The sequence below is a fragment of the Ochrobactrum sp. PL_is501 genome (assembly GCF_055816895.1).
The window spans coordinates 56,407-113,627 of record NZ_JBVPGR010000035.1; the positions used below are offsets into that span (position 1 = coordinate 56,407).

At 57.8% G+C, this 57,221-nt stretch carries 51 protein-coding genes, 1 tRNA gene and 1 riboswitch (2 of these 53 only partly in view); of the genes, 26 read left to right on the plus strand and 26 right to left on the minus strand.

What is annotated here, in order from left to right; genetic code table 11:
- A protein-coding gene (locus AC0TOF_RS11525; protein ID WP_473768336.1) for a Hint domain-containing protein crosses the window boundary here: on the plus strand, positions 1–27 show its 3' end. It extends 795 nt beyond the left edge of the window; 27 of the gene's 822 nt are visible here — the last part of the coding sequence; the start codon falls outside the window, past its left edge; the stop codon is at positions 25–27.
- 75 nt (positions 28–102) lie between these two features.
- Here AC0TOF_RS11525 and AC0TOF_RS11530 read toward each other — a convergent pair whose 3' ends face one another.
- From AC0TOF_RS11530 to aceA, 7 genes are all read right to left on the minus strand, one after another.
- Complete coding sequence (locus tag AC0TOF_RS11530) at positions 103–1,389, minus strand: NAD(P)/FAD-dependent oxidoreductase (RefSeq protein WP_473768337.1); 1,287 nt, start codon at positions 1,387–1,389, stop codon at positions 103–105.
- Between the two features lie 53 nt (positions 1,390–1,442).
- On the minus strand, positions 1,443–1,805 hold the full coding sequence (locus AC0TOF_RS11535) for a four helix bundle protein (protein WP_473768338.1): 363 nt from the start codon (positions 1,803–1,805) through the stop codon (positions 1,443–1,445).
- 49 nt (positions 1,806–1,854) lie between these two features.
- Complete coding sequence (locus AC0TOF_RS11540; protein WP_122001996.1) at positions 1,855–3,285, minus strand: glutamine synthetase family protein; 1,431 nt, start codon at positions 3,283–3,285, stop codon at positions 1,855–1,857.
- Between the two features lie 132 nt (positions 3,286–3,417).
- Positions 3,418–3,834, minus strand: coding sequence for a DUF2267 domain-containing protein (locus AC0TOF_RS11545; RefSeq protein ID WP_122002264.1), 417 nt, complete (start codon positions 3,832–3,834; stop codon positions 3,418–3,420).
- Positions 3,835–4,226: 392 nt separating this feature from the next.
- Entirely contained in the window at positions 4,227–4,355 is a 129-nt protein-coding gene (locus AC0TOF_RS11550) for a hypothetical protein (protein ID WP_473768339.1), read from the minus strand.
- Positions 4,352–4,591: an SMc00767 family acetate metabolism repressor gene (locus tag AC0TOF_RS11555; RefSeq protein ID WP_100650836.1), complete on the minus strand. Its 240-nt coding sequence runs from the start codon at positions 4,589–4,591 to the stop codon at positions 4,352–4,354. The genes AC0TOF_RS11550 and AC0TOF_RS11555 overlap by 4 nt, the downstream gene beginning before the upstream one ends.
- Before the next feature lie 31 nt (positions 4,592–4,622).
- A complete protein-coding gene (aceA, locus tag AC0TOF_RS11560; protein WP_473768340.1) occupies positions 4,623–5,912 on the minus strand; it encodes an isocitrate lyase in 1,290 nt (429 codons plus the stop codon).
- A 235-nt stretch (positions 5,913–6,147) separates the two neighbouring features.
- On the opposite strand from aceA, the gene AC0TOF_RS11565 reads away from it, so the two are divergent.
- The 5 genes from AC0TOF_RS11565 (at position 6,148) to AC0TOF_RS11585 (ending at position 11,892) form a co-directional block, all read left to right on the plus strand.
- On the plus strand, positions 6,148–7,560 hold the full coding sequence (locus AC0TOF_RS11565; RefSeq protein ID WP_473768341.1) for a helix-turn-helix domain-containing protein: 1,413 nt from the start codon (positions 6,148–6,150) through the stop codon (positions 7,558–7,560).
- 195 nt (positions 7,561–7,755) lie between these two features.
- Complete coding sequence (locus AC0TOF_RS11570; protein WP_473768610.1) at positions 7,756–8,859, plus strand: polyamine ABC transporter substrate-binding protein; 1,104 nt, start codon at positions 7,756–7,758, stop codon at positions 8,857–8,859.
- A 137-nt stretch (positions 8,860–8,996) separates the two neighbouring features.
- Positions 8,997–10,142, plus strand: coding sequence for an ABC transporter ATP-binding protein (locus AC0TOF_RS11575; protein WP_473768342.1), 1,146 nt, complete (start codon positions 8,997–8,999; stop codon positions 10,140–10,142).
- Positions 10,143–10,155: 13 nt separating this feature from the next.
- The gene (locus tag AC0TOF_RS11580; RefSeq protein WP_100650828.1) at positions 10,156–11,067 is read left to right on the plus strand and encodes an ABC transporter permease subunit; all 912 of its coding nucleotides are present in this window, start codon (positions 10,156–10,158) and stop codon (positions 11,065–11,067) included.
- A gap of 3 nt (positions 11,068–11,070) precedes the next feature.
- Positions 11,071–11,892: an ABC transporter permease gene (locus AC0TOF_RS11585; protein ID WP_473768343.1), complete on the plus strand. Its 822-nt coding sequence runs from the start codon at positions 11,071–11,073 to the stop codon at positions 11,890–11,892.
- Between the two features lie 29 nt (positions 11,893–11,921).
- Here the strand turns inward: AC0TOF_RS11585 and AC0TOF_RS11590 are convergent, their stop codons facing one another.
- The 3 genes from AC0TOF_RS11590 to pdhS form a co-directional block, all read right to left on the minus strand.
- Positions 11,922–13,028 (minus strand): acyltransferase family protein, encoded by a 1,107-nt coding sequence (locus AC0TOF_RS11590; RefSeq protein ID WP_473768344.1) that lies wholly within the window; start codon positions 13,026–13,028, stop codon positions 11,922–11,924.
- A 129-nt stretch (positions 13,029–13,157) separates the two neighbouring features.
- On the minus strand, positions 13,158–15,104 hold the full coding sequence (locus AC0TOF_RS11595) for an AsmA family protein (protein WP_473768345.1): 1,947 nt from the start codon (positions 15,102–15,104) through the stop codon (positions 13,158–13,160).
- A gap of 445 nt (positions 15,105–15,549) precedes the next feature.
- The gene (gene pdhS / locus AC0TOF_RS11600; RefSeq protein ID WP_473768346.1) at positions 15,550–18,675 is read right to left on the minus strand and encodes a cell-division control histidine kinase PdhS; all 3,126 of its coding nucleotides are present in this window, start codon (positions 18,673–18,675) and stop codon (positions 15,550–15,552) included.
- Positions 18,676–19,027: 352 nt separating this feature from the next.
- Between pdhS and AC0TOF_RS11605 the strand changes: the two genes are divergently transcribed.
- From AC0TOF_RS11605 to AC0TOF_RS11620, 4 genes are all read left to right on the plus strand, one after another.
- Positions 19,028–19,104 (plus strand) — tRNA-His (locus AC0TOF_RS11605).
- Positions 19,105–19,247: 143 nt separating this feature from the next.
- Positions 19,248–19,724 (plus strand): hypothetical protein, encoded by a 477-nt coding sequence (locus AC0TOF_RS11610; protein WP_473768347.1) that lies wholly within the window; start codon positions 19,248–19,250, stop codon positions 19,722–19,724.
- Positions 19,725–19,858: 134 nt separating this feature from the next.
- Complete coding sequence (locus AC0TOF_RS11615) at positions 19,859–22,909, plus strand: autotransporter domain-containing protein (protein WP_473768348.1); 3,051 nt, start codon at positions 19,859–19,861, stop codon at positions 22,907–22,909.
- A gap of 572 nt (positions 22,910–23,481) precedes the next feature.
- Entirely contained in the window at positions 23,482–23,997 is a 516-nt protein-coding gene (locus AC0TOF_RS11620; RefSeq protein WP_122001980.1) for an MgtC/SapB family protein, read from the plus strand.
- Between the two features lie 98 nt (positions 23,998–24,095).
- Here AC0TOF_RS11620 and AC0TOF_RS11625 read toward each other — a convergent pair whose 3' ends face one another.
- The gene (locus AC0TOF_RS11625) at positions 24,096–25,271 is read right to left on the minus strand and encodes an alpha/beta hydrolase family protein (protein ID WP_473768349.1); all 1,176 of its coding nucleotides are present in this window, start codon (positions 25,269–25,271) and stop codon (positions 24,096–24,098) included.
- Positions 25,272–25,487: 216 nt separating this feature from the next.
- Positions 25,488–25,727 (minus strand): HP1242/YdcH family protein, encoded by a 240-nt coding sequence (locus AC0TOF_RS11630; RefSeq protein ID WP_122001978.1) that lies wholly within the window; start codon positions 25,725–25,727, stop codon positions 25,488–25,490.
- A gap of 192 nt (positions 25,728–25,919) precedes the next feature.
- On the opposite strand from AC0TOF_RS11630, the gene AC0TOF_RS11635 reads away from it, so the two are divergent.
- Positions 25,920–26,078, plus strand: coding sequence for a hypothetical protein (locus AC0TOF_RS11635; protein WP_162997333.1), 159 nt, complete (start codon positions 25,920–25,922; stop codon positions 26,076–26,078).
- Positions 26,079–26,281: 203 nt separating this feature from the next.
- On the opposite strand, the gene AC0TOF_RS11640 is transcribed toward AC0TOF_RS11635, so the two are convergent.
- From AC0TOF_RS11640 to AC0TOF_RS11650, 3 genes are read right to left on the minus strand one after another with little or no spacing between them, the layout of a single operon-like run.
- A complete protein-coding gene (locus tag AC0TOF_RS11640; RefSeq protein WP_122001976.1) occupies positions 26,282–27,826 on the minus strand; it encodes a tripartite tricarboxylate transporter permease in 1,545 nt (514 codons plus the stop codon).
- 15 nt (positions 27,827–27,841) lie between these two features.
- Entirely contained in the window at positions 27,842–28,339 is a 498-nt protein-coding gene (locus AC0TOF_RS11645; RefSeq protein WP_473768350.1) for a tripartite tricarboxylate transporter TctB family protein, read from the minus strand.
- Positions 28,336–29,286 carry a Bug family tripartite tricarboxylate transporter substrate binding protein gene (locus AC0TOF_RS11650; protein WP_122001974.1) on the minus strand — a complete coding sequence of 317 codons (951 nt, stop codon included), beginning with the start codon at positions 29,284–29,286 and terminating at the stop codon, positions 28,336–28,338. The genes AC0TOF_RS11645 and AC0TOF_RS11650 overlap by 4 nt, the downstream gene beginning before the upstream one ends.
- 208 nt (positions 29,287–29,494) lie before the next feature.
- Positions 29,495–29,728, plus strand: a riboswitch (cobalamin riboswitch).
- Positions 29,729–29,910: 182 nt separating this feature from the next.
- On the opposite strand from AC0TOF_RS11650, the gene AC0TOF_RS11655 reads away from it, so the two are divergent.
- Genes AC0TOF_RS11655 through AC0TOF_RS11665 form a run of 3 tightly spaced genes read left to right on the plus strand, consistent with a single transcriptional unit; the run spans position 29,911 to position 32,782 of the window.
- On the plus strand, positions 29,911–30,939 hold the full coding sequence (locus AC0TOF_RS11655; protein ID WP_473768351.1) for an ABC transporter substrate-binding protein: 1,029 nt from the start codon (positions 29,911–29,913) through the stop codon (positions 30,937–30,939).
- Positions 30,936–31,991 carry a FecCD family ABC transporter permease gene (locus tag AC0TOF_RS11660; RefSeq protein WP_473768352.1) on the plus strand — a complete coding sequence of 352 codons (1,056 nt, stop codon included), beginning with the start codon at positions 30,936–30,938 and terminating at the stop codon, positions 31,989–31,991. The genes AC0TOF_RS11655 and AC0TOF_RS11660 overlap by 4 nt, the downstream gene beginning before the upstream one ends.
- Positions 31,988–32,782: an ABC transporter ATP-binding protein gene (locus AC0TOF_RS11665; protein ID WP_473768353.1), complete on the plus strand. Its 795-nt coding sequence runs from the start codon at positions 31,988–31,990 to the stop codon at positions 32,780–32,782. The genes AC0TOF_RS11660 and AC0TOF_RS11665 overlap by 4 nt, the downstream gene beginning before the upstream one ends.
- A 512-nt stretch (positions 32,783–33,294) precedes the next feature.
- Here the strand turns inward: AC0TOF_RS11665 and AC0TOF_RS11670 are convergent.
- The 5 genes from AC0TOF_RS11670 to AC0TOF_RS11690 form a co-directional block, all read right to left on the minus strand.
- Complete coding sequence (locus AC0TOF_RS11670) at positions 33,295–34,164, minus strand: SMP-30/gluconolactonase/LRE family protein (RefSeq protein WP_473768611.1); 870 nt, start codon at positions 34,162–34,164, stop codon at positions 33,295–33,297.
- A 71-nt stretch (positions 34,165–34,235) separates the two neighbouring features.
- The gene (locus tag AC0TOF_RS11675) at positions 34,236–35,183 is read right to left on the minus strand and encodes an ABC transporter permease (RefSeq protein WP_473768354.1); all 948 of its coding nucleotides are present in this window, start codon (positions 35,181–35,183) and stop codon (positions 34,236–34,238) included.
- Entirely contained in the window at positions 35,180–36,121 is a 942-nt protein-coding gene (locus AC0TOF_RS11680) for an ABC transporter permease (RefSeq protein ID WP_122001969.1), read from the minus strand. The genes AC0TOF_RS11675 and AC0TOF_RS11680 overlap by 4 nt, the downstream gene beginning before the upstream one ends.
- Positions 36,121–37,581, minus strand: a complete 1,461-nt coding sequence (locus AC0TOF_RS11685) for an ATP-binding cassette domain-containing protein (RefSeq protein ID WP_473768355.1) — start codon at positions 37,579–37,581, stop codon at positions 36,121–36,123. The genes AC0TOF_RS11680 and AC0TOF_RS11685 overlap by 1 nt, the downstream gene beginning before the upstream one ends.
- 88 nt (positions 37,582–37,669) lie before the next feature.
- Positions 37,670–38,686, minus strand: a complete 1,017-nt coding sequence (locus AC0TOF_RS11690) for a substrate-binding domain-containing protein (protein WP_473768356.1) — start codon at positions 38,684–38,686, stop codon at positions 37,670–37,672.
- A gap of 315 nt (positions 38,687–39,001) precedes the next feature.
- Between AC0TOF_RS11690 and AC0TOF_RS11695 the strand changes: the two genes are divergently transcribed.
- Together AC0TOF_RS11695 and AC0TOF_RS11700 are read left to right on the plus strand one after the other, a co-directional pair.
- The gene (locus tag AC0TOF_RS11695) at positions 39,002–40,240 is read left to right on the plus strand and encodes a GAF domain-containing sensor histidine kinase (protein WP_473768357.1); all 1,239 of its coding nucleotides are present in this window, start codon (positions 39,002–39,004) and stop codon (positions 40,238–40,240) included.
- Between the two features lies 1 nt (position 40,241).
- Entirely contained in the window at positions 40,242–40,988 is a 747-nt protein-coding gene (locus AC0TOF_RS11700; protein ID WP_122001965.1) for a response regulator transcription factor, read from the plus strand.
- On the opposite strand, the gene AC0TOF_RS11705 is transcribed toward AC0TOF_RS11700, so the two are convergent.
- Positions 40,948–42,069, minus strand: coding sequence for a mannitol dehydrogenase family protein (locus AC0TOF_RS11705; protein ID WP_473768358.1), 1,122 nt, complete (start codon positions 42,067–42,069; stop codon positions 40,948–40,950). The genes AC0TOF_RS11700 and AC0TOF_RS11705 overlap by 41 nt on opposite strands.
- Positions 42,070–42,276: 207 nt before the next feature.
- Between AC0TOF_RS11705 and AC0TOF_RS11710 the strand changes: the two genes are divergently transcribed.
- The 6 genes from AC0TOF_RS11710 to AC0TOF_RS11735 all read left to right on the plus strand — a co-directional run bounded on the left by AC0TOF_RS11710 (position 42,277) and on the right by AC0TOF_RS11735 (position 48,503).
- Complete coding sequence (locus tag AC0TOF_RS11710; protein WP_122001963.1) at positions 42,277–42,984, plus strand: FadR/GntR family transcriptional regulator; 708 nt, start codon at positions 42,277–42,279, stop codon at positions 42,982–42,984.
- 34 nt (positions 42,985–43,018) lie between these two features.
- Positions 43,019–44,563, plus strand: coding sequence for a UxaA family hydrolase (locus AC0TOF_RS11715; RefSeq protein ID WP_473768359.1), 1,545 nt, complete (start codon positions 43,019–43,021; stop codon positions 44,561–44,563).
- A gap of 36 nt (positions 44,564–44,599) precedes the next feature.
- On the plus strand, positions 44,600–45,616 hold the full coding sequence (locus AC0TOF_RS11720; protein ID WP_122001961.1) for a zinc-binding alcohol dehydrogenase family protein: 1,017 nt from the start codon (positions 44,600–44,602) through the stop codon (positions 45,614–45,616).
- Positions 45,617–45,717: 101 nt separating this feature from the next.
- A complete protein-coding gene (locus tag AC0TOF_RS11725; RefSeq protein WP_122001960.1) occupies positions 45,718–46,692 on the plus strand; it encodes a C4-dicarboxylate TRAP transporter substrate-binding protein in 975 nt (324 codons plus the stop codon).
- A gap of 69 nt (positions 46,693–46,761) precedes the next feature.
- Positions 46,762–47,232, plus strand: coding sequence for a TRAP transporter small permease (locus AC0TOF_RS11730; protein ID WP_473768360.1), 471 nt, complete (start codon positions 46,762–46,764; stop codon positions 47,230–47,232).
- The gene (locus AC0TOF_RS11735) at positions 47,229–48,503 is read left to right on the plus strand and encodes a TRAP transporter large permease (RefSeq protein ID WP_122001958.1); all 1,275 of its coding nucleotides are present in this window, start codon (positions 47,229–47,231) and stop codon (positions 48,501–48,503) included. The genes AC0TOF_RS11730 and AC0TOF_RS11735 overlap by 4 nt, the downstream gene beginning before the upstream one ends.
- Before the next feature lie 39 nt (positions 48,504–48,542).
- Here AC0TOF_RS11735 and AC0TOF_RS11740 read toward each other — a convergent pair whose 3' ends face one another.
- The 5 genes from AC0TOF_RS11740 to AC0TOF_RS11760 all read right to left on the minus strand — a co-directional run bounded on the left by AC0TOF_RS11740 (position 48,543) and on the right by AC0TOF_RS11760 (position 53,422).
- Positions 48,543–50,012 (minus strand): M81 family metallopeptidase, encoded by a 1,470-nt coding sequence (locus tag AC0TOF_RS11740; RefSeq protein ID WP_473768361.1) that lies wholly within the window; start codon positions 50,010–50,012, stop codon positions 48,543–48,545.
- Positions 50,013–50,037: 25 nt separating this feature from the next.
- A complete protein-coding gene (locus AC0TOF_RS11745; protein ID WP_473768362.1) occupies positions 50,038–50,409 on the minus strand; it encodes a RidA family protein in 372 nt (123 codons plus the stop codon).
- 12 nt (positions 50,410–50,421) lie between these two features.
- Positions 50,422–51,249 carry a carbohydrate ABC transporter permease gene (locus AC0TOF_RS11750; protein WP_122001955.1) on the minus strand — a complete coding sequence of 276 codons (828 nt, stop codon included), beginning with the start codon at positions 51,247–51,249 and terminating at the stop codon, positions 50,422–50,424.
- A complete protein-coding gene (locus AC0TOF_RS11755; RefSeq protein ID WP_473768363.1) occupies positions 51,246–52,115 on the minus strand; it encodes a carbohydrate ABC transporter permease in 870 nt (289 codons plus the stop codon). The genes AC0TOF_RS11750 and AC0TOF_RS11755 overlap by 4 nt, the downstream gene beginning before the upstream one ends.
- A gap of 71 nt (positions 52,116–52,186) precedes the next feature.
- The gene (locus AC0TOF_RS11760; protein WP_473768364.1) at positions 52,187–53,422 is read right to left on the minus strand and encodes an ABC transporter substrate-binding protein; all 1,236 of its coding nucleotides are present in this window, start codon (positions 53,420–53,422) and stop codon (positions 52,187–52,189) included.
- Positions 53,423–53,603: 181 nt separating this feature from the next.
- On the opposite strand from AC0TOF_RS11760, the gene AC0TOF_RS11765 reads away from it, so the two are divergent.
- The 4 genes in view from AC0TOF_RS11765 to AC0TOF_RS11780 are tightly spaced (at most 7 nt apart) and all read left to right on the plus strand, a layout consistent with a single transcriptional unit that may run on beyond the window.
- Positions 53,604–54,377 (plus strand): SDR family oxidoreductase, encoded by a 774-nt coding sequence (locus AC0TOF_RS11765; RefSeq protein WP_473768365.1) that lies wholly within the window; start codon positions 53,604–53,606, stop codon positions 54,375–54,377.
- Positions 54,378–54,380: 3 nt separating this feature from the next.
- Positions 54,381–55,430 carry an ABC transporter ATP-binding protein gene (locus AC0TOF_RS11770; protein ID WP_473768366.1) on the plus strand — a complete coding sequence of 350 codons (1,050 nt, stop codon included), beginning with the start codon at positions 54,381–54,383 and terminating at the stop codon, positions 55,428–55,430.
- Positions 55,431–55,437: 7 nt separating this feature from the next.
- Positions 55,438–56,319 (plus strand): MurR/RpiR family transcriptional regulator, encoded by an 882-nt coding sequence (locus AC0TOF_RS11775; protein ID WP_473768367.1) that lies wholly within the window; start codon positions 55,438–55,440, stop codon positions 56,317–56,319.
- A gap of 3 nt (positions 56,320–56,322) precedes the next feature.
- On the plus strand, positions 56,323–57,221 hold the 5' portion of the coding sequence (locus AC0TOF_RS11780) for a D-TA family PLP-dependent enzyme (protein WP_473768368.1). The gene runs 166 nt beyond the window's last position; 899 of the gene's 1,065 nt are visible here — the first part of the coding sequence; the start codon lies at positions 56,323–56,325; its stop codon lies beyond the right edge, outside the window.

The window sequence follows — 57,221 nt, forward strand, 5'->3', positions numbered from 1 at the left end:
GCGAAGGCAGGTGCAAGCGTAGCGTAGAACATGAAGCACCGGACGATGGTAAGAATGGCGGGGTGCAGATTGCACCTCGCCTTTTTCATAAAGAAGGCTGACCTAAATCCTGTCCATCAATGCATACCATGACAGGGCAAGGAACAGGAGCGGCGAGCGGAAGGTGCGTCCACCGGGGAAGGCGGGAATGCGCAGTTCCTCGAACAGTTTCAGCCTGTCGCGATTGCCTGCAAGGGTTTCCGCATAGAGCTTGCCCATGTAGTTGGCCAGCATCACCCCATGACCGGAATAGCCGCCCGCCGAAATGACGCCGGGCATGACCTCGCGCACAAAAGGCTGGCGTGGCATGGTGATGCCAACCGAACCGCCCCATGCATGGGTGATTTCGACCTTGTCCAGCGCCGGGTAAATTTCGGCGATCTGGCGGCGGATATGCGTGCTGATGTCGCGCGGATTGTCGGCGGTATAGGCCTCGCGCCCACCGAACAGCAGCCTGCCATCCTTCGAGCGGCGGAAATAGCGCACCACAAAGCGGGAATCGTCGACGGATTCACCGCCTGGAATAACCGGGCTGTCGTCGCCCAGCGGCACCGTTGCGCCGATGAAGGAGCGGATCGGCATGACATGCGATGCGCTGACCGGCTCCAATAGCCCACCATAAGCATTGACGGCGATGAAGGCGTTTTTCGCGACGATGGTTCCGCGATTGGTTTCGACCTCGACCTGCCCGCTTGCCGTGCTGATTTTGGTGGCTCTTGTGTCTTCAAACAGCTTCGCTCCCGCTGCATGGGCGGCTTTTGCCGTTCCGACAAGCAGTTTCAGCGGATGAATGTGGCCGGTCCCTGCATCATGGACGCCGCCATGATAGCGCTGCGAACCGAGCAGGCGCGCCGTTTCCTCACGATCGAGCAGGCGCAGGTGCGGATAGTTGAAGCGACTTGCCATCAGCTCGACGTGACGCTCATAGGACTTCAGATAGCGCGGCTTGTGCACGACCGAAATCTGGCCAGACACATATTCCATGTCGATCCTGTGCTCGTCCGCAAAAGCGAGAAGGTGAGCCTTGGCTTCTTCCGCCACGTCGAACAGCGCCTTGGCGCGCTCGAAGCCATATTCCGCTTCCAGCTCCTCGGCCCATGTGCGCTGGCCGGTGCCGAACTGCCCGCCATTGCGGCCCGATGCGCCATCACCGAACCGCGCGCCGTCGATCAGAACCACATCTGCGCCCAGCCTTGCCAGATGATAGGCCGCTGACAGCCCCGTATATCCGCCGCCGATGACGACGACATCAGCCTGCCGCGACCCATCCATTTCGGGATATTGCGGGCGATCCGGAACGGTCGCCTCGTACCAGGAATAGCCGGGCGAGATTGGGGACTGGTAGGGCATTGGCGGCTCCGGGTGAGTAGGGCAGTAAGGCAGTAGGGCAATAAGGCAGTATGTTACTGATCGGAGAGTTTCCGGATCAGAAGCCTCAGCAGTTTGCCAATACTCTCGCTTTTCACCAATATTAAATCGATCGCTTCGCGGTGCATGAAACCGAGCCTTTCGGCAATGAGAAGATGCGTTTCCATTTCCTTGAGAGAGCCTTGGGCGATGCGCAGAAATTGCTGGTAGGAGCCGCGATTTTCTCGCCCAAAGCCTTCAGCAATATTTGCAGGAACAGAAACGGCAGCGCGTCGGACCTGACTCGTGAGACCGTAGATTTCTTCCTTGGGCCAGCAATCAGTCATCTTATAAATGGCGATAACCATTTCCATTGCCTGTTGCCAAACAAGAAGATCACGATACGAATTGACTGCCATGATCCCCCATTTAGCTTTTCCCTACTGCCCTACTGCCCTACTGCCCTAACTAAACATTCAGCAACAAAAACTCGCGTTCCCACGGGCTGATGACTTCCATGAAGGTTTCGAACTCGGCGCGTTTGATGGCGGCATAGGTCGTCATGAAGGAACTGCCGAACAGGTTGCGCAGCTCGGTATCCTGTTCGAACAGCTCCACAGCGTCGATGAGGCCGCGGGGGAGGTCGACCTCCTTGGTATTGACGCTGGTGGTCGCGGGCTGTTCCGCCTCGATCTTGTTCACAAGGCCGATCAGTCCGCAGGCAAGCGAAGCAGCAAGGGCAAGGTATGGGTTGGCATCGGAAGAGGGGATGCGGTTTTCCACGCGGCGCGCATTGGGGTCGGAGCGCGGCACGCGGAATGCAGTCGTGCGGTTGTCATAGCCCCATTTGACGTTGACGGGCGCGGAGGCGTCCGGCGTCAGGCGGCGGTAGGAGTTGACGTAAGGGGCAAACATGACGAGCGCATTCGGCACATGGCGCTGCATGCCGCCGATGAAGTTGCGGAAGGCTTCGCTTTCGCCGCCATCCTCATTGGTGAAGATGTTGCGCCCGGTCTTCTTGTCCACGATGGACTGGTGAATATGCATCGCCGATCCCGGCTGACCTTGAATGGGCTTCGCCATGAAAGTGGCATACATATCATGTTTCAGCGCCGCCTCGCGGATCGTGCGCTTGAACATGAACACCTGATCGGCCAGTTCAACCGGGTCGCCGTGGCGCAGGTTGATTTCAAGCTGGCCCGCGCCTTCCTCGTGGATCAGCGTGTCGATCTCAAGGCCCTGACCTTCGGAGAAATGGTAGATATCGTCGATCAGTTCGTCGAATTCGTTGACGCCGGCGATCGAATAGCCCTGACCGCCGCCAATGGCGCGGCCCGAACGTCCCACCGGGGGCGTCAGAGGGTAATCGGGGTCGGGGTTCTTGCGCACCAGATAAAATTCGATTTCCGGTGCGACGACCGGCTTCAGCCCCCGCTTGTTGTAGGCGGCAACCACATTGCGCAGCACATTGCGCGGGGTGAACTCGACCGCACGCCCATCCTGATAGACCAGATCGCAGATCACCTGCGCCGTCGGATCGGATTCCCAGGGAACCGCCGACAGGGTGGAGAGATCGGGCAGCAGTCTCAGGTCGCCGTCGTCTTCCGGGTAGTGGAACCCGTGGCCGTCCTCCGGATAATCGCCGGAAATCGTCGTCATGAAGACGGCGGAAGGCAATGCCAGCGAGGTATTGGAGGTGAATTTCTTCGACGGCATCATCTTGCCGCGGGCAACCCCCGCCTGATCGGGGGTAATGCATTCGATGTCTTCGATGTCGCGCCAGGCAAGCCATTCGGTCGCCTGTTTCCAGTTCTTCACACCGCGAAGCGATTTGACATAGGCAGGCGTACGGCGACGCGGGGCGCGCGTAACCTTCTTTTCCGTCGTATCAGCAGACATCCATCACCAGAAAATGATTTCGATAACGGCATGATAGCTGTGACCGTCGTCAATGACAAATGGGACAAATGGGTTGGCCAAGCTTTTGTGTGCGCCATCGCAGAAAGCGCACACAAACCAGAAATAGATGCGTCAGAGACCGAAATGGCCCTTGAGCGCGGGCACGTTGGCGACCAGCTGATCGATAAGCTTCGGGTCATGATCGCGCACGTAGTTGATCACCTGTCCGCCGGCCTCGGTGATCTGGTCACTGGAAAGGCCGCTGGAACGAAGCGTGGCAGCGGCTTTCAACAATGCGCTCATCTTTTCGCCAGCCACATTATCCATCAGGCCCGACAGCGCGCCCATGATACCGCCCGTGCTGTTGGCAAGCACGTCGTGGGCGCTGGCGAGCTGCTGCGCATCCGGCAGGAGCGCGAAAATCTTGCTGCCGATTTCAGGCGCGCTGTGCTGCAGCACTGAAAATACCGAGCCAGCGAGCTTTTCCGCAAGCTGCGGATCGATGTTGATCTTGGCGGCAATGCCGTCGATGAGTGATTGAATTGACATGAATTGGTCTCGTGTTTCTCGCCCCGCAAGGGCAGCTGTACCGATGCCCCGGAAAGAATGCGGTCCTTCCGGGGCATCGGGCAGGATCACGATGGACCATCCCGCGTCAATGCTCAAAGCGCGGCTTTGTCAGGATTGGATGAATTTTCCGTCAAGAATTGCAGGCGAGGCCAGCGGCGGCGGTGCTGCCAGCCCGAAGCCTGCGCCGGGGTAAAAAAAACCCCGACTGGCGGGGCCAGCCGGGGAGGTCAGTTGAGGAAATCCGACCATAAAGCGAGTGGTATATCAAGTCCGTTTCATCGAATTTTGCGGACAATTGTACGTCTGGACATTCTGTCGCTGCCAAAAACCGAAGTGTGCGAACATGGCGGCGACGGCGATGGTCGAAGGCATCATGATTGCTGGTTGGTAACGATGACCGGGATCAAGAGATCGCCCCAGTTGCCGTCGCCGTTCCCGTGTTGCCGAAGGCACACAACAAGAAAGAACATGGCGGCGACGGCGATGGTCGAAGGCATCATGATTGCTGGTTGGTGACGATGACCGGGATCAAGAGATCGCCCCAGTTGCCGTCGCCGCCATGATGCCGGGCCGAGCGGACCAGTTCCACGGAGACGCCTGCCTCGACCGCCTTCATGACGGTGTAGTTGAGGCGATGCAGATCGTTGGCGAGCATACGGATAACGGTCTGCTGATCCGTGGTCATGCTTGAAGATTGTTCTTCTGCTCTTTCCTTGACGCGTGCTGGCGAATTCATGGAACTGTTCCTCCTATTTGTCGCCGGGCTGTTATTCTGCAGCCGGTCTGAACTGTGCTGTTTCAGTCGATTCCTTCATGGCGGTGGTCGAAGACTGGCCGCCGGTGATTGCGAGCGACACGGCATCGAAATAGCCGGTGCCGACTTCGCGCTGATGCTTGGTCGCGGTGTAGCCGTTGGCTTCGGCTGCAAATTCCGCCTCTTGCAGCTCGGAATAGGCTGCCATCTGCCGATCCTTGTACCCGCGCGCCAGTTCGAACATGCCGTAGTTGAGCTGGTGGAAACCGGCCAGCGTGATGAACTGGAACTTGTAGCCCATCGCGCCCAGCTCGCGCTGGAACTTGGCAATCGTCGCGTCGTCGAGGTTCTTCTTCCAGTTGAACGACGGCGAGCAGTTATAGGCGAGCTTCTTGCCCGGATGCGCCTTGTGCACGGCTTCCGCGAAGCGGCGGGCCTGTTCGAGATCGGGCTTGGATGTTTCCATCCAGATCAGATCGCAATAGGGCGCATAGGCAATCGCGCGGGCGATGCACGGCTCGATGCCGTTCTTCACCTGATAGAAGCCTTCCGCCGTGCGGCCCGCATCGTAATCGACGAAGGGCTGGTCGCGCTCGTCGATATCCGAGGTCAGAAGCTTGGCGGCTTCGGCATCGGTGCGGGCGATGATCAGCGTCGGCGTGCCCATGATGTCGGCTGCCAGGCGCGCCGCATTGAGGTTGCGGATATGCGCTGCGGTCGGGATCAGAACCTTGCCGCCAAGATGGCCGCACTTCTTTTCCGAAGCGAGCTGGTCTTCATAGTGAACACCGGCGGCGCCCGCCTCGATGAAGGCCTTCATGATTTCGAATGCGTTGAGTGGCCCGCCAAAGCCTGCTTCCGCATCGGCAACGATGGGGGCAAACCAGGTGTCGACCGAAAGCCCCTTGCCTTCGGCGGTTTCGATCTGGTCGGCGCGCTGCAAGGTTCTGTTGATGCGCTTGGCCAGCTCCGGGGCGGCATTGGCCGGATAGAGCGACTGGTCCGGATACATGGCCGATGCCGTATTGGCATCCGCAGCAACCTGCCAGCCAGAGAGGTAGATCGCCTTCAAGCCGGCGCGGACCATCTGCATGGCCTGGTTGCCGGAAAGCGCGCCAAGCGCATTGACGAAATCTTCCTCATGGATCAGCTTCCAGAGGCGGTTCGCGCCCATTTCAGCCAGCGAATACTTGATGTCCACCGAACCGCGCAGCCTTTTTACATCTTCGGCTGTATGCGCACGCTGGATGCCGTCGAAGCGGCCCTTTGGTGCCGAAGGAATAAGGCTGTAAAAATCTGTCATTTCGGTGTCTCCTCACACTTTGAACTGGTTCGGGAAGAGCAATTTGTCTGCGCTCTTTCTGTGACCAGATTTACAATCTCGATTGGATAGTCGCCAGAAAAACTAACAAAACCGCCAAATAATTGAGGTAACGCTGTCTAAGTTTTGACTGTTCGGCGCTGTAAAATTGTAAATCTTGTCAATGTTCGGATTTCCCGCTATCTTGTCATGAATTGTAAAGATCGGGAGGGTGGAGTTGAGCGAACGCAAGATATTTGCCGGGCCGCGCATCAGGCGCATCCGCAACGAACGCGCTTTGACCCAGACGGCCATGGCTGAGGCGCTGGGCATCTCGCCATCCTATCTGAACCTGATCGAGCGCAACCAGCGACCCCTGACGGTGCAGCTTCTGCTGAAGCTTGCCAGCGTCTACAAGCTCGACCTCGACAGCCTTCAGGCCGAAAGCGGCTCCACGATCACGGGGCTGAAGGAAGTGTTTTCCGATCCGCTTCTGACCGGCGAACTGCCGGGCGATCAGGAACTGGTCGAAATCGGCGAGGCGGCACCCAATGCCGCCGTCGGCATCATGAAGCTCTACCGCGCCTATCGCGAACAGCAGCAGCGCCTGTCCGACCTGTCGCAATTGCTCTCGCATGAGGGAAGCGGGGCGGAACTCTCCGCCACGCGACTGCCGCTCGATGAAGTGCGCGATGTGATGGCGCGGCGGCCTAACCATTATCCGCGCATCGAGGAAGAAGCTGAGAGCTTTTTCGCTCTGCTCAAGCCGGACGGCGATTTGGCGAGTGCGTTGAAGGACTGGCTGCGCCGCGAGCATGGCATCACAGTTCGTTCGCTGCCGGTCGCAACCATGCCGAACTGGCGCAGGCGCTATGACCGGCATTCGCAGCGGCTTTTCATTTCCGAGCGCCTGTCGCCTTTCGATCAGTTGCAGGAAATTGCCATGGAGGCAGCACTTGTCCGCATGCAGGTGGTGATTGGCGCGGAAACGGAAGGGCTGAAACTGTCATCGGGCGAGGCGAAGCGCATCGCCCGGTTCGAACTGGCGCGCTATGCGGCGCAGGCCTTGATGATGCCCTATCGCCAGTTTCGCGATGCGGCGGTGCGGGCGCGTTACGATGTTGACGTGCTGCGCACGCGTTTCGGTGTTTCTTTCCAGCAGGCGGCAAACCGGCTCACGACCTTGCAGCGGCAGGGCGCAAGCGCGCTGCCCTTCTTCGTGATGGAAATCGACCATGCGGGCAACCGGCTGCGTGTTGCAGGTGCGGAAGGCTTTCCGGTCCGTTTCGGCGGGCAATGCCCGAAACTGCCGGTTTATGCGGCTTTTGCGCAGGCCGGTCAGGTGCTGGTCGAGCCGGTGGAATTGCCGGATGGGTCGGCTTTCCTCACCATCGCCCGCACGCTGGAAGGGCCACAGGGTGCGTTCAGCGAGCGTCCGCGCCGCACGGCGCTGCTGCTTGGCTGCGCGCTGGAGGCGGGGGCTGACACGGTTTACGGCGCCTCGCTGTCTAAGGCGGTCAATACCGAAACTGGCCCGGCCTGTCGCCTGTGTGAACGGCAAGGCTGCATCACCCGCGCCGAACCGCCGCTGACGCGCCCGCTCGGGCTGGACGAGATGGTGGCGGGGTTGTCGGCCTTCGATTTCCAGTAGGGACGCGATATTTCGGTTTCTGGTCCGCACATGGCGTGGTCCATCGCTCCTCGGGAGCCTCCGAGAAGCAATTTTTATGTTCGTCCCGTTACGACCCTGTTGACGAATGCTGTGCAATCTAAAAAAGTGCAATAAAGAAACGGTATATCCACCTTGAACCTGCACCGGAATTTATTGTGCAGATTGGAGCAAATGATGGGGATCAAATCCTTCCTTCTGGCAACGACTGTCGCAACGGGTCTGGTCGCGGCCGCCGCATTTTCCGCTGGCGCGCAGGAGCGGGTGGTCAATATCTATAACTGGTCGGATTATATCGACGACACCATCCTCAAGGACTTCACCAAGGAAACCGGGATCAAGGTCGTCTACGACGTTTACGACTCCAACGAAATTCTGGAAACGAAGCTTCTGGCTGGCGGCAGCGGCTATGACCTCGTGGTGCCGTCGGGCGAATTTCTTGGCCGCCAGATTCCGGCTGGCGTGTTCCTGAAGCTCGACAAGGACAAGCTGCCGAACCTCAAGAATATGTGGGATGAAATCTCCACCCGCGCGGCGACCTACGATCCGGGCAACGAATATTCCGTCAACTATATGTGGGGCACGACCGGCATCGGCTACAACAAGGCCAAGATCAAGGAAGCGCTCGGCACCGACACGATCGACTCCTGGGCTGTGCTTTTCGATCCGGAACAGTCGGCGAAGCTCAAGGGCTGCGGCATCTATCTGCTTGATTCTGCCAGCGAAATGCTGCGCCCGGCGCTCAATTATCTGGGTCTCGACCCAAATTCCCCGTCGCCGGACGATTTGCAGAAGGCACAGGAACTTTATCTCAAGATTCGTCCGAATATCCGCAAGTTCCACTCGTCCGAATATATCAATGCGCTGGCCAATGGCGATATCTGCATGGCGATCGGCTATTCCGGCGATATCTTCCAGGCGCGCGACCGCGCCGAAAAGGCAAAGCAGGGCGTCGAGATCGGCTATTCGATCCCGAAGGAAGGCGCGCTGATCTGGTTCGACCAGATGGCAATCCCGGCAGACGCCAAGCACGTGCCGGAAGCGCTGGAATTCATGAACTACATGATGCGCCCGGAAGTGGCTGCCAAGGCTTCGAACTACGTGTTCTATGCCAATGGCAACAAGGCCTCGCAGGAATTCATCGACAAGGAAATCCTTGACGATCCGGAAATCTATCCGACCGAAGAGGTCATGAAGAAACTGTTCGTGCCGAAGCCTTATGACACCAAGACCCAGCGCGTGGTGACCCGCGCCTGGACCAAGATCGTCACGGGTCAATAACGCCCGCTGGGGTAGGCCCGGTGAAATCGTAAAGAGCGGCTCACTGTTCATCAGGGAGCCGCTTTCTATCTTGTAACAGCATATGCATGCGGGCTTCGGCCTGCGGTCAGGTTCCGGCAGGCTTATAGGGGAACGGAATGGAATCTTTTGGCAGTTTTCGCCGCAAGTTTGCGCCTTGGAATGATCCGGCGGCCAAGCCCTTCATTTCATTTGAAAACGTGACGAAGATTTTCGGCGACTTCACCGCTGTCGATGATCTGTCGCTGAATGTTTTCAATCGCGAGTTCTTCGCGCTGCTTGGCGCTTCGGGTTGCGGCAAGACCACGCTGATGCGCATGCTGGCGGGCTTCGAGGAGCCGACATCGGGTCGGATCACGCTCGACGGTCAGGACATGCGCGGAATCCCGCCCTACAAGCGCCCGGTCAACATGATGTTCCAGTCCTATGCGCTGTTTCCGCATATGACGGTGGAGAAGAATATCGCCTTCGGTCTGAAACAGGACGGCATGGCGAAATCGGAAATCGATGCGCGCGTGGCCGAAATGCTGAAGCTCGTGAAGCTTGAGCAATATGGCAAGCGCAAGCCGCATCAGCTTTCCGGCGGCCAGCGCCAGCGCGTGGCGCTTGCCCGCTCTGTCGCCAAGCGCCCGAAGGTGCTGCTGCTGGACGAACCGCTTGGCGCGCTGGACAAGAAGCTGCGCGAGGAAACCCAGTTCGAGCTGATGGATTTGCAGGTCAAGCTCGGCATGACCTTCATGGTCGTCACCCACGATCAGGAAGAAGCCATGACCATGTCCGACCGTATCGCGGTGATGGACAAGGGACGCATCAAGCAGGTGGCGACGCCAGCCGAGGTCTATGAGGCGCCGCGCTCCAAATTCGTGGCCGACTTCATCGGCAATGTGAACATCATCGAAGGCGAAGTCGTGAAAGCCGTCAATGGCGAGGCCGAGATCGCTACGGAAAAATTCGGCTTCCACATTCAGACCGAGACCCGCGAAGAGCTGACGCCCGGCCAGAAGGTCTGGTATGCGGTGCGCCCGGAAAAGACACGCATCACCCGCGAAAAGCCGGAGGACGCGTCAGTCAATGCGGTGGAAGGCGAGCTTTGGGATATCGCCTATTTCGGCGACATGACGGTGTTCCATGTGCGGCTCGACAATGGCCGCACCATCAAGGCCGCCAGCCTCAACGCCGTGCGCAAGACGGAAAACCCGCTCACCTATGACGAGCGTGTCTGGGTTTCGTTCGATACCGATGCCGGTCTGGTGCTGACGGCCTGAGGAGGGCAAGACCATGCAGAAGCTGATTGCTTCCATCGCCAGCCGCCTTGTCATCGCGGTGCCTTATCTCTGGCTGCTGGTATTCTTCCTCGTCCCGTTCTTCATCGTCTTCAAGATTTCGCTGTCGCAGGTCGCGATGTCGATCCCGCCTTATGTTCCAACCTTTGGGATCGCTGAGGGGCTTGCCGCGAACTGGGCGAAGATCAAACAGCTGTCCTTCGACAATTATCTTTGGCTGCTCGATGATCCGCTTTATTACAAGGCCTATCTGTCGAGTGTCCGCATCGCGGCGATTTCAACCTTCCTAACTTTGCTGGTGGCCTATCCGATGGCCTACGGCATTGCGCGTGCGCCGACGACGATCCGCCCGACGCTTTTGATGATGGTGATCCTGCCGTTCTGGACATCGTTCCTGATCCGCGTCTATGCGTGGATCGGCATTTTGAAGCCGGAAGGACTGCTCAACCAGTTTTTGATGTGGCTGAATATTATCGATGCGCCGCTCACTATCCTGAATACGGATACGGCTGTCTTTATCGGTATCGTCTACTCCTATCTGCCTTTCATGGTGTTGCCGATCTATTCGTCGCTGGAAAAGATGGACTATTCGCTGATCGAGGCGGCGCAGGATCTGGGCTGCACACCATTTTCCGCCTTCTGGAAAATTACCTTCCCGCTGTCGCTGGCGGGTGTGCTGGCGGGCTGCTTCCTGGTGTTCATTCCTGCCATCGGCGAATTTGTGATCCCGGATGTGCTAGGTGGGTCGGAAACGCTCATGATCGGCAAGACGATCTGGAACGAATTCTTCTCCAACCGTGACTGGGCCGTGGCGTCTGCAGTGGCCGTCGTCCTTCTGGTCATCCTGATCATTCCGATCGTCATATTCCAGCAAGTTCAGGCACGTGCGCAGGAAAAGGGGAAATAGACCATGAATAGCAATTGGTCGCGTTTCAATATTGCGTCCGTCGTGCTCGGCTTTGCATTCCTGTATCTGCCGATCGTTATCCTTGTGATCTTTTCGTTTAATGAATCGCAATTGGTGACTGTCTGGGCCGGCTTTTCCACCAAATGGTATCGGGGGCTTCTGGATAATGAATCGCTGATGGCGGCAGCATGGATAACGCTGCGCATCGCGTTTCTTTCAGCGACCATCGCAACCGTGCTCGGCACGCTCGCCGCGCTGGCGCTGACGCGCTATACGCGTTTTCGCGGACGCATCCTGTTTTCGGGCATGGTCTATGCGCCGCTGGTCATGCCCGATGTCATCACAGGCCTTTCGCTGCTGCTGTTGTTCGTGGCGATGAATTTCGACCGAGGCTTCTGGACGATTGTCCTTGCCCATATCACCTTTGCCATGTGTTTCGTGGCAGTCGTCGTGCAGTCGCGTCTGGTGAGCTTCGACCGCTCGCTGGAGGAGGCGGCCATGGACCTTGGCGCGCCGCCGGTCACGACTTTCATGAAGGTGACGTTGCCGGTGATCCTTCCCGCCGTGGTTTCCGGCTGGATGCTGGCTTTCACGCTTTCGCTCGACGATCTGGTGATCGCAAGCTTCGCCTCCGGCCCGAGCGCAAGCACCTTGCCGATGAAAATCTACAGCCAGATGCGGCGGGGTGTAACACCGGAAATCAACGCGATCTGTACGATCCTGATCGCGCTGGTCACCACCGGCGTCATCGTCGCATCCATCGTCAACAAGCGCCGCGAAGTGCAGCGCCGCCGTGACGAGCAGGCGGCGTTCCGTATGGGATAATCGAGGATTTGCCTGCTGGCTATTTCTGGTCAGTAGGCAAACCGCGCCGCGAGAAGCTTGCCCCGCGCCATGGTTGGCAACTCGACATAGCGATGCATCAGCGTGGCGATGCCGACGCTCAGGATAATATAGGCTGGCAGCAGCGCGATCAGCGCGACATGACCGTAAAGCAGGTGCACGAGCGCAAAAAGCACTGTCGCATGGACGAGATAGAGGCTGTAGGAAATGCGGCCAAGAAATTGCGGCAGGGGCAGCAGCAGGAAGCGACGCAGCGTATCGCAGGAAACCGCAAGCACCATGATCCACACCAGCCCTGTGATCGTGGCCCAGTCCGTCAGATCTCCAAGCCAGCTTTTCAGCATGGGCGGTCCGGCTCCATAGGTGACAAGCAGCAGAGCCAGGACATTGATCGCGATCGCCATCCGGTTTGAGAGCTGCCGGTAGAAGCTTTGGATGGCAGGCAGGTTCTGCGCCATCAGGCTGTCCAGCATGAAGAAGCTCGCAAAATGCACGGTAATCCACCAGCCGCCCGTATAGGGATCGGACCGAAGACCATTTGCCAGAACGGAAAGCCCGAAAGCCACTGCAATCGCCGCTCTCGGCCGCAATGCGATGGTGAGAGCGAAGAGCAACGGAAATATGATCGATATCCGCATCTCGTAAACCAGAGACCAGAAAGCCGTATTCACTTCGCCATTGGGGTAGGCGCCGATGAACAACAGATGTTGCGCAATCGTCTGCGGCGTCACCGGCGTGGTCCATGTGAGGTTGAACCAGTTGCTCAGTTCCGGGATCGGCCCGTTCAGAAACAGGGCGCCGGCAAGCGCGAGCGAAAGCGCAACGAGATAGGGCAGGTATATGCGGCAGGTGCGCCGGATAAGATAGGCTGGATAGGATGGCGCGTGGTGCAAGAAAGGCAGCGTGAGAACGAAGCCGCTCAACAGGAAGAAGAGCAGGACTGCTTCATGAGCGGCAAAAAAGAACCGGAGCGGGGATCGCAGCAGAATGAAAAAATATGGACCCATGGCGTCATAGGGCCATATGTTCACGAAATGCCGCATCAAAACGACGGTCGCTGCCAGTCCGCGTAACGCATCGAGTTCGGGATAGCGTCCCGGCTGGGTGTGTATCGGCACGACCGCGGTCCCTTTGCTCCTGTGAGGGAGCCAACTTTGCGGACCCTGCGCCCTTCGGTCAATTCGGGCCTTCGGATGGCGTCCATCGCCGAAAGGCGTAGGGTGCCCCTGCATTGCGGGGAAGCCGGACTATTGCCCCGCTCCCGAGGAGGGTGAGATGAAGGGCCTGTCCCACGAGCCGCCGACAAAGAAATTGAGCGGCGGCTTTGCGGGTGGGGCTTCTGCAGGCGGCTGGCCGTTCTGGCCATCGGTGCCGCTTTCCTGCTGCTGTTGTGGCTGGCCGTTCGGGAAGACGACCTCGCCGCTCAGCGCCAGACTGCGATCCACGAAAGGCACGATGCCTGCCAGCGTCAGCGTGCCGTCGGACGTGTCGAGCTTTGCATTTTCAAGCGTGGCCACGCCATCGGACAGGTTTGCCTTCACATCCAGCCGGTTGAAGGCAAGCGCGACATTGTCTTTCCGCTCAAGAGCGAAAAAACGCTGGCTCTGCGCTTTGGCAAGAAAATCCTGTACGGCAAAACCTTGCATCTGACCATTGTTGAGCTGGATGGAGACATTGCCCTGCGCGTTTGTCAGAAGGCCGGACCAGCGATTGGCCGGGCCCTTCATGGACAGGGAAACATTGCCCTTGCCGGTGATGAAGGGCTTGTCGAAGCCCAAGGCCGCAAAGAACTGCGAACTGTCGATATCGCTGGCGTTGAAGCGCAGCTCGCCGCTCGCACTTTTCAGATCGCGTACAATCTGCACATTGGCCTGCATGATGCCGTTGAAGGCCTTGGCGTCGCCGATGTCGAAAATGGCGCGGCCACCGCGTATCTGCACGGCGGCTGCTACGCCGGTCATATTGACCGGCCCCGCTGTGGCGTTCTGCGCGGAAAGCCGCAGATCGACTTCTGCGCGGTCGATGAAACTCGTGTCGACCAGTTCCCGGTCGGCATTGTCACGCTCGCTCGGCGAACGCGCGGCGCTGTCGGGGAGCGGAATGAAGGCAGAAAACAGGCGGCGCAGGTCCAGCCTGTCGAAAGCCAGAGTGCCGGTCACCGCCGGTTGCGCCTGCTCCAGACCGATTTCGATCACGCCCTTGGCCGGGCTGTCATTGGCAGTCATTTCCACATCCGCGAATTTCAGCCGTTTGGGTGTCGCGGTGATGGTGGATTCCAGCGAAAACGCGCCGATTTCGGCACTGCCAGCAACAGGCGGGAGGCTAAGCCAGCGCACAGCGCCGCTGAGCGACGGGGTTTTGGCGGTCAGGGCGCCTTCGAAAAAGCGATCCTTGGAAATATTGGCCTTGCCCTGAAACGTGATGCTCAATGGATTGGCGGTCAGGCTCGCGGTCACATCCGAAGTGCCGCCCGCCAGAAGCGGCAAGGCCTGCGCGGCTGTGAGGCTGAATTGGGAGGTCTCGTCACGCCATCTGGCGCTGCCTTTCAGCGTTGCGGCGCTCGATGTGCGCGGCCATTCCAATGTGGCGTTGACATTGGTTATCTGCTCGTCGCTGGTGACTTCCGGCTCGCTGCCCGGACGGTTGAACGCAATCGTCCCATCGCGCACCACGACGCGGCCAAAGGGCTGCGATGCCTGTTGTGCGGCCTGCGCATTATCGCCGGAACCGCTTTGCTGCAATGCGCGCTGCGCGCGGATGGCCGTGCCAAGCCGCCCGTTGGAATTGGCGATGGCGTCGAGGAGCTGCGAAAAATTCGAAACTGGCCCGTCGAGGTTGACGTGCGGACGGACAATCTGCGTTTCGGAAAACGAGATGTGCCCCATGATGGCATCAAGCGGCGAAAGTTCCACATCGATGCGGTCTGCGCTCATGAGCGGCTTCTGTCCCTGATCGGTGAGCTTGCTAAGCGTCACGCCGTTCAGGGAGGCGCGCAGAACAGGGAAAACCTTGAGACGAGGCGCTTGCCTGAGTTCAACACTATAGCCGGTCCAGGCGCTGATTTCCTGCGCCACCCGGACGCGGATGGCATCGGTGGAAACGATGAAAGGCACCACGGCCAGCAAGGTTGCTACAGCCGCAGCGCAGAGAATGACGAGCGCAATTATGAGGCGCATAAATCGGGGCCAGCGCATCAACCATCCAATCAGTGAAACAAGGTTACGGTGTAAACTAGAGTATTTTTCAGTCAAATGGAAAAATGGGATGCTGCATAAATGCGGCAAAAACAAAGAGATAGAGTTCGCTTTGGTTTGCTTCACCGAGCGAAACAGGCGCGAAACGCCGAATGGTTAATCAATTGTCGCACGGAAATTAACCCTGATTTTACAGTTGCTACCGATGCGTAAATTCTGAACCGGGAATTTAAGGCATCGTTAACCGGCTTCACGCGATAAGGGATGCAACACCTGAGTGATGATCGAGCTGCCGTTTCCGGTGCTCCCTTGCGAATTGCTTTTGTGTCTTTTTGTCTCTGAGATTCTGATAGCGCCGGTTCGCCCGGCGCTTTTTTTTTGGCTCACGCAAGCTCATAAAAAACCTCCCGCGAAGGGGAGGTTTTTTGATCGTTGGGAATGCGGATCAATCAGCCAGAACGCGGGTGGGCGGGAAGGCGATCTCCACCACAGTTCCTTGTCCCGGAGTGGAATCAATGGCGAATTGCGCGCGGTTGGCTTCCACCATGGCTTTGGTCAGCGGCAGGCCCAAGCCGGTGCCTTCGCTGCGCCAGTCTCTTGCGCTTTCCGCCTTGCGGCGCTCCAGCGCGTTGACCTGCCGGAACGGCTTCAGCGCCTGCTCAACCTCGGATTTGGTCATGCCGATGCCGGTATCGCGCACCCGCATCACGACATCGCCGTTCATTTCATAGCTTGTCGACACGATCACCTGTCCGCCCGGCGCGGTAAAGCGCACCGCGTTGGACAGAAGGTTCAGCGCAACCTGCTTGATCGAACGCGTATCGGCGACGATGTCGGGCAGGTTGGACTGAAAGCTGGAGCGGATGATGACACGCTCGCGATTGGCCTGCGGCTGCATCAGCGCGATGGCTTCGGCAATCGCATCATTGAGCGACACCGCTTCGAACTGCATGTCCAGCCCGCCCGCTTCGATCTTCGAAATGTCGAGCAGGTCGTTGACGAGTGCCAGCACATGATTGCCGGAACGGTTGATGTCGCGCAGGTAATCCCGGTAGCGATCATTGCCGATGGGGCCGAATTTCTCGTCGGCCATCAGTTCGGAAAAGCCGATGATGGCATTGAGCGGCGTGCGGATTTCGTGGCTGATGCGCGCCAGAAATTCGGTCTTCTGGCTCGATGCGCGTTCAGCTTCCTTGCGCGCATTGGTCAGCTCTTCCTCGGTGCGCTTCCATTGCGTGATGTCGCGCAGGACGGCACAGAAACCACGCGTATGCGGCAGTTTGCCGATCGTCATGAACAGCGGAATGAATCCGCCCTTGGCTTCCCGGCCAATCACTTCCCGCCCGTCATTGAGGACACTCAGCACCCCATTGCCGGAAAGGCCGTGCAGATAGTCCATGGCGGCGCGCTGGCTTTCGATGGCAAACAGCATCGAGAAAAACTTGCCTTCCGTCTCGTCATGTTCATAGCCGAACAGCGCCGAGGCCGAATGGTTCATGGAACGGATACGGCCCTCCGGGTCGATGAGGACAACACCGTCCGTAGCCGTGTCGAGAATGGTTTTCAGTTCCTCGACATGATCCACCAGTGCCTGCTTTTCGTCATCCGCATCGATGGCGACCGGTGCTTCGACCGGGGCCGGTGCTGCGGAGACCGGCATCAGGCTCAGCATGAGCGCGCGACCGTCGCGCCAGGCAATGGCATTGAGATGCGCATCGACCGGCCCTTCGCTGCCATCGGCGCGGCGCAGCACCATGCCCTGTCGCGTTTCGCCGTCGTCGCTTTCGCTGTTGAACAGCACATCGACGCCGCCAGCATCGCGAATATCGTCAAGCGATTCATAGCCGGTGAGATCAAGCAGAGCCTGATTGACATAATGAATATGGTCGCCCGAATGAATGATGACCGGCACAGGCAGGTTGGCCAGCAAAGCGGTTTCATCGGCGGGGATTGCCGTGGGGGCTGGAAGTGCCGCTTCTTCCACGCCAGGCTCGACCGGCTTCGGGGCTTCGGCAACAGCCTCTTCCGCTATCGCGCTCGCTTCGCTTTCGGCACGTGAACTTGCAAGACCCTGCTTGCGCAGACGGTCGGCGATCTCGCGAAATGCATTGCGCTCGGTCTTGGTCAGCCCGCCTTCCGGGCGCTCTTCGCGCTCCCGGTCCTTCAGCATTCTTGCCTGATCCGCTGCCACTTTTTCCTGTGCGCAGGCGTTCAACAGGCTGATGACCTTGTCAGACTCGCGGCGTCCCGGTGTCGGCGCGATATCGAGCGGCGGTTGGGGCTGCGTTGCGACAGGGCTATCGTCATTGGCAACTTCTTCGGAGAGTGCCAGAACATCGTCGTCTTCGACAGGCGCCACCGTTTCAACAGTCTCGCTGACGGGCTTGCGCGGCTGCGGAATGCCGCCCGCGAGCACCAGCCCGATTTTTTCCGGGTCTTGCTCGGCTTCTGCGGGGCGCACGACGCCAAAGCCACGGAAACCGGTGAATTCCCGGTCGCGGGAATAGACGGGCAGGGCGGCGAGTTCGACCGGCACGCGCAGGTCCGTTCCTTCGACTGGCCACATCAACCGTTTTCCCGACCACGTATCGCGCTTGTCGAGCAGGGCGGCGATGCTGCCGTCCGGGTCGAAGCCGAAGACATTCGCGACGTCGGAGAACCGCCGTCCAACGACATCGGCTGCATTGGGCCCGATCGTTGCGGCAAGGTCTGGCGACACTTCGCTGAACGTGCCATCCGGACCCACTTTCCAGATGAAGCGCGCGAGCGGCCCGTCCCGGTCGAACACGAAACCCGTAGGCTTGAGCTGTTCGGTCGAAACTTCTTCCACAACCGCTTCGGCGGTCGCGGGCTCGGCAGGCTCGGGAAGCATCTCTTCCAGAATTTCCTCGGCCTTGCCCGGCAACGCATCCGGGGCCGGCTGCGCTGCGGCGGGGGCATCGCCGACGATGCAAAGAAGATGCATGGGCGGTGTATCGGTGAGCCGTGCAATCGCTCCAGGGGCGGAGTGCTTTCCGGTACGGATGCGGCGCTTGACGATGCGGTCAGGCGCATCCCCGGCCTCGATGATAAGGTCTTCCAGCGTGGCGGAGGAAATGTCGAGCGCGGAAAAATGTGGGCTTGCGGCGATCACCCTGCCGTGCGCGTCGATCAGGGCAATATGGGTGCTGTCGTCGCTGAGGCCGGAAATCACGGTTTCGGCCTTTGCATCCGTGCCATTGGCGGTCAACAGCAGCCCGGACACGCCATCGGGAAGCGTGATGCGCGAAATGCTGAGCCGGGTGAGGTCGGAACGCAAACCGCCGCCGAGGCGAACGGAAACAGTGCGGGCTTCGCCATCGGTATCGGCATTTGACGAGGCGATCTGCCGGCGTGTGGCCACAGGCAGATCAAGCCCGCCGCCGATCATGTCTTCCACGCGGTCGAAGCCGAAAAGCTTCACGCCGGGGCCGTTGACCCAAAGCACCGTCAAAAGATCGTGCGTCAGCACGAGCTGCGCATCGCCCTTTGCAAAGCCTTCGCGGATAGAATCCAGCGCGGCAATATCGATGAAGGGGTATGATCCTGACATACCAGTCCTTACCTGTTCTTTCGACCGCCCGCAGTGCTTGTTAACGTCCTGTTAATAAGCCTCTTCTGGGCGCGGGTCCACATTGCCATTGGGTATGGGCCGCATTTTCTGTTTCATTAGTTAATGCGGGAAAGGCAATTTTACAGGCCAAAGCCAATATCCGGGTTATGCACAGCCGGTTATCTGAAATGGTTACCAGCCCGTGACCTTTATGAGCAGGATTTGATATAGAAACCCGCAATTGGGAATTTCTCAAAAAAGAGCGTTATAATCACTTGCAATATGGATCGATTCTCCGTATGTGACCCCCTGTCGGCGACGCCAGAGCGTCACGCAGCCGACACAAAGGTACGCGGTCGTAGCTCAGTTGGTTAGAGCGCAGGATTGTGGCTCCTGAGGTCGTTGGTTCAACTCCAACCGACCGTACCATTGCTTTCAGCCAACAGTTTAAAATTGTTAAATAATATCAATCGGCTGTCGGGTGTTTAGCCTGCCGGTTTGATCCTTGATGTACCGTTTTGTGCTACATGCTGTGCAACAAAATGCGATACAAAGCGTGCTCCCCTCCCGTCATGGCTGGGTATCGCTTTAAATCAGATCCTCATCGTTGTTTAAAAGATCGTGACGTCGTTTATCAGTACGTTCGCCGCGCTCCCACAATCCGCATAAGCCTAAAAACAAACGATCTCGCTCGAGCGATGACAAAGCGCAATGAGTACGAGTCGGCTGATCACGCGTTGTGGGCCATGTTGAAGGCTGGGGCTGACGGCGATAAGGCTCGGGCCTTTTACGATGCTGCCATTAAGCGAGCCGACGCTATCGGCATATCCTATGTGTCGGCCGATCTGCTGCTTGCGATGCCTGCGGACGCGCTATCTGCATGTCGTCGATGGAGGATTGGTTGCTGTCGCAACCGACGGGCACCGGCTGATCCAAAATTCAGGCCGGAAGGCACCTTGGATTACGGCGTGATCCTGCCGCGCAAGCTGGTCGGGTTACTGCCGAAAGGTGCGGTGATCCGATACAGCGAAAGACGACAACGTTTGTGAGGGCGGTTTAGGGAAATCGGCTTTTCCCTATACTTTTTATTTCTTTGCAACCGGTAGCCCTCTTGTCGCAAATCTAATTTAGTGAGAATAAAACAATAGCTATTCGCTAGGGCGAAGAGGGGGAAGTAAGGGCAATGGGGGCAATTTGTGAAGCTGGCATTTTTAAATGGCGTCGGTGTCTGATTTCCTTTCTTGGAATACTGGGTGTGCTTTTCTCCCTAGTAACCGCCAATGCCGCTCCAGTGACTTCACCGCAATACTTCAGTGGTTCAAAGAATAATTCAATTTCCGGAAAATTGACGGCCGCAGGGGCTACGGCTTGGTTCCGTTTGGTGACCGCTCCCGCCAATGGGACTGTTACGCTTAACACCGACGGAATTTTTACTTATACACCTGCTGCAGAATTTACCGGAAACGATATTTTTTACTTCCGGGCCACGGATGTCAACGCTCCGCACGAGTACTCCGAAAGCCCGGTTCATTTCACGATTTCGGCAGCCGTGCCGAAAGTATCGTCAGTTGCTGTTCCGGCTAGTGGCTATTACACCGTCGGCTCAACGCTGAGTTTTTCGGTGAATTTCGATCAACCCGTATTTGTCACCGGTACACCTTTGTTGTCGGTTATTGTCGGCTCTGACGCCAAGCCAGCAGCATATGTGAACGGTAGTGGTACATACACCCTCACGTTTTCCTATACTGTTCAGCCCGGTGACATGGATTTGAACGGGATTGCCATTGGCGCAATGACGACCAACGGCGGGTCTATCACTAACAGCACGAGTGATTTAGCGGCGTTAACTCTCAATAACGTTGGCGCGACCTCTGGAATATTGGTCAATACTGCAAGCCCCTCGGTTGCAATTTCAACTTCCTCAACACCTTACGAGACGGTGAAAACAGTCACGGCCAGATTTTCCGAGCCAGTGACGGGCTTCACGTTAGCTGATATTGAATTCACTAACATCGGAACCGTCGGCGCTGCGGCCCACTCGCTGGCAACCGTCGACAATACTACCTATACTTTTGTCGTTACAATGTCAGGGTTTGGCGTATCCGTAGTACGGATACGAGCTGGATCTGCCACCAATCTGGCAGGAAATGGGAACCTCAGTTCCAACGCACTGAACCTTACACTTAACCCTACTCCAAACGCAGACTTGCAGAACCTCATTCCGAGCGCAGGTGCTTTAGCGCCTGTCTTTGCTCCAAACACGAGTTCGTACACAGTGAATGTCGCAAACGATGTCGAGAACATTTCGTTCATACCATCGCTTGCGGATGTCAACGCAACAGTTGTTGTCAACGGGTCTCCAACGACCAATGGAACGTCCAGTGCGGCAATTCCATTGGTGGTGGGGAGCAACACGGTCACCGCGATTGTAACCGCGCAGGATGGGGCCACCACGAAGAGCTATACGGTGAATGTCATCCGCGCTCAGTCCGGCAATGCCGATCTGGCGGGCCTTGTTCCGAGCGCTGGGAGCCTGAATCCGGCGTTTTCACCAAGCGCAACGACTTTTAGGTTATCGGTTCCGACCGAAACATCGACTTTGCAGTTGACGCCCACTTCTGCTGATCCGACAGCAACCATTACGGTCAACGGAGCAGCGGTTACGTCAGGTAGCGCAAGCAGGAAATTCCAATTGGGTGTCGGCAATGCGGTTCTGACAGTTGTCGTCACTGCGCAAAATGGAACGACACGTAGCTATACGGTAATTGTCACGCGAACCGCTTCGGCGGATGCAACACTTGCTAGTCTGGCTCCGAGCGTCGGGTCACTAGACCCATCGTTTGATAAAGAGACGCTCAACTATTCTGTGGACGTCGAAAACACGATCGAGAGCATATCCCTAACCCCCCTGGCTTCAGAACCGGCGGCGCGGGTAACCGTTGCCGGTGGCAGCGTTGCGTCGGGAACTTCAAGCAATCCTATAGGGCTGGCGATTGGTTCGAACACGGTGTCTATTGTTGTGACCGCGCCCAGCGGAGCCCACCGCACATACACGGTTGTTGTCAGACGTGCAGCGCTGGCCTTTCCCGACCCGACGCTTGATCCTGAAGTGATTGGCCTGTTGAATGCTCAAACAAGCGCCGCAAGACGCTTTGCGCAAGTTCAAACGCGGAATTTTCAAAATCGACTTGAGCAATTGCACGATGAAGGTGACCGGAGAAAGTCCAGTTTAGGCGTGAGGCTCGGCGGGAAGGCGTTCAACTCGGCATCGTCTGACCCGTCTCCGTCCGCGTTTGCAACGCCCGATGCGGCTCTCGGTTATGCCCCCGAAAAGCGCAAAGCTTTTCCGGGCAAGGCGATTGGCCTGGAGGGGCAGGAAGAGCCCGCACCAGTTTTTGACCCTGATACTGGACCATTCGCTTTTTGGAGCAGCGGCTTCGTCAATTTTGGTGAGCGTGATAGCGGCAAACTCGATCTGGACTTTACGCTTGTCGGTGTGAGCGGCGGTATCGACTATCGGCTTTCGGAACGGCTGGTGGCCGGTTTCGGTGTCGGCTATGGACGGGATCGAACAGACATCGGCGACAATGGTACGGAAAGCCGGGCCAATGCTTATAGTGCCGCTGTCTATGGCAGCTTCAAACCTATCGACAATTTCTTTATTGACGCGTTGATGGGCGGCAGTGTTCTGGATTTTGACTCTACCCGTTTCATCATGACAGACGGCAGTTTGACCGATGGAAAACGCAACGGCAGTCAACTGTTCGGATCGCTGACGGCAGCTTACGAATTTCGTCAGGAAACATGGCTTGTCTCACCTTATGGCCGGCTGGAAATGTCGCGCTCCTGGCTTGATGGCTATGCCGAAGAGGGCGGCAGTATTTACCGGCTCACCTATGGCGACCAAACCGTTGACACAGTGACTGGTGTGCTCGGTTTACGCGCCAATTATTCCATTGACTACACATGGGGTCGTCTGACGCCGGGTGTGCGGGCAGAATATGCGCATGATTTCCAGGGGGCGAGCCGGGCCGCAATGGGTTACAGTGCACTTGGCGGGCTTCCTTATGCGCTAGAGATCGAAGGCGAAAGCAGCGATAGCGGAAACGTCGGTCTGTCTCTGGATTTCACTTTTAAGAATGCATGGTCCACCGGTATTGAATACCAAACCGGCTTTGGCGAATCTAACGCGCGAGACCATGCTTTTGCCCTGCGGGTCGGTGCCAAGTTCTAGTTCTTGGCAGTAGGCTAGCGGCGGGTGCTGACGGCTAGAAAGCGGGGTTTCGGCTCCGTTTTTTGTTTGGGGCGCTTCAATGCAATAGGGCTATAGCGTGAAGAACAGTAAGGCCAAGAGCCTCAACGGCAGTGCATTTTACCTCGCAGGAGATTGTGGGTTTGCAGCAGGTTCCAACCCGTCTGTCGTTCAGCGATATTCGGGAGTAGTTTCTTCATTTAGCGTGTGGTTCATTGTGAAGAGAAGCGTATGCAGTGAGTAAGGAAGGGATTTCGATGCCGAGAAGAGTTTCTCTGCCTCCTGAGTATCTAATATAATGTAAAATGTATTATTAACATAAACCGGTATTTTCTATTTAATTTTAACTACTTCTTGATATATATTGAAGTCATGTGGAGATATACATATAGAAATGCGCCGGTCAATGTCTTAATATATTTTGATGTGAATAAATTATATATTACAATACTGTATATTAGTTATTTTGTTTTCTTTAGTGGCGATGGAATTTTGGAGTATTTGCTACATTTGTCTTACGGTGGAACCAAAAATCATGGTCGCCGTTATGAAGCATGGAACAATTCTGGGCTGAATTCACGCACGACAATGTAATCAGTTTGCCGGTGGTTCTGGCGCGGATGCTGCTGGCGACGCTGCTCGGCTCCATCATTGGTCTCGAACGGGAATGGCGCAGGCGGCCTGCCGGGTTGAAGACCCATATGCTGGTCTGTCTCGCCTCAGCCACCTTCACAATTGTGTCGCTGGAACTGGTCAATGTGCCGGTCTTCAACGATCAGAATATCCGGATGGATCCTTCGCGGCTTGTGGAGGCGATCACCAGCGGCGTCGCCTTCCTGGCGGCTGGTTTCATCATCGTTGCGCGTGGAAAAATAACCGGCATCACCACCGGGGCGGGCATGTGGCTTGCCGCATCGGTAGGGCTCGCCAGTGGTCTCGGCCTCTGGCACATCGCGCTGCTGGCGACGCTTATTGCCGTTACGGTCCTGATCGTGGTGGGTAAGATGGAAGGCGTGGTCGGCCCGGACAACAGCAAGGTTGGGCACAAAAACGAGGACCAGTCCTCCTGAGCTGCCGCCGCGGCGGGGGGGGGATGGCATCACAATGGAAACGGGATCATTCCATGTCGAATGATCCCGAACTGGTTCAACTTCACAGAATTTCGCGTTCAGTTGCTTGTGGCTTCGAAGCCTTCAACCACTTTCTCGACGATCTCGTCTTTTTTCCTGCCGAAAAGATCACGATGACCGGCATGTGCAACCCACGTGATGGAAACGTCCATTCCCAATGCCTTGACCCGATCAGCATAATCCTGCGTATCGCTCGGCGGAACGATGGTGTCGTCGAGCCCCTGGAAAATCGAAACAGGCGCGTCGATTTTTGTGGAACCGGCATTGTTGCGTTTCAGGGCTTCGACCCAGTCCTTATGATCCGTAATATTATCGGTGACCGCAGGGTCCTTGCTTTGCGCCAGTGCGCCCAGCACACCCACTACGCAGGTTGACTGCGCGGCCTGGAGAAGTTTCTGGCCTTCGGCAGTAAAAAGAGTTTTGTCGAGATTGTAGGCGTCGATGTAGCTTTGCCCGACAAGCAGCGTGTAGGGCACCTTGGCCTTGAAGAAGGCATTTATCGCCGCGTCCGGCCTCAGAATAGTCGAAGCGGGAGCCAGGGCTACGAGCGAGCGAATTTTATTCTCGGGTGCGTAAGTTGCGGCGATTTCGCCTGCGAACAGCGCAGCGGCACCACCCTGGGACCAGCCGACCAGTGAAACATCCTTGCCGATATTCGCTTCGCTGATGGAACGCGCCGCACGCAGCAGATTATGGACGTCACGCGCCGAATCTACGCCCGCGAGATAACGGTGAACAGCGTCGGAACCAAGCCCGGCATAATCCGGCGCGACGATCGCATATCCCTTTGCAAGCCAGTCCTGAAGATATGGAATGCCGATATCGATGACATACTCGCCGCGCTGCACAAATTCCTGAACCGGATTTGGCGCAAGCGAGGGAGCGCAGCCGCGCGCCACCCCGGTGGTGCCGTGCAGCCAGGACACGACCGGATGAGGCGTGGTGCTGTCCGTCTGCTTCGGCGCGATGACCAGACCGCTTGCCGGAACGTGCGTTCCATCCCAGCGTTCCGAAACGTAGAGCACACGCCAGGCCGATGCGCCAGCCGGAGCTTCGATCGGTTCCTGACGAATAATGCTGCCAACCGGCAAAGAGGAGAAATTTTCCGGCGTTTCATAAAACGCCGTTACAGGAAATGGCGACACTTTCGCCAGCGAGAGATCGAAACCTTCCAGTTTTTGCGCCGCAGCTAAATTACAATATGAAAATGCCATTGCGGATGCAATAAATACAGCATATCTGGTCTTCACTTGATACTTTCCCATTTGCTCATATATTGTTTAGTATTGTTTTTTTGATTTGGTAGCAGTTTATCTTTTCTTAGGCAATTGCTGTATTCGTGATAAAATAATAAAGCGACCCCGGTAATTTCGGAGCCGCTTTTTCTCGCCATTCGTTTATGTCCCAACCTTGTGGGAGGGGATAGAAGATCAAGCCGCGGCAAGTGCCTCGGCGATGCTATCCTTCAAGGCGAGGCGCTGTTTGCGCAGGTTCGTTTCCTCTTCCTGGCTCACCGGCGCTATTTTCGTTTCCGCGCGGTGGATGCGGTCATTGACGGAATCATACTCTTCCAGAATGCGGGCAAAATGCGCATCCTTCGCCTTCAAGGCATGAATGGCATCGAGCTGGCCGGGAAACTCTTCTCCAAGCGTGTGGGGGGTATTCGACATTCCGTGGCTCCTTCCTTGGTTGAGGGGAGCTTCGCAAGCCCGCGTGCGAACAGCATTGATCGCAATCAAGTTGCGCGGAAAGGAGCATGCCGAAACTGCATGGCTGGCATGCAAAGGCCGGTCTTCTCAGTCACAGGACCCATCACCATTTCATGGGTGCGGACCAAGGAAGTGTCCGTGATGGAGAGAAAAATGTTTACCCGTTTCAATAATCGTTTCGGTCGTGCGTTCGCGCAATTGGGTAGTGCCGTTCGCGTTTCTGCTGCCGTGCGCGCCGGTCAGAAGCCTGCTGCCCAGGACCTTGAGACGCTTGGCATCGACGTCGATCAGTTCCGTCGTATTCAGGGTTGAGCAATCAAGTAAGCGTATGTGTATATGAGTAAAAAGCCCGGCAATGCCGGGCTTTTGTCGTTTAGAGCGGTTCCGGTTAAAACGGAATCATTGGAACCGCTCCAACTATTTGTTTCGTCGCATTATCCTACGCATCGAAGCGGGATCAGAAATCAGACTGATTTCTCCGCGTAGGCGCTCCGCACTTTTGGCTCGAAAATGCTCTAGTCCTCATCCGTCGCCATCTGGCTCAGCAATTCGCCCTTGCCGCGCTGGCGCATGATCATCGGCACGACGACGGCGGCAATCGCCAGGGCGATCAGCACAATCGATACCCAGGAATGCACCAGAGCCATCGGGTTGCCCTGGCTGATCTGCAACGCCTGACGCAGGCTTTTCTCGGCCATCGGTCCGAGGATGAGGCCAACCACCACCGGCGCGATGGGATATGAGAAGCGCCGCAGCACATAGCCCAGCACGCCGAATGCCAGAAGCAGGCCAAGCTCGAACGACACCGGCAGGCCGAACAGCATCGAGGTGGAGGCATTCGCCCCGATGGTTCCAAGCGTGGCGAAAACCAGAATGCCTGCATAGAGCCAGTGGCGCGGGATCGTGAGCATCTTCACCCACAGGCCGATCAGCGGCAGATTGAGAACCAGCAGCATCAGGTTGGCGACGAGAAGGCTCGCCACCAGGCCCCACACCAGCGTGGCGTTGGTCACGAAGAGAAGGGGGCCGGGTTGCAGGCCAAACTGCTGAAAACCGGCAAGCATGATTGCCGCCGTCGCAGTGGTAGGCAGGCCAAGTGTCAGAAGCGGCACGAGGGTTCCGGCTGCCGAGGCGTTATTGGCCGCTTCCGGTCCCGCCACGCCTTCGATAGCGCCCTTGCCGAATTCTTCCGGATGTTTCGAGAACTGCCGTTCCGCCGAATAGGAAAGGAAGCTCGACACATCGGCGCCGCCTGCCGGCATGGCCCCGATCGGAAAGCCGATGGCGGTGCCGCGCAGCCACGGCATCCACGAGCGTTTCCAGTCATTCCTGGTCATCCAGACGGAACCCTTGACGGCGATGACCTCATCTTCAGGGCCGAGCTTCTTCGACACGACCGCCAGCGTTTCGCCGATGGCGAACAGCGCGACCGCAAGTGTCGTGACATTGATGCCGTCGAGCAGGTTCGGGGTCCCCATGACGAGACGCGCCTGACCGGTCAGCTGGTCGATGCCGATCAGTCCGAGCGCAAGGCCGATGAACAGCGAGGTCAGGCCGCGCAGCGTGGAATCGCCGAAGGCCGCTGAAACCGTCATGAAGGCGAGCAGCATCAGCGCAAAATATTCGGACGGACCGAAGGACAGGGCGAATTTCACGACCCACGGCGCCACGAAGGCCAGCGCCAGCGTGGCGATCAGGCCCGCGATGAACGAGCCGATGGCAGCTGTTGCAAGTGCGGGGCCGCCGCGTCCGGCGCGGGCCATCTTGTTGCCCTCCAGCGCGGTGACGATGGAGGCGCTTTCGCCCGGCGTGTTGAGCAGGATCGACGTGGTCGAGCCGCCATACATGCCGCCGTAATAAATGCCCGCGAACATGATGAGCGAGCCGGAAGGGTCGAGCTTGTAGGTGACGGGCAGCAGCAGCGCGACGGTGAGTGCCGGGCCGATTCCGGGCAGCACGCCGACGGCTGTGCCAAGCGTGACGCCGATCAGCGCATAAAGAAGGTTCGACGGTTCAAGCGCCACCAGAAGTCCGTTGGCGAGAAGTGCGACAGTATCCATGAAAGCGCTCCGTCCCTAAACGAATTGTTCAAGCCAGCCGGACGGCAGCGACAGCTGCAGGCCGCGCGCAAAGATGAACCAGATCACGAAGGCGAAGACGATGCCGACGGGAACGCTGATCCAGAATTTGCGATAGCCGAAGCCGCGTGCGGTGGCTGCGAAAAGCAGGCCGGTAGACAGGGAAAAGCCGACGGTCTTCATCGTCAGCATCTGGATGGCAAGACCGCCGATGATCCAGGCCATCGGGGCGATTTCCTGATGCTCACGCTCGGGAAAATCGCCGCGAAGCGCCTCGAAAACCGTCCAGATCGCAAGGCCGAACAATCCGGCTGCGACAACATAGGGAACGGTTTTCGGACCGACCGGCGAATAGCTCGTCACATCGTTTCCATAGGTTGTCGACCAGGCGATGGCGATGGCGACAGCTGCAAGAACAAGGGCGATGACAAGAGCGGCGAAATCTGGCGCCGCCCTTTCGGGGCGGCGCGCTTCCTGCTGGTCTGATCCTGTCATTTGACGAGGCCGATTTCCTTGAGGATGGTTTCAGTTGCGGCAACGTCCTTGGCAAGCTGCTCCTTGAACGCCGGACCGGCGAGATAGGTATTCGCCCAACCCTTGTCCTTGAGTGCCTTCTGCCAGGATTCCGACTTCACCATCTTCTCGATATCGGCATTGATGGCGGCTTCCTGTTCGGCAGTGATGCCGGGAGCCGCACCCACCATGCGCCAGTTCTGGATCGAAACGTCCACGCCGCCTTCCTTGAAGGTCGGGGCATCGATGCCTTCCACGCGCTCGTCGCTGGAAATGCCGATGATGCGCAGCGTGCCTGCCTTGATCTGGGCTTCGAACTCGCCGTAGCCGGAAATGCCGACAGTCACCTGATTGCCGAGAATGGCCGCAAGCGCTTCGCCGCCGCCGGAGAAAGCAATGTAATTGACCTTGGTCGGGTCGACGCCTGCCGCCTTGGCAAAAAGACCAGCGGTGATGTGGTCGGTGCCGCCGGCAGAACCGCCGCCCCATGAAACGGAGCCCGGATCAGCCTTCAGCTTCGCGGCAAGGTCACCAAGGTTCTGGATGTCGGAAGAAGCCGGTACGACGATGGCTTCATATTCGCCCGTAAGACGCGCAATCGGCGTGATGGCGTCCAGCGTGACCGGCGATTTGTTGGTCAGGATAGCGCCGACCATGACATAGCCGCCAACGATGAGCTGGCTCGGATCACCCTTGTTCTGGTTCACGAACTGCGCGAGGCCGATGGTGCCGCCAGCGCCCGGAACGTTGATGACCTGCACGCTGCCGGAAATCTTTTCGTCCTGAAGCGCGCTCTGCATCGTGCGCGCCGTCTGGTCCCAGCCGCCGCCCGGAGCGGCAGGCGCGAGCACCTTGTAGTCTTCCGCGGAAGCAGAGCCTGCCATAGCCAACGCCGCCACCGACGTCAGGGCCAGAATGAATCTACGCATATGTCCTCCCAAATGGAATATATGCCGCCCTTCGGCGGACCTCCCCAAGTCCCGCTCCTCTAGCGGGAGCAAACTACATGGAGATTAGCGAAAACAAATTCAATAGGCCAGCATATGCGACAATAGTTTGGCCGCTATTTCAGCAACGCACCTGAAAACGGCACGCCAAAATAGCCGACGGGATGCGCTTGACGGCGACGCCATGCCGACGTAATAGTATAACGACGGTTCCCCGACCGAGAGCGAAGGGGATTAATAGGGAACACGGTGAGGACGACCCGAAAAGGGGCCAAGACCGTGGCTGCCCCCGCAACTGTAAGCGGATTGCCGTTCATCCTCGTGACGTTGAAAGCGTCATGCCACTGTGCCGGAGAAGCGCGGGAAGGCAGATGAACAGCAGATATTCGTGAGCCAGGAGACCTGCCGTCTAGTGTTGTCCATTGTCACGGGCGGGGATGCCCGGAGCAGGAGCCGGTTATGACAGATTTCCGCGTCGCAGGACGCATTCTTCCATCGTCATCGCATGATTTCGACATGTCCCCGGATATGCCTGTCCGCCTTCCGCGCCGGATTTTTTCCGTCGCCTGACAGGACTTTCTTCTCTCAGTTACATCGGGGATATCCATGAAAATTTTCGGCAAAATGCCGTTTCATCTCGCTATTTGTGCGGCTACATTTCTCGCTGGCGGCCTGGTTGCACAGGCGGCGGAAACGCACTATCCGCTGACGTTGAAAAATTGCGGCCGCGAGGTCACGTTCAAACAGGCGCCCACCCGTGCCGTCGCTGTCGGCCAGAGCACCGCGGAGATCCTCTACAGCCTTGGTCTGGGCGACAAGCTTGTCGGGACCGCTGTCTGGTTCGGCCCTGTTCTCAAGGGCTTCGAGGAGGTCAATGCCAAGGTGAAGCGGCTCGCCGATAACGATCCGAGCTTTGAAAGCGTTCTGGCGGAAAAGCCGGAAATCGTGACGGCTGATTTTCAATGGCATGTCGGCCCGACGGGTATTGTGGCGAAGCCCGAACAGTTCGAGGAACTGGGCATTCCCGCTTACACATCGCCGTCCGATTGTGTCGGCAAGGACAATTCCGGTGGCGGCGACGGCGTTCGCACGGCAGCGTTCAAGATGGACATCGTCTATCAGGAAATCACCGAACTGGCGGAAATATTCAATGTGCAGGATCGCGGCCAGAAACTCGTCGTCGACCTGAAAGCCCGTGAAGCGGCGGCTCGCAAGAAGATTGCTTCCGCTGATGGAAAACTGTCGGCTGTCGTCTGGTTTTCGAGCGCGCAGGTCGATGCTGACCCTTACGTCGCGGGCAAGTTCGGCGCACCCGCCTATATTCTTTCAGCGCTCGGCATCAGGAATGTGATCGACAGCGAAGAAGAGTGGCCAACGGTCGGATGGGAAACGATTGCGAAATCGAACCCGTCGATGATTGTGGCCGCGAAGCTGGATCGCCGTCGCTACCCGGCTGACGACATCGCCGTCAAGCACCAGTTCCTCGACAGTGATGCGGTCACGAAGCTGATGCCTGCGGTGAAGGACAAGCATGTCTTCGACATGGATGCGCAATCGATGAGTACTTCGCTTCGCGTGATCGAAGGCATCGAGACACTCGCCGCCAATATCGCAAACTCGGATTTGAACAAGTGACGGCGCGGGCAGCAACAGCGGGCTTCAAGCAAAAGGGGAGGGCACGCTCCGGCGTGCTCTTTCTGGCCTTTTCTCTTGTCCTCCTGCTTTTTGCCCTTTGGCTCGGTGCCGCGATAGGCGAAACGGCGATACCGCTCGATGTGGTTGCGAAAACCGTGGCCAACCGGCTGTGGAACGCCGGATATGCGCTTGAGCCTATCGATGAAGGGATTGTCTGGAGCTATCGCCTCAGCCGTGCGGTCATCGCTGCATGTTGCGGCGCGTCGCTCGCAATATCCGGCGTCATCTTGCAGTCGCTGCTCCGAAATTCGCTTGCCGATCCTTATATTCTGGGCATTTCGGCTGGCGCTTCGACCGGGGCGGTCAGCGTTGCCATCCTTGGCGTCGGAGCTGGCGTGCTGACGCTGTCGCTGGGTGCGTTTATCGGGGCGATTATTGCTTTCGGCCTCGTGTCCCTGCTGGCGCTACGGGCCGGACGCGGCAGCAGCGCAATCATTCTCGCCGGGATTGCCGGTTCGCAGCTTTTCAATGCGCTGACCTCGTTCATTGTCACCAAGGCCGCAAATGCTGAACAGGCACGCGGCATCATGTTCTGGCTTTTGGGCAACCTTTCCGGCGTGCGCTGGCCGGACGTCACACTTGCCCTGCCTGCCTGCCTGATCGGCCTTGTCATCTGCCTGTGGCATGCGCGTGCGCTCGATGCATTTACCTTCGGAACCGAATCCGCCGCTTCGCTCGGCATACCTGCGCGGCGCGTCTATGCGGTGCTGATCGGTGTCAGCGCCATGATGACGGCGGTGATGGTTTCCATCGTCGGTTCTGTCGGCTTTATCGGCCTTGTCATACCCCATGCAGCGCGCATGGTGGTTGGGGTTCGGCATGGCAGGCTGCTGCCTGCGGCGGCACTCATCGGGGCAATCTTCATGATCGTCGCCGACATCCTGTCGCGCGTCATTATTCCGGGGCAGGTTCTCCCAATCGGCGTCATCACGGCCCTGTTCGGTGCGCCCGCCTTCGCCCTGTTGCTTGGACAAAGGAGGGCTGCGTCATGATCCTCTCGGCCCACAATGTCGGCTGGTCGGCAGGCAATGTCGAGATTTTATGCAATGTTTCACTGGACGTGGCGGAAGGGGAGTTTCTTGGCATCATCGGGCCGAACGGTTCGGGAAAGACCAGTTTTCTGTCGCTGCTGTCCGGCGTGCGCCGGTGTCGCGTCGGCGAGGTGAACCTCTGCGGCACGCCGATCAGCAGTTTCAGCCACCGCGAGATTGCACGGCAACTGGCGCTGGTCGAGCAGCAGGCGGGTACGACAGACCGTATTACGGCGCGTCAGGCCGTCGAACTGGGGCGGACGCCTTATCTTGGGGCGCTATCGCCGTGGTCGGCGGAAGATGATGCAATCGTTGACCGGGCGCTGGTCAATGTCGATATGGCTCATCTGGCGGGCCGCTACTGGCACACGCTCTCGGGCGGCGAACGGCAGCGTCTGCATATAGCTCGCGCTTTGGCGCAGGAGCCGCAGATTTTGCTTCTGGACGAGCCGACCAATCATCTTGATATCGGGCACCAGATCGGGCTGCTGGATCTGGTTCGCCGTCAGAAGCTGACAGTCGTGGCCGCCTTGCATGACCTGAACCACGCCGCGATGTTTTGTGACCGGATCGCGGTGATGGATAAGGGAAATCTCGTCGCGTTGGGCACGCCGCGCGAGGTGTTGCAGGAAGGGCGGATCGCGGAAGTTTTCGGTGTCGAAGTTGATATCGAATATCATGGCATCGATGGTTGCCACATTCGTTATCGGGCGCCGAACCGGTGTTCTCCGAAACTCCGATATTCAGCTTGATCGGGGCTGGGGCGACCGCATCGCGGTCGCCGCTGGCCGTTATCGTTTTTCATGCGTACGTTCTAATAAATATGGTAACAAATAGGATTATAAAACAGAATTAACTAATGTATTTATACCTAAAATATAGCTAACATCATGATAAGTTGCGCTTTTTATTCAGTTTAATCACAGTAATTTGACCTGTTTTATTGACGATCTGTTTCCATTCCGTTGACGATCGGGGTATAAGGCCTCAGCGCATCAGGAGATGTACTCGTATGCAAAGCCTCGGCCTGCCTACAAGATGCATGGCAGAAGGACAGAAGAGATCATGCTTTGATTTGTTCCGTCATTCACGGTCCTGATATGCGGGTCGTTTCGGTTTTACGCCGGAAAGATCCGTTTTGAATAAAGAAACATTATTGGCATGTTCACATTAACAGAGCATGCGGCGAATGCATTTTATTCAATAAATTACTCTATTTATAAAGAGCGGCGGCTTTTCGTTTGGAAAAGCCGCCGTTATTTTATCAGGGATATTGGGCGCCGGTGACGGTGAGATAGACCGCGTAAAGCGACTTCGTCGCGGCGATGAAAAGCCGGTTACGGCGCGGCCCCCCGAAGGTTACGTTGGCGACTGTCTGCGGCGTCCTGATCTTGCCGAGGAGCGTGCCGTCCGGGGAGAAACAGTGCACGCCATCGCCGGCGCTGGTCCACAGGTTGCCGCCCATGTCGAAACGGAATCCGTCCGGCAAGCCATTATCGATGGTGCAGAATACCGCGCCGCCGGTAACGCGCTTGCCGCCATCCGCAATGTCGAAGACGCGGATATGGCGTGGCGCGTTCTCGTCGTGGCTATACGCGCTGTCGGCAACATAGAGCCTGGTTTCGTCCGGGGAAAAGGCGAGGCCGTTCGGCTGGTGGAAATCGGTGATGATTGCATCGAGTTCGCCGGTTTTCGGGTCAAGGCGATAGACATTGCGCGTGGGCTGTTCCGGGTCGGCCTTGTAGCCTTCATAATCGGCTATGATGCCGTAGGTCGGATCGGTGAACCAGACCGTTCCGTCTGAACGCACAATCACATCATTGGGTGCATTCAGCTTCTTCCCCCGGTAGCTGTCGGCCAGCACGGTGATGCTGCCATCCGGTTCCGTGCGGGTGACGCGGCGACCGGCATGCTCGCAGGTAACGAGGCGTCCTTCACGGTCGCGGGTGTTGCCGTTTGAGAAATTGGAGGGCTGGCGAAAGACGGACACGCCCCCTTCAGGCACCCAGCGCAGAATGCGCTGGTTCGGAATGTCGCTCCACAAAAGGCAGTTCTGGTCACCGAACCATACGGGCCCCTCGGCCCAGCGGCAACCGGTATAGAGTTCATCCAGATCGGCGCTCGGCACGATCATCTGCTTGAAGCGTTCGTCGTGGATTTCGTAAATCGAAACGGTCTGTGACAAGGAAATTTACTCCGGAAAAACTATCGTTCAGCCCGACGGCCACTGGCGAGGATGATCACCGCAATAATGGTGAGCCCGGTCAGGACAAGGCGGACACCGGCACCGAAACCATAAGTGTTGAGCATCGAGACGATGAGGAACATGAAGAGGGCGGCTCCCCAGATGCCGGGGATATTGGAATCGCCGCCAGCAACCGCCGTGCCGCCGATGATGACGACAGCGATCGACATCAACAGATATTCTGCGCCCATGTTCAGCGCCGCGCCGCCCGAGAAACAGGCGAGCAGGAAGCCGCAAAGCGAAGCCAGCACCGCGCAAAGCAGATAGGTGACGAAGCGTGTGCCGTCGACGGGTACGCCTGCCATGCGCGCCGCGAACGGGTTCTGGCCGATTGCCGAAATCCAGCGGCCATAAATGCTCTTTTTCAAAAGCACCCAGCCAATGACCGACAGGATCAGGGCCACGATGGCGACATTGGGAATGCCGAGCGTCGATGCAGTTGTGAACTGCGCCAGGCTCTCAGGCGGTTTTACGCGCAAGCCGCGATTGCTCCAGATGGCCGTAGACTGGATCAGGAAGCTCATCGACAAGGTGGCGATGATGGGAGGGATGCGCAGAAGCTTGATCAGCGCATAATTGCAAATGCCGATGGCAAGCCCGATCAGCAGCGCCACGGCAAGCCCGGCGAGGATCATGCCGTCCTGTGTGTCCATCAGTTTCAGCGCCAGCGTGGCGGCGAGCGTCATGTTGGCAGGCACCGACAGATCGATATTGCCGGGGCCGAGCGTGATGACGAACATCTGCCCCAGCCCGACGATCACCGAGAAGGATGCAAAGGTGAAGGCTGCATGGGAAAGCCCGTGCGCGCCTGCGCCTCCGGTGAAGAGGATTGTAATGACCCACACGGCGACGGTCGCAATAAACGACCATATCCACGGGCGTCTGGTGAGAATGGCGAGGCCGTTCATTGCTTTTTCTCCCTCTTTTCGAGGCGGTTGAGGAAGAGGCGCAATGCCAGCACCACAATGAGGATGCCGCCCTGCGCGCCAATCTGCCAGTCAGGGGAAATACGCATGAAGGAGAGGAAAGATCCGGCAAGCGTCAGTGTGAGCGCACCGATGACAGCACCGATGGGCGAGACGCGGCCGCCGACGAATTCGCCGCCACCGAGAATAACGCCTGCGATGGACAGAAGCGTATAACGTAACGCGATATTGGCATCAGCCGATGTGGTGAGGCCGACCAGTGCAATTCCTGCCAGCACCGCGAAAAAGGCAGCCAGTGCATAGGTTCCGGCGCGGATCATGGTGACAGACCAGCCCGCGCGCTCGATGGAGCGGGTGTTGCCACCCGCGCCGCGCATCAGCACGCCGAAGGTGGACCGCATCACGATAAAATGCGTGACGAGCGCAATCAGAATGCTGGCGACAATGGCCATCGGCATGAATGGCGGCTTGGCGGTCATGATCCAGCGCGCCCAGTCCGGTGCCTGTCCGCCGGGCGAGGGCAGCAGGAACACCGCCAACCCGCCCCAGACAAAGCTCATGCCAAGCGTGACCACGATGGAAGGCAGGTTGCGCAGATGGATCAGCGCGCCAAGCGCGGCATAGGCGGCAATCGCTGCCACCAGGATCAGCACGCCGATGACGGGGGTGGTGTTGAGGTAGGTCGCGGCAACGCAAACCACGAAGCTCACGAAGGTTCCCATCGAGAGATCAAGATCATTGACGGCCATGATCAGCATCTGGGCGATGGTTGCGAGCGCGATGGGAACGGCCAGATTGAACAGCAGGTTCAGCCCGGTATAGCTCATGGCCCGCGGCTGCATGTAGAAGACGGCGGCCAGAAGCAGGACCAGCGAGAACACCGGCGTCAGCAGGCGGATGGTGGAAGAGGAAAGGCGCATTATTCGTGACCTCCCTCGAATGATGCGGCAAGCACGTTCTTTTCCGTAATGTCTTCGCCGGTCAGTTCAGCAACGATAGCGCCGTCGCGGAAAACATAGACCCGGTCACAAAGTTCGATTTCGTCCATTTCGGTGGAATACCAGACGAAAGTGCGTCCGTTTTCCGCCTCATGGCGCAGGATTTCATAGACCTCCTGCTTGGTGCCGACATCGACGCCACGCATCGGGTCATCCATCAGGATCGTATGCGCGCTGGTTGCCAGAGCGCGGGCGAAAAGCACTTTCTGCTGGTTGCCGCCCGACAGCGACAGGATGCGGTTGCCCATATCCGGCGTGCGTATCTGGATGCGGTCCTTCCATTCTCCGCCAAGTGCGTCTTCCCGTTTTCGGTCGACGAGTTTCAGCGACGACAGCCGGTCGAGCGAACTGACCGTAAGATTGTGCAGGATGCTCCACAGCGGGAATGTGCCGTTCAGGCTGCGGTCACCGGCGACGAAGGCGATTTCGCAATTGCGGGCAGGAACCCAGTTTGGGCGCCGCGCATAGTAAAGATCGAGCAGCATTCTGGTCTGCCCGTGTCCGGCCAGCCCTGCAAGGCCGATGACCTCGCCCTTGAAAGCCTGAAACGGCTTTGTGTCGGTGGCGCGTTTTGGAAAGGACAGAACCGGTGAGCCGGTCGCGTCGGTCTGTGCGACGCGGCGCACCGTCTTCTCGCGCTCCACGCTGCCCATGGCTTCAACGAGGCTGCGATTGGTAAATTCGCTGGCGGCGCGATTGGCGACGACCTTGCCATCCTTCATCACGACGATGCGGTCGGAGGTGGAGAGAATTTCGCCCAGCATGTGCGAAATAAGAATGATGGCACCGCCGGTTTCAACGAAGCGGCGCACATAGGCCATCAGCTGCGCGGCAATGCCTGCATCGAGCGATGAGGTAGGCTCATCGAGAATGACCAGTTTCGGTGCTGTTCCCGGCGCGGTAAAGTTGATGGCGATCTCCACCATCTGCTGCTCGGCAATCGACAATTCGTCAATGGTAGCGCTGCTGTCGATCTTGTGGCCCGGAAAAATCTCGTTGAGCTTTTTGGAAATCAGTTCAACGGCCTTGCCGCGCCAGTTTGCGCCTTCGAGGTTGCGCTGCATGATGCGGACATTTTCGGCAATCGTCAGATTGGGGAACAACGACAGTTCCTGAAACACGCAGCGCACGCCGTGCTTGCGCGCCATCGCCACGCCATGCCCCGCTTCGCCGTGATAGGAAACGCTGCCTTCATGCGGCGACAGCCCGCCATTGATGACATTGACGATGGTGGATTTGCCCGCGCCATTGTGCCCCACAAGCCCGACACACTCGCCTTCGCGGATCACGAGTTCGGCGCCATCCAGTGCTTTCACCGCACCGAACTGCACGCGGATATCGCGCGCGACGACGACCTCCCGTTTCTCTGCTGCTTCTGTCATACGTTCAACTGACTGCTGGAAATGCTGAAAGTGACGGAAAGGCGGGAACGAAACCCGCCCCAATCGTCCGATGATGCAAAGGCGCTGCTTATTTCGCGGCGTCGATGACCTTCTGCGCGTCTTCAAGCGAATATTCGACATTCGCGACGCCACCTTTCTGGGTGTTGGCCAGGTCCTTGTCGAGCGATTCCTGGCTGACGCTGAGGAACGGAACCACGAGGTCCTTCTTTACGTCCTTGCCATCGAGAATCTGCTGGGCGACCCAGAAAGCGAGCGTGGATACGCCGGGCGCAATCGAAACCGACATGGTTTCGTAGCCGTTGGCGTCCTTTTGGCTCTTCCACCACTGCAATTCATCTTCACGGTTGCCCATGATGATGATCGGCGTTTCGCGCTTGGCAGCGGCGAAAGCCTGCGCGGCGCCGTAACCATCACCACCCTGCGTCACCACCGCATCCACTTTCGGCAGGCTTGGAAGAATGCCCGCGACGGCACGCTGTGCGACGTCTGCGGCCCAGTCGCCATTGACGGAGCCGACGATTTTGAATTTCGGATGCTTCTTCACGCCTTCTTCGATGCCGGCATGGATATTGTCATCGACGGAAACACCGGCAAGGCCGCGAATTTCGAGCAGGTTGCCGCCATCCGGGAGGCGCTTGGCAAGATAGTCGATCTGGCTTTCACCCATCGCCTTGAAGTCGACCGCGATGCGCCATGCGCAAGGCTCAGTCACGATGCCGTCGAAGGAAACCACCGTAATGCCCGCGTCGCAGGCTTCCTTGATTGCTCCGTTCAACGCGGTCGGCGAGGCGGCATTGATGACAATGGCGTCATAGCCTTGCAGGATCATGTTCTGGATTTGCGCGGCCTGTTCGGTCGCCTGGTTTTCAGCCGTCGTGAACGGGTCAGCAGCCGCAACAACGCCAGCCTTCACGGCTTCCTTTGTGATCTTGTCCCAGCTTTCCAGCATGGCTTGACGCCATGAGTTGCCAGCATAATTGTTCGAGAATGCAATCTTCTTCGACGATGTGTCAGCCAATGCGCTGCCTGCGGCCAGAACGCCTGCAAGTGCTGCGGATGCGAAAAGGATTTTTGCGAGTTTCATTCTTTCCTCCCAGTTGCCAGTATGCGACCCGCAGCGCCCCGGCACTTCGGATCGTCTGAATTGACTATGGCGCGAGCCTCCCGCACCGCCGCTCCTCAACGGCACCAGTCCGCGCCTGATGCGATTTTTCACTCTTGTATCGCGGGCAATTTTCTGGTGAAGCGAGGATGAAAGAAGAGGAGCCTTCTGTGAAGGCCGATTGAAGCAACTGACTTGCGGGTTCCCGCAGCAAAATTGCGGAAACCCGCAAGACGCGCCGAGGCTGTCGCAGCCTATTATAGCTTATGAGAGGTTTGCGTTCCGGAGGAGAGACGCTTGCTTGAACTCGCGCCCCAACGGTTGCTCGACCACTATCTGAATATTTCCAGATTGCTGGCGGGACAACTCGACTTCGATTCCATCATCCGGGCGGTGGCGGCAGAGATTACGCATATCGTGCCCTATGACCATCTGGACGTCTGCATCAAGACGCTCGATGGAAAGTTCCATATCGCCTATGAGAGCGGCATATCGACAGACTGGAGCCGCAATCCGCCCGCGCCGCTTTCCGGCAGCCCCATCCGAACCGTGCTTTCCGGCGAGGCCGATCATCTTTTGACCGACGATGCGCGCATCGACCCGCGCTTTCATTTTGCGGGTGCTTTTTCCAGTCCCATTATCGAGCACGATCTGAAAGGGCGCCTGCATGTGCCGCTGAAGGCGCAGGGCGATATTATCGGCGCGCTCAGCTGTTCCAGTCTCACTCCCGCCTGCTACACCATGCGGGACGTGGAAAATGCCCAGTCGATTGCCGATCTGCTTACCCCATATTTCTTCGCAATTCGTGCGGCAGAACAGGCCAAACGTTCCGCCATCGTGGAAGCGGAAGCGCGGGCGCGCGAGGAAGGCTTGCGTTTCGGCGCTCTGAAACTGACGGAAGCGCTGGAAATCGAGCGCCACCGCATCGGCATGGACCTGCACGACCAGACGCTGGCCGATCTGACACGGCTGGCGCGCCACGTCGAGCGGCTTACCCACGCGCCAGACCTTTCGGGCGAGCAGCTTGAACCGCTGTTTCGCGGGCTCCAGCATTGCATGCACGACCTGCGGCAAATCATTGAAGAAGCGAAGCCTTCAATTCTCCAGCTCTTCGGTTTTGTGCAGGCGACGGAAAACCATCTGGGCCGTTCGGTGCGCGACAGCGGGTCAACCATCGAATGGGCGCTGGACGACCACAGCGAAGGCATGGCGGATCGGCTGGAAGAAACGGTTGCGACCTCGCTGTTCCGCATCGTGCAGGAGGCAATCAACAATGCGATACGCCATGCTCATGCAAGCCGGTTGCGCGTAGCGTTCCGCAACAAGGCTGGTCGGCTACATGTCGAAGTCGCGGATAACGGTATCGGCATGGATCGCCATACGCAGCGTCCTGACGTGGGACATGGGATCGACAATATGCGCACGCGCGCGCGGTTGATCTCTGCAAGTTTCGCTATCAGGAAAAACGGGGAAGGTGGCGGCACCAGTGTGACGATCCACCTGCCCGCGGAGATGTGCCGGGAGGGTGGAGGATAAAATGCATGTTCTGATCGTGGAAGATGATCCGTTGCACCGCGCCTATCTTGGCGAGGCCGTGCGGGCGGCATTGCCCGAATGCAGCGACGTGCTGGAAGCCGAAAACGGGTCCGCCGGCGAGAAACTGGCGCGCCAGCACAGGGCAGCGCATATCGTCATGGATTTGCAGATGAACGGACGCAACGGCATTGAAGCGGCGCGAACGATCTGGAAGGAAAATCCTGAAACGCGCATTCTGTTTTGGTCGAACTACGCCGATGAAGCTTATGTGCGCGGCGTGTCGCGCATCGTGCCGGAAGGGGCAGCTTACGGCTATGTGCTGAAATCGGCATCCGACGACAAGCTGCGGCTGGCATTGCGCAGCATTTTCGTCGAAGCACAATGCGTCATCGACCGCGAGGTGCGCGGCCTGCAGCAAAAGAGCCTTGGCCATGCCAGTGGTTTCAGCGAAAGCGAATATGAAATTCTGGTCGATATAGCGTTGGGCCTGACGGATCGCGTCATCGCACGCCGCCGCAATCTGTCGCTCAGAAGCGTTCAGAACAGATTGCAGCAACTCTATGAAAAACTTGGCGTCTACCAGGAGAAGGGTGAACCCGACGAAGGACGTTTCAATCTCCGGGCCCGTGCGGTCACAGTGGCCCTTCTACGCAAGCTTTTGAACTACAGCGCGCTTGAGCGCGCCGAAATCGAGCTCAATGACTGGATCAGCCGACAGCCGTCTTCAGGCGGCGCTGTTCGAGATTGAGGCCCATTTCCGACGCGCGGGCGATGACTGGTGCGAAGCGTCGCTGCTTCTTTTCCTCATGGTTGGAAGCAATGTCTGCGATGCGGTGCTTGAGGAAGGGGTTGAGAAACCGTTCTCGGACCGAATCCACGTAAGCTTCGGCCTGTTCACCAAGACCGTCTGCGGCAAATACCGGCAGGACTTCGTCACGCCAGACCGCTTCCAGTTCGCTCCGGATCGTCTCGTCCTGCATGGCTTCCAGCACGATCTCGTCTTTCGGACGGTCGCCCTTCAGCCATTGTTCCGCAATGAATGTATGGCCAAGGTTGAGCAGGTAGAGTTTCAGCTGCTCATAGCGCGCCAGATCATCGGTGACGACGATATCCTTGTGTTCACAAGGCAGTGTCAGCCCGTCTGCTTTCTCGATCGCCCAGAGCGCATAGGGTTCGGCGACGGCGCCGATGGGCTCGATGGGTTCGGAAACGATGCGGTCGACCAGGCTGTTGGCGAAGATGCAGCGAGTTTCGAGCCACTGCACGAACCTGTCCGGCAGCTTCCAGTCCTGAGCCAGATTTACAAGGATCGCACGAAGCTTGTCGCCATTGCGCGAGATCAGTTCGCAGGGAAATATCGACAGCGGCGCATCGGGATTGTGCTGCCAGCGATGATGCAGCAAGACCAGCAGCTTGGCTGGAAAGCTTTTCGGCAAAGCTTCCGGATTGGCGAGAAGCGAGCTGTCATCGCTTCTGTCGAGCTCAAAACCCTTGTCGCCAGTGTTGGAGAGGATCACATCGACGCTGGCGCCAAGGTCGAGAATCGCAGCCCAGTCGTGATGCGCGGAGTAGGCAGCGGTGACGCCCTTCGCTTGATATTCCGTCTCCGACGGCTTGCCGTCGACCAGTCCGCGGATCATGACGGGATAGCTGCGGGTTTCGTTCAAAGCCGCGATCCGCTGGCTGCTTTGCGGGTTGGAAGTCGTCTGCACGACGGCAATCGTTCCGATGGCTTTGCCATTGGCAAGCGCTTCCGAAACAAAGAAATCGGCATGAGCCAACAGAAAACGACTGGTGCCGAACTGCAGGATCGCTGGCTTTTCGTGCATGACCTTCTCCCATAAATCAGTGGTTTTAACTAAGCGATGCGCGGCAAATTGGTCAAGCCAGTGGGGAGATTTATCAGTCAAACGATCCGATAGCAGGTGTGGAAATGTGCGATTTGCCGCAATTCATCGGGTTTTTAAGCATATTGCGCTTCATTCCGCTTGGAAATATGGTAAGGCCAATTCGAGGAGAGGTGAATTGGGAGCACCATGAGCGACTTTACGGCAACCGCGGAACCGCGCAGGCTTTATCAGCAGATTGCGGATCGGGTGAGAAATCTCATCCAGGATGGCCAGTTTCCTGCTGGCAGCAGGCTGCCGGCTGAGCGCGAGCTGGCGCAGCAGCTGGGTGTGTCGCGGCCTTCGCTGCGCGAGGCGCTGATTGCGCTCGAAATCGCTGGCAATGTCGAAATCCGTATGGGTTCCGGCATTTATGTCACGGCGGAGTCGGAAAAGCGTTCACTTTCCCATGGAGCTTCTATCGGGGAGAGCCCGCTTGAAATCATGCAGGCACGCGAAATGGTCGAAGGCAGCGTGGTTGTCACGGCCTGCGCGCGCATGACGCCTGAAAGACTGGCTGAATTGCGTGCGACGATTGACGCGATGAAGGTGAATGTCGATGCCGGGCGCAAGGCGATCGAACTCGACAGGCAGTTTCATCTGCTCATTGCCGAGCAATCGGGCAATTCCGTTTTGGCGCGCATCGTGCGCGACCTTTTCGACGAGCGGCATAGTCCGCTGACGTCGCATATCAGAACACGCTTCGAGGATAATGATACATGGGCTCTGGCTCTGGCCGAGCACGAGGCCATCTATGCAGCCCTGGAGGCAAGAGATCCGCTTCAGGCGCAGGCAGCCATGCGAACGCATCTGGACCGATCCAAGCAGCGTTGGATGGATAATGAACCCAGCGAGTGATTAGCCGGGGCGATTTGGGAGTGAGGTCAGACACATGAATGATTCCGTTGCTAAAACGGTTGCGCCGGTAATTTTGCTGCATCCTTCGGACGATGTTGCGGTGGCGCGCGTTTCGGTTCGCGCGGGCGATCCAATCGGACTTGACGGGATCAATGCCCGGGAATTGATCGGGCGCGGCCACAAGGTTGCCGTTCGCGACATTCCAGAGGGCAGGGAAGTCCTGAAATACGGGCAGGTGATCGGCGTTGCGACGAAGGACATCGCGCAGGGCGAGCATGTGCATCTGCAGAACCTCGCCATGCTGCCTTCCGAACACGAGCACCAGTTCTCCATCGACATTGAAGAACGCGGCATGCTGCCGGAGGCGGAGCGCCGCCATTTCATGGGCTTCGACCGGGGCGCTGGCGGCGTCGGCACGCGCAATTTCATCGGCGTGATTTCGTCAGTCAATTGCTCGGCCACGGTGTCGCGTTACATTGCCGATTATTTCAACCGGATGGGCGGTCTCGACGGTTTCGATAATGTCGATGGCGTCGTGGCGCTGACGCATGGCAGCGGCTGCGCGCTCAACACCAAGTCGGAAGGCTATCGCCTTTTGACCCGCACCATTCAGGGTTATGCCAAGCACCCGAATTTCGGCGGCATATTGCTGATCGGGCTTGGCTGCGAAACCAACCAGATTGCGCCAATTCTCGAACATTATCGCATGGAAGAAGGCTCGCGCCTGCGCACCATGACGATCCAGCAGCATGGCGGCACACGAAAGACCATCGATCATGCGATTGCCGAAATTAAGGACATGCTGCCGCTGGTCAATTCGGCGGTCCGCACCAAACAGCCTCTGTCGAAGCTGAAAGTGGCGCTGGAATGCGGCGGCTCTGACGGTTATTCCGGCATCTCGGCCAATCCGGCATTGGGCTATGCTTCGGACCTTATCGTGCGCAATGGCGGCACAACCGTCCTGTCGGAGACGCCGGAAATCTACGGTGCCGAACATCTTCTGACGCGCCGCGCAGTAACGCCTGCGGTAGCGGAGAAGCTGTTGCAGCGCATCGACTGGTGGCGCGACTACACAGCGCGCAATGGCGACGAACTCAACAACAACCCGTCGCACGGCAACAAGCTTGGCGGGCTCACCACCATTCTGGAAAAGTCGCTCGGCGCGGTCGCCAAGGGTGGCTCCATGCCGCTCAAGGCGGTCTACGAATTTGCTGAAACGGTTACCGAACCAGGTTTCGTCTTCATGGACACACCCGGTTACGACCCCGTTGCGGTGACCGGGCAGGTGGCCGGTGGCTGCAATGTGATCTGCTTCACCACGGGTCGCGGGTCGGTTTCCGGCTTCAAGCCTTCGCCTTGCATCAAGATCGCCACGAATTCCGAAATGTATGAGCACATGAAGGAAGACATGGACATCAATTGCGGCGGCATCGTCACCGGCGACGAGACCATCGAACAGTCGGGCACGCGCATCTTCGAACATATCATCGCGGTCGCATCCGGCGAGAAGACGTTGAGCGAAGTCTACGACTATGGCGACAACGAATTCGTGCCGTGGCAGGTCGGCGCCGTAACCTGATCCCTTTCTTCAACGACGACTGACAGGAATAATTCGATGGTCAAAGCTCTGCGTATCGAGAGCGAAAACGTCACCCGTTTTGCAGAAATCGACGAAGCGCCTTTGCTGGCTGGTCATGTCCGCGTGCGCGTGCGCCATGTGGGGCTCTGCGGCAGCGACCTGAACACCTTCAAGGGGCTTAACCCTCTGGTCCAGCTGCCTCGCATACCGGGGCATGAAATCGGCGGCGAGATCATGGAAGCCGGAGAAGGCGTCGGCGCTGCCTACGCCAAGGGCAAGCGGGTCATCGTGCTACCCTATACGAATTGCGGCGAATGCTCATCCTGCCGCAAGGGGCGGCTCAATGCATGCCGTTATAACAAAACGCTCGGCGTGCAGCAAAATGGCGGTCTGGCCGACCAGATCGTGCTGCCTGCCGAGAAGCTGATCCTCAACGATACGCTGGAGCCGCGTCATCTGGCGCTGGTCGAGCCGCTTTCGGTTGGCTTTCATGCTGTCGAGCGCGGACGCGTTCAGGCGGGCGATACGGTTGCTGTTCTTGGTTGCGGCATGATCGGCATGGGCGTGCTGCTCGGTGCAGTTGCGCGCGGCGCCAAGGTCATCGCCATCGATCCCAGCGCCGAGAAGCGTGAACTGGCGCTGCAGTTCGGCGCAACGCACGCGCTGCCGGGCGGTGAGGATGTTGTCGCCAAGGTGCAGGAATTGACCAATGACGATGGCGTGGATGTTGCTTTTGAAGCGGTCGGCCTGCCGATCACCTTCACGCAAGCTGTCGACATGGCCGGTTTCGCAGGCCGGGTAGTGTATGTCGGCTATTCCAAGGCGCCCGTTACCTATCAGACCCAGTTCTTCAACCTGAAGGAACTCGACATCATGGGATCGCGCAATGCGACGCTCTCGGATTTTGAGGCCGTCATAACGCATCTGGAAAAGCTCGGGGCGGGTGCCGACAAGCTGATCTCCAAGGTGTTTCCGTTCGATGAAGCTGAAGCAGCGCTTCCCTATTGGGATGGCGACCGCAATGTTTTGAAGATCATCATCGAACGCGACTGAAATCGAAGCAAATGCGCCGTGCCTGAAAGAGGGCATGGCGCGCTAGTGGAGGAAACCGGCCAAAAGGCCAATTGTGTAATGACCCTATACGGGAGGACAACATGAAGAAACTCGTTACCGGCATGATCGCCGCCAGCATGCTGCTGGCAGGAAGCATGGCTGCATATGCTGCCAATGTGTCGATCAAGGTTGCCTATGAAAACAACCCCGGCGAGCCTTTCGATGAAGTAATGCATTACTGGAAAGATGACCTTGCCAAGCGCAGCAACGGCGAGATCACGCTCGAACTTTATCCAAGCTCGCAGCTCGGCTCCAAGAAGGACGTGACCGAACAGGCCATGATGGGCCTCAATGTCGTAACCATTTCCGACGTTGGCTTTCTGGCCGAATATGATCCGGACCTCGGCGTTCTCTACGGCCCGTTCCTGACCGACGATCCGGCACAGCTTTTCAAGGTCTATGACGGTCCCTGGTTCAAGGAGAAGAGCGAAGAGCTGAAGAAGAAGGGCATTCACATCGTAATGCCGAACTATCTTTACGGCATTCGCCAGATCATTTCCAAGAAGCCGATCCGCACCCCTGAAGACCTGAAGGGCATGAAGATCCGCGTGCCGAACAATGTCATGCAGATCAAGACCTTTGAGGCCATGGGCGCTACGCCGACCCCGATGCCGCTCGGCGAAACCTTCCCGGCGCTGGCGCAGGGCGTGATCGATGGCGTCGAAAACCCGATTTCGGTTCTCTACGGCCAGAAGTTCCAGGAAGAAGCCAAATATCTGAGCAAGGTCGGCTATCTGACCAACGTGGCGCTCATCGTTGGCGGCGAAGCATTCTTCTCCACGCTGCCTGAAGATCAGCTCAAGATGATCCACGAGTCCGCTTATGATGCAGGTCTCTACAGCCAGAAGCTGACGATCGAAAAAGACAATGAAATGATCGAAAAGATGAAGGAAGCCGGTGTCGAGGTCATCGATGTCGACCGCGCTCCTTTCAAGGCTCTTGCTGAAAAGGTCTACACCCAGTTCCCGGAATGGTCTCCAGGTCTTTATGAAAAGATCAAGGCCGAACTGAACTGATCCATCTTATTCGGATATCGCCATGTCGCGGCTTTGCCGCGGCATGGTTCGCTCATGGAATCCAATCCGATGAAACTGTTTGAAAAACTGATCGAATGGCTGGCTGCGGTGCCGCTGTTCATCCTGCTCGCGATGTTCAACATCGCCGTTGTCATGCGCTACTGGATGCATCAGCCATTGCAATGGACCGAGGAAATGGCCGGCCTGTTGATGATCTGGATTGTGATGCTCGGCAGTGTCGCCGCAGAACGCAGCAACCAGCATCTTGCCATTCCGATGCTTGTGGACCTGTTTTCGGAAAAGCTGCGCGAGGTCATCAACGCTATCGTTTCCATCCTGTCGGGACTGTTCCTGCTTTACGTTTCCTATGCCGGTTACAAGCTTTCGGTTGCTGCGCAGTTTAAGGTGACGGACGTGCTGCGGGTTTCCTATTACTGGATCGATATCGCCGTTCCCGTCGGCTTCGTCATTATCGCTCTTTATATGTTTGCAGGCGCATTCAAATCCTTGCGCGCCGCATTTGCGGGAGGCAAGGCATGAACCTGACGACTGTCGTACTCATCATGCTGGCGCTGATCGCGCTCAATATGCGCCTTTATGTGGCCATCCTGATTGCGGTCTTCACCTATTTCACCTTCTTCAACCAGATGCCGATAGCGATTGCCGTGCAGCGCTTCATCAGCCCGGCACAGAACACGTCGCTGCTCGCAATTCCGTTCTTCATCATGCTTGGCACGGTGATGTCGCATACCGGGATTGCGGAGCGCCTGATCAAGGTCGCGGAAATTCTGGTCGGCCGCATGCGCGGCGGCATGGCGCTCACCAACATCATGGTTTCGACCCTGATGGGCGGCGTCAGCGCGTCCAATCTGGCCGATAGCGCCATGCTGACGCGCATGATGGTGCCGGAAATGGTCAAGCGTGGCTATGACAAGGCATTTTCCTGCGCGGTGACGGCTGCCGGTTCGCTGATCACGCCGATCATTCCTCCAGGCATCGCGCTCATCATCTACGGTCTGATTGCGGATGTTTCCATTGGCAAGATGTTCATGGCCGGTGTGCTGCCGGGCATTCTGGGTGCAATTATCCTGATGGTTGCAGCCTATGCGACATCGGTCAAGCGCGGTTACAAGCCAAGCCGTGAAAAGCGGATGAGCGGCGCGGAGGTTGTCTCGACGCTTGCCTCGGCATGGCCTGCCGTCCTGTTGCTGTTCGCGATCATCGGCGGCATCCGCATGAACATCTTCACGCCGACGGAAGCCGGTGCGGTTGCGGTAACGCTGGTTCTGATTATCGGCTTCGTGATCTATCGCGAAATGCGTATTTCGCACGTGGTGGATTCGCTCATCGAAACGGCGAAATCGACCGCATCCGTGATGCTGGTCATCATGGCGTCGTCAGCGCTCGCATGGGTGTTCTCGCTTGAACAGGCTGGCCAGTCGCTGATGCAGCTGATCTCGTCCTTCACCAGCAATCCTTATGCGTTCCTGCTAGCAGTCAACGTGATCCTGCTGATCCTCGGGGCGCTGATCGAGGGTACGGCCCTGATGATCGTTCTCGTGCCGCTGCTGATGCCGACGGTGAAGGCTCTGGGCATCGATCCGGTACATTTCGGTATCATCGTGATCATCAACCTGTCGATTGGCACGCTGACCCCGCCTGTCGGTACGGTCATGCTGATGGTCTGCAATATTGCAAAGGTGAGGGTGGGAGATTTCACCCGCCAGGCATTCAGTATGTATATGGCGCTGTTTATCCTGCTGGCGCTGGTTACTTATGTGCCGATTATCTCAACCTATCTCGCTCACTAAAAAGAAAAGCGCGGGTCGTTCCCGCGCTTTTTCATTTGTTCACCACGGGTTTTCGACACGCGGCCAGATGGCGCGGCTGAGCTTGCGGTAATTGGTCGTGCGCGGATTGCTCGGATAGGAGCTCGGTGCCGCGACATAGATAATTTCAGCAGCAATCGGCGCGAAGCCCGCGTGGAAATGGTTGGTGGATTTGACCACCAGTATGTCCTTCTCCATCGGGTCGATACCGATATTTGAAAAGATATCCGGCTCGAATGTCTGCGTCCGGTTGGTGTTGAGAATGATGTCGATCCCGGTGCCTTCGATGCGTACGACCGCCGAAGGTCCAAGCGTCACGCGGCTTGGTCCGAAACTCTGCCAGCCTTCGGCAAGAGTCTTCAGGACGGTTACACGCGCATCGATAGGTTCGCCGCCAAGCGGTCCGGATTTTCCGCCGAAACGCAGATCGATCACCGCGCCTTCGCCCGCCGCATGGCAGAATGTCACTGCGATGGGGTCCCAGATGGTGGCGATGCCAATATTGTCGATGCCGCGTTCAATCAGGCGGCGAAGGAGATGGGTTCCGTCGCCGGCTACCCCGCCGCCGGGATTGTCCCACACATCGGCGATTACCGCAGGTTTTGCGGGATCGGCTGCATGGGCGGTCAGCGCGCGGTCGATACCCTGATCGGTGTCGAACATGGCCATTGAGGTTTGTTCGCGCATGGCGATCAATTCGCGCCCGAGTTTTTCCGCAAGCGCCTCGCCCTTGGCCGGGTCATTGTCGGTGACAACGAGAATGCGGGTTCCCATTTCCGGCACATCGGCAGCCATGAAGCCATGAATGACTGAAATCGACAGGATGCCATCCTTGCCCTGCATCGCCTTGATACGGTCGACGAAAGAGCGCATCGGCTCCTTGCTTGTCGGATATACGCCGATCATATGGCAGTCGAAGGTGGAGATGACGGGCTTGATGCGGCCTTTCAGGGCATGGAGCGCAAGATCGACCACATGCTCGCCGCGTTCGTAAAAATCCGTGTGAGGAAATTCGAGGAACGATGCGAAAATATTGAGGTTTTCGACCCGTTTCGGGGTCAGGTGGCTATGCGGGTCGAACTCGCTGGCAACGAGAATATCCGGCCCGACAATAGCACGCACGCGCTCCAGCAGATCGCCCTCGCAGTCGTCATAACCCTGTGCGACCATGGCGCCGTGCAGGCCAAGGACGACGGCGTCAACGGGCATCGCGGCCGTGAGCTGATCGAGGATTTCATCACGCAATGCCTCGAACGCCTGCCGTTGCAGCAGTCCGCCGGGTTCCGCCCAGGTGGCTGTGCCTTCGATGACGGTTAATCCCTCCACCGCTGCGCGCTTGCGCAATGCCACGATGGGAGAAGAGCAAAGCGTCGGCGTTTCCGGATGCTTGCCTGGCGCGGCATAGAAAGCCATTTCAAACGAGGCCCTGTCGGTCGGGACCGGCGAGAACGTGTTGGTTTCTGTCGCAAGCGATGCGGTGAAGATGCGCATGGAAATGACTCTGGGCGGGGCGTGTTTATTTCTGCGGTGCGTAGGCGATGGCTTCGACTTCGATCTTGATGTCGATCATCAGGCGGGACTCGACCGTGGTTCGCGCTGGCGGTTCTTTCGGGAAATATGTGGCGTAAATGGCATTCATGCGCCCGAAATCCCGGGCATCTTCCAGCCAGATAGTGGTTTTAACGACGTCTTCCATTGTCGCACCTGCAAGCGCGAGTGCGGCCTTGACGTTTTCGAGCACCTGTTTCGTTTGGGCTTCAATGCCGCCTTCAACAATCTGACCGTTTGCCCTGACTGGCACCTGTCCAGAAATATAGACTGTGTCGCCTGCGCGAACGGCGGGGGAAAGAGGCACATGCGATGCGCCGAAGACCTGTTTTCTGGACATGATTTTCTCCGGTTATTTGACGGCTCCAAGGGCCAGTCCCTTGATGAGATAGCGCTGGAGCCAGATGAAAAGGATGGCGACCGGCAGCGTGGCAAGGAAGGTCGCCGCCATGACATAATGCCATTCAACGGTGTAGCGTCCGGCCACCAGCGAGAAGACCTGAATGGGCAGGGTGTAACTATCCTGCCTGCGCAGCATGGTCAGCGCCACGACGAATTCGTTCCAGGCATTGATGAAGGTGAAGATGGCCGTGACAGCAATGGCGGGCAGGCAAAGCGGCAGGAACACTTTTATCAGTGTCTTGCCGCGTCCGGCACCTTCCATCCACGACGCCTCTTCCAGATCGCGCGGTATGGTGTCGAAATAGCTTTGCAGCATCCAGACGGTGAAGGCGATATTGAAGGCCATATAAACCGCACCGACCGCCGACACACTTTCGATTAGCCCGTAAGCGGCGAGCAACCGGAACAGGCCCAGCACCAGAACAATAGGCGAAATCATCTGCGAGACGAGCAGGAATTGCCGGAATGCGCCATGACCCGCAAAGCGAAAACGCGACATGGCATAGGCGGCAGGAATGGAAACCACGATTGCGCCGACAGAAGCGATGACAGAGACATAAAGCGAGTTCAAAAGCGCTTGCCCGAAACCCGTCTGCACCCACATTTCCGAAAAATTCTGCCAGCGGAAGCTGCTCGGCCACCAGTGCGGCGACAGCACTTCCTGTGGCGGTTTGACGGCGGTGAGGAACATCACCGCAAAGGGAAACAGCGTCAGCACGATAAGCGGTGACAGAACTGCCCAGGCAATGATCGTGCGTTTCAGCTTTGAACCCGTCATGCGCGTTCTCCCCGCATTGCAAGGCGGATATAGATCGCGGTGAAGACGAGGAGGATCGCCAGCATGATGAGCGATACGGCGGAGGCTTCCCCCAGCTTTCCGAGGCGGAAAGCGAGCTTGTAGAGATGCGTCACCAGAATGTCGGTGGAGTTGGCAGGCCCGCCTTGGGTCATGACCCAGATGATGGGGAATGAATTAAAGACGTAGATAGTATTCAGTACGATGGCGATATTGACGAAGGGCTTGAGCAGCGGAAAGGTGATTTCCCGAAACTGCTGCCACAGGCTGGCGCCTTCCAGCGACGAGGCTTCGTAGAGATCGTCCGGGATGGACGAAAGCCCGCCGAGAAAGATTGTGGTCGTGAACGGCACAGTCACCAGAATGCCGACCAATATCTGCATGGGAAAGGCGGTCGCTGCACTCGCCAGCCATTGAATGTTGCTGTCGATAAGGCCGAGATTGCGCAGTGCGGAATTGAGCATTCCGCTTTCGCCGTTGAGCGCCCAGCGCCAGACAATGGCCGTCATGGTGAGCGAAACGGCCCAGGGCAGCATGACGATGACGCGAGCCACCGACCGCCCATAGAAATCCATGTTGAGAATGATGGCGACCGGAATGGAAACTATGAGCGCCCCGCCGACCACTGCGATGGTCCAGATGGCGGTGCGCCAGACCGCATTGAGGAAGTCGGGCGTTGCGAAAAGGGCAGTGAAATTTGCGCCGTCGTTGAAATCGCGAAGCTGCCCGAAGCGGTTGACATCATGGCTGGCAATTTCAACGAGATGCACCACGGGCCAGAAGATCACCACCGCAGCCAGCAGCAGGCTGGGCAGGATCAGGAGATAGGGCAGGGTGCGGCTTTGCATCGGCAATCAATGTCCCGGAAAAGAAAAAAACCCGGCAGAGCGAGGGAGCACTGCCGGGCAGGCGGGGAGCGTTACTTCTTCAGGATCGCGTCAGCCTTGGCGGCGGCATCCTTCAGCACGGCATCAGGTTCGCCCTTGCCGAGATAAATGCTCTGCATGGCGTTGGACGTGATGTCGGCAATTTCTTCCCAACCCGGAATAATCGGCGCAAAGCGGGCATCCGGCAGAAGCGCGGTGAAGGCGGCAAGATCGGCATTATTGACGTAATAATCCATCTTCGCCTCTTCCTTGTTGACCGGCAGAAAGCCTTCGCCCTGCGTGAACTTGGCGCGCCATTCTGTCTGGAACAGGAAGTCGAGCACCTTCCAGGCTTCCTCCTTGTTCTTGGAGTTCTGGAACATGATGACGGAATCGGTCACGCCATAGGTGCCGCGCGCGCCCGTCGGTCCGGCGGGAATGGCCGCAACACCATATTTGAGGTTCGGCGCTTCTTCCTTGATCTGGTTCGACAGGAAAGGCGCGGTAATCATCATCCCAACCTTGCCCTGCTTGAACAGGTTCTGCACGTCCTCGCGCGCATAGGACGTGACGCCGGGCTGGGTCAGGCCGTCATCGATCAGCGACTTGTAAAGTTTGGCAGCTTCAAGTGCGCCGGGTGTGCTAAGACCCGATGTGCCATCCTTGTTGAGAATTTCGGTCCCATAGGACCACATGGCATAGTAATAATAGACATCGGTCTCGATTTCCTTGCCTTGCAGGCCGAAACCGTAATTCTCACCGCCAAGCGCCTTGATCTTGGAGGCTGCTGCTTTCAGTTCGTCCCAGGTTGCTGGCGGGTTTTCGACACCTGCCTTGGCGAGCAAATCCTTGTTGTAATACATGGCGCGGGCTGAGGCCGCGATGGGCAGGCCATAGGTCTTTCCCTCAAGGACGGACGGCGACAGGAAAGTCTCGATGAAGCGGCCCTTGAACTCATCATTCATGTAGCCGTCAAGCGGTTCGGCGATGCCCTGCTGCACGAAATCGATCAGCCAGCGCGTGCCGATGATGGAAAGGTCCGCATTGGTGCCTGCTGAAATGTCGGTGGTGAGCTTCTGGAGAAGCACGTCCCACGGCACGACCTCAAAATTGAGCGTGATGCCGGGATTGGCAGCTTCAAACGCCTTCTTGACCTCTTCGAAATATGGGCCGGTCTTGGAGCTGTACTCCGCGACGGTCATGCGTACTTCGCCAGCCTGTGCGCCCGATGATAGCGCCAGAATGCTCAGCCCAGCCAAAAGGCCAGCCTTCCATTTGTTGATAGACATCTTCCCGTTCCCGTGTTGAGTCATCGCGATGTTGCGATGACGATCTATTATTGTTATTTTCCTACATTATCGGCTTTATTGGTACTTTCAAGTTAAAAGTTTTGTTGCAAACTTACATTTTGACTTTTACGCTGGCGAAACTAAACAGTGCAGAAAAACTGCCGCATAAAAGGGGAATGGTGTGGAGCAAGCAGGCGAATTTGCCGGGAAATCTGTATTGATTACCGGCGCGGGCGGCGGTGTGGGAAGCGCGCTGGTCAAGCTGTTTTGGGAGCGCGGCGCCCGGGTGATCGGTTGCGATACGTCACTGGAAGCGATGACGGGCGATGGCTTTCATGCGCGTCATACCTTCGATCTGCTCGACCGTGACGGGCTGGAACCGGCAGCAAAGCGGATCATAGTGGAATCGGGCCTGCCCGATATCGTTATCAACAATGCAGGCTGGACCCGCGCCGAAACTTTTGACGGGCTGGATCAGGGCAATATCAACGCCGAGATCGACCTCAATCTGACAGCGGTTGCCGGATTTTCAAATGTCATGGCACAGGCTATGGCGACGCGGGGACACGGTGTTTTTGTGTTCATTTCGTCGGTCAATGGGCTTTTGCATTTCGGAAATCCGGCCTATGCGGCCGCCAAGGCCGGGATCAACGCTTTTGCGCGGGCTATTGCGGTTGAGTTCGGCAGGAAGGGCGTGCGTGCCAATGTCGTCTGTCCGGGGTCAATACGGACGCCTGCATGGGACCATCGTATCGCGCAGGATAAGAGCGTTCTGGATCGCTTGCAGCGTTTCTATCCTTTGGGGCGTATCGTTGACACAAGTGAGGTGGCGGAAACAGTAGCCTTTGTGGCCTCCAACCGCGCATCGGGGATCACTGGCGCGATCCTTCCAGTGGATGCGGGGCTGACTGCAGGCTGCCGTCCTTTCATCGAAGATATTCTCGGAGGAAACTGACCGATGAAAGAGGTTTCGCTGCGCGGCATTACCAAGACCTTCGGGCAATTGACGGTCCTCGACCGTGTTGACCTCGATATTCAAAGCGGGGAATTCCTTGTACTCGTCGGTCCTTCCGGCTGCGGAAAATCCACGCTTCTGCGAATGGTGGCGGGGCTTGAGCCCATTTCCGGCGGCGATCTACTGATCGGTGGGGAGCGGGCCAACGAGTTACCGCCGCAAAAGCGCAATATCGCGATGGTGTTTCAATCCTACGCGTTGTTTCCGCATATGACGGCGCGTGAAAATATTGGTTTCGGTCCGCGCATTCGCGGCGAGAAATCGGAGGAAACTGCGGCAAAGGTGGACAAGGCGGCTTCCATCCTGAACCTCCATTCTTATCTGGATCGCTATCCGCGCCAGCTTTCCGGCGGTCAGCGCCAGCGCGTGGCCATGGGGCGCGCCATTGTTCGCGAACCATCGGTGTTCTTGTTCGACGAGCCGCTTTCCAATCTCGATGCTCAGTTGCGCGTCCAGATGCGTACCGAGATCAAGGCGCTCCATCAACGCCTGAAATCGACGGTGATCTACGTCACCCATGACCAGATCGAGGCCATGACAATGGCCGACCGGATCGTGGTTATGAACCAGGGCAAGATCCAGCAGATCGGCGCGCCGCTGGAACTTTATGACCGCCCGGCCAACAAGTTTGTCGCGGGCTTTATCGGCTCGCCATCGATGAGTTTCATTCCGGGGACTGTGTCGGGAGGAATATTCCGCACCGGCGAGGGCGAGGAGATTGCCGTTGCCGCCGGAGCGTTCAATGCGCAAGCGGAAGCTGGCATTCGCCCGGAAAATTTTACGGTCGCGCGGGACGGCAAGGGGCTGACGCTCACCGTGGAAGTCATCGAGCCGACGGGGCCGGAAACCCATATTTATGGCCGGATTGCAGGACAGCCCATACGAGCTGTGTTTCGCGAGCGCATACATCTTGCGCCCGGTGAGCAAGTGCCTGTAACTGCGAAGAGCGAACACATACATCTTTTCGACAAGGATAGCGGTCTCCCGCTTTGAACTTCCCATGAGCAAGGTTGCAGACATCATCACGCGGCTGCATGTGGTGGCGCAGGACGGATCGAAATCCGACCGGCGGCTGGCTGCGCTCGTGCTGGCCGATCCTGATTACGCTTCCAAGGCGGCAATCTCGGAAATTGCGGCCAGGGCCGGTGTCAGCGAACCCACGGTAACGCGTTTTTGTCGGGCGCTTGGCTGTGATGGCGTTCGCGATTTCAAGTTTTTTCTGGCGCAGGCGCTGGCTATCGGAGGTCAATATCTGACGGCTGAAATTCCCGCACGCGATGTGCGTGAAAGCCGCATTGCGACCGCTGTGACCGATGCGGCGGTTGCCGCCATCCAACGCGCAAGCGACGGAATCGATATGGGCGTGCTGATGAAAGTGGCCGAACGGCTCGCCGCGGGTGGCCCGGTGCTGTGTCTTGGCTCGGGCGGCATCTCGTCCATGCTGGCAACGGAAATGCAGAACCGTTTGTTTCGGCTTGGTATTCCTGTCAGCGCGCAGGTGGATGGGCAGTTGCAGCGCATGTATGCGGCCGTCACCACGCATGAGGCGACTGTGATCGCTTTCTCCGTCTCCGGCTTTGCCCGGTCGGTGGTGGAGGCCGTGCTTGTTGCAAGGCAATATGGAGCGCAGACGGTAGCAATCACGCCTGCCGGTTCCGATCTCGCCAAGGCAACAGACGTGCTCATTCCCTATCAGGCCAATGAAGACGGCAATATCTACAAGCCGACATCGTCGCGCTTCGCACTGCTCGCCATTCTCGATATGCTGGCCACCGCCACGGCGGAAGCGCGTGGACCGAAGGTGCTGGAAAGCCTGCGCCGCATCAAGCACAGCCTCAATACGCTCACAATAGATGATCCGCGCCTGCCGCTGGGAGATTGATTCATGACAGGACCGAAAACCATTCACGACGTGGATACGCCTGCGATCCTCATCGACATTGATCGGGTGAAAGCGAATATCGCCAAAGCGCAGGCCCACGCAAATGCGGTGGGAGTGAAACTGCGCCCGCACATCAAGACTCATAAATTGCCCATGTTCGCGAAAATGCAGGTGGAAGCGGGCGCCGTGGGCATTACCTGCCAGAAACTGGGTGAAGCGGAAGTCATGGCCGACGCAGGGCTGACGGATATTTTCCTGCCCTACAATATTCTGGGGCGGGAAAAGCTCGACCGTCTTCATGCATTGCATCAACGCATCACCCTGTCGGTGACGGTTGATAATCCAACCTCACTTGCAGGGCTTGCGGCGCGTTTCACCGACCAAAAGCACCCGCTGAAAGTACTTGTCGAATGCGACACCGGCATGGGGCGCTGTGGCGTGCAGACACCGGCCGAAGCGCTGGAACTGGCACGCATTATCGACCGGAGCGCGGGGCTGCATTTCGGTGGCTTGATGACCTATCCCGCAGCAGGAAAGCCGGAGGAAGCCGAACAATGGCTCTACTCGGCACGGGAGTTGTTTGAGGCGAACGGCCTTTCCTGTGAGACGATTTCAAGCGGGGGAACACCCGATATGTGGCGCAATGCTGGCGATAGTGTCGTCACCGAATACCGTCCCGGCACCTATATCTATTTCGACCGTTATCAGGTCGCACAGGGGGCGGCGGTAGTGGATGACTGCGCCTTGACGGTGCTTTCGACGGTGGTGAGCCATCCGACTTCAGAACGTGCAATCATCGATGCCGGTTCCAAGGCGCTATCCAGCGACACGCTGGGCCTGAGCGATTTTGGTGAGGTGATGGGTCGCCCGGATATACGTGTGACTGGATTGAGTGAGGAGCA

Coding starts and splice junctions, on each gene's coding strand:
- AC0TOF_RS11675 (WP_473768354.1), bottom strand. CDS start 35,183: ATGAACGGCCTCGCCATTCTCACCAGACGCCCGTGGATATGGTCGTTT.
- AC0TOF_RS11620 (WP_122001980.1), top strand. CDS start 23,482: ATGGAACAATTCTGGGCTGAATTCACGCACGACAATGTAATCAGTTTG.
- AC0TOF_RS11720 (WP_122001961.1), top strand. CDS start 44,600: ATGGTCAAAGCTCTGCGTATCGAGAGCGAAAACGTCACCCGTTTTGCA.
- AC0TOF_RS11725 (WP_122001960.1), top strand. CDS start 45,718: ATGAAGAAACTCGTTACCGGCATGATCGCCGCCAGCATGCTGCTGGCA.
- AC0TOF_RS11655 (WP_473768351.1), top strand. CDS start 29,911: ATGAAAATTTTCGGCAAAATGCCGTTTCATCTCGCTATTTGTGCGGCT.
- AC0TOF_RS11745 (WP_473768362.1), bottom strand. CDS start 50,409: ATGTCCAGAAAACAGGTCTTCGGCGCATCGCATGTGCCTCTTTCCCCC.
- AC0TOF_RS11735 (WP_122001958.1), top strand. CDS start 47,229: ATGAACCTGACGACTGTCGTACTCATCATGCTGGCGCTGATCGCGCTC.
- AC0TOF_RS11755 (WP_473768363.1), bottom strand. CDS start 52,115: ATGCAAAGCCGCACCCTGCCCTATCTCCTGATCCTGCCCAGCCTGCTG.
- AC0TOF_RS11550 (WP_473768339.1), bottom strand. CDS start 4,355: ATGATGCCTTCGACCATCGCCGTCGCCGCCATGTTCTTTCTTGTTGTG.
- AC0TOF_RS11760 (WP_473768364.1), bottom strand. CDS start 53,422: ATGTCTATCAACAAATGGAAGGCTGGCCTTTTGGCTGGGCTGAGCATT.
- AC0TOF_RS11595 (WP_473768345.1), bottom strand. CDS start 15,104: ATGCGCTGGCCCCGATTTATGCGCCTCATAATTGCGCTCGTCATTCTC.
- AC0TOF_RS11580 (WP_100650828.1), top strand. CDS start 10,156: ATGCAGAAGCTGATTGCTTCCATCGCCAGCCGCCTTGTCATCGCGGTG.
- AC0TOF_RS11545 (WP_122002264.1), bottom strand. CDS start 3,834: ATGTCAATTCAATCACTCATCGACGGCATTGCCGCCAAGATCAACATC.
- AC0TOF_RS11630 (WP_122001978.1), bottom strand. CDS start 25,727: ATGTCGAATACCCCCCACACGCTTGGAGAAGAGTTTCCCGGCCAGCTC.
- AC0TOF_RS11705 (WP_473768358.1), bottom strand. CDS start 42,069: ATGCACGAAAAGCCAGCGATCCTGCAGTTCGGCACCAGTCGTTTTCTG.
- AC0TOF_RS11640 (WP_122001976.1), bottom strand. CDS start 27,826: ATGGATACTGTCGCACTTCTCGCCAACGGACTTCTGGTGGCGCTTGAA.
- AC0TOF_RS11540 (WP_122001996.1), bottom strand. CDS start 3,285: ATGTCTGCTGATACGACGGAAAAGAAGGTTACGCGCGCCCCGCGTCGC.
- AC0TOF_RS11555 (WP_100650836.1), bottom strand. CDS start 4,591: ATGAATTCGCCAGCACGCGTCAAGGAAAGAGCAGAAGAACAATCTTCA.
- AC0TOF_RS11715 (WP_473768359.1), top strand. CDS start 43,019: ATGAATGATTCCGTTGCTAAAACGGTTGCGCCGGTAATTTTGCTGCAT.
- AC0TOF_RS11685 (WP_473768355.1), bottom strand. CDS start 37,581: ATGACAGAAGCAGCAGAGAAACGGGAGGTCGTCGTCGCGCGCGATATC.
- AC0TOF_RS11750 (WP_122001955.1), bottom strand. CDS start 51,249: ATGACGGGTTCAAAGCTGAAACGCACGATCATTGCCTGGGCAGTTCTG.
- AC0TOF_RS11730 (WP_473768360.1), top strand. CDS start 46,762: ATGAAACTGTTTGAAAAACTGATCGAATGGCTGGCTGCGGTGCCGCTG.
- AC0TOF_RS11710 (WP_122001963.1), top strand. CDS start 42,277: ATGAGCGACTTTACGGCAACCGCGGAACCGCGCAGGCTTTATCAGCAG.
- AC0TOF_RS11650 (WP_122001974.1), bottom strand. CDS start 29,286: ATGCGTAGATTCATTCTGGCCCTGACGTCGGTGGCGGCGTTGGCTATG.
- AC0TOF_RS11700 (WP_122001965.1), top strand. CDS start 40,242: ATGCATGTTCTGATCGTGGAAGATGATCCGTTGCACCGCGCCTATCTT.
- AC0TOF_RS11690 (WP_473768356.1), bottom strand. CDS start 38,686: ATGAAACTCGCAAAAATCCTTTTCGCATCCGCAGCACTTGCAGGCGTT.
- AC0TOF_RS11535 (WP_473768338.1), bottom strand. CDS start 1,805: ATGGCAGTCAATTCGTATCGTGATCTTCTTGTTTGGCAACAGGCAATG.
- AC0TOF_RS11570 (WP_473768610.1), top strand. CDS start 7,756: ATGGGGATCAAATCCTTCCTTCTGGCAACGACTGTCGCAACGGGTCTG.
- AC0TOF_RS11680 (WP_122001969.1), bottom strand. CDS start 36,121: ATGCGCCTTTCCTCTTCCACCATCCGCCTGCTGACGCCGGTGTTCTCG.
- AC0TOF_RS11635 (WP_162997333.1), top strand. CDS start 25,920: ATGTTTACCCGTTTCAATAATCGTTTCGGTCGTGCGTTCGCGCAATTG.
- AC0TOF_RS11775 (WP_473768367.1), top strand. CDS start 55,438: ATGAGCAAGGTTGCAGACATCATCACGCGGCTGCATGTGGTGGCGCAG.
- AC0TOF_RS11740 (WP_473768361.1), bottom strand. CDS start 50,012: ATGCGCATCTTCACCGCATCGCTTGCGACAGAAACCAACACGTTCTCG.
- AC0TOF_RS11615 (WP_473768348.1), top strand. CDS start 19,859: ATGGGGGCAATTTGTGAAGCTGGCATTTTTAAATGGCGTCGGTGTCTG.
- pdhS (WP_473768346.1), bottom strand. CDS start 18,675: ATGTCAGGATCATACCCCTTCATCGATATTGCCGCGCTGGATTCTATC.
- AC0TOF_RS11610 (WP_473768347.1), top strand. CDS start 19,248: ATGGCTGGGTATCGCTTTAAATCAGATCCTCATCGTTGTTTAAAAGAT.
- aceA (WP_473768340.1), bottom strand. CDS start 5,912: ATGACAGATTTTTACAGCCTTATTCCTTCGGCACCAAAGGGCCGCTTC.
- AC0TOF_RS11670 (WP_473768611.1), bottom strand. CDS start 34,164: ATGATCGTGCCGAGCGCCGATCTGGATGAACTCTATACCGGTTGCCGC.
- AC0TOF_RS11625 (WP_473768349.1), bottom strand. CDS start 25,271: ATGGCATTTTCATATTGTAATTTAGCTGCGGCGCAAAAACTGGAAGGT.
- AC0TOF_RS11665 (WP_473768353.1), top strand. CDS start 31,988: ATGATCCTCTCGGCCCACAATGTCGGCTGGTCGGCAGGCAATGTCGAG.
- AC0TOF_RS11575 (WP_473768342.1), top strand. CDS start 8,997: ATGGAATCTTTTGGCAGTTTTCGCCGCAAGTTTGCGCCTTGGAATGAT.
- AC0TOF_RS11530 (WP_473768337.1), bottom strand. CDS start 1,389: ATGCCCTACCAGTCCCCAATCTCGCCCGGCTATTCCTGGTACGAGGCG.
- AC0TOF_RS11585 (WP_473768343.1), top strand. CDS start 11,071: ATGAATAGCAATTGGTCGCGTTTCAATATTGCGTCCGTCGTGCTCGGC.
- AC0TOF_RS11770 (WP_473768366.1), top strand. CDS start 54,381: ATGAAAGAGGTTTCGCTGCGCGGCATTACCAAGACCTTCGGGCAATTG.
- AC0TOF_RS11645 (WP_473768350.1), bottom strand. CDS start 28,339: ATGACAGGATCAGACCAGCAGGAAGCGCGCCGCCCCGAAAGGGCGGCG.